Here is a 57,671-nt window from a genome sequence, read left to right on the forward strand (position 1 = left end):
ATCCGTACAACCGAAGCGGCGCCAGAAGCCACCTCTTTCAGGCGGCCGCTTCCTTCCACGCGACTTCTGGGTGTATCTGCTGAGCTTGCTGGTGGCGTTGTGCCCAGCGGACGGCGAGTGGTGCTGCCAGGCCCGTCAGGGTGAACAGCGCCCCTACGACGTACCACCCGGGGCGGCCCCAAGTGATGCAGAGTGAGATGAGCAGGCTCGGCCCGAGGGCTTCAGCCAGTCCGGCACCCAAGCCAAACACTCCGAGGTACTGGCCGGTGGCATGCTGTGGGGCGAGGGCGAAGGACACTTCGAAGCCCGCGGCGGAGTGCCACAGCTCGCCGATGGTGTGGATCACCATCGCGGCCAGGAGAAGCGTGGCAGCAGCCCACGCCGGTATCCCCGCAGACAGGGAGATCAGTGAGCAGGAGACGAGGAAGGCCACGCCCGCTCGGCGGTAGGCGGTTCCGCCGGCAGCTGGGGAATTGACGCTACGGCTGGCTCGTATCTGCAACGCAATGACGATGGTGGTGTTGATGAGCATCGTGCCCGAGATGAGCCAGCGCGGGGCGGTGGTGGCCGTAACCAGCCAGAGCGGGATGGCTACCGTGAGCACCTTGAACTGGACAGCCATGATGCCGTCGAGAGCGGTGAGCAGGAGGTAAGGGCGGTCCCGCAGGGCGATCCAGCGGGGGGCGCCGGCGGAGGGGACAGGTTTGACCGGCGGAAGGTAGATCAGGATTGCTGCAGAAGCCGCGAAGGCAACCGCGTTGCCGATGACCAGGAGTTGGTAGGCGGGGAGGGTGCCCACCTGGACGGCCCAGCCCGCCAGCAGGGCACCGAGGGAGATGCCTACGTTGGTCACGGCGCGGAGATAGGCGCGGAATTCCTGCGGTCGGTCCCCTCCGTAGTGCCTGATGAGCGGACTGCGTGCGGCCAATCCGGCCGCTTTGGCGCCGGTGGCCGTGCCTACCGCGATGACGAACGGCCAGAAGCCGTCTGCCAGTACGAAGCCGGCAGTGGCCAGCGCTTGGACGACGAGGGTGATCGCGTAGACGCCGCGTGCTCCGTGCCGGTCCGCGAGATGACCGACAGCGATGCCCACGGCCAGCGAGACGACACCGGCAATGCCAAGTCCGAGGCCCACCTGGGTTGCCGGAAGGTGGACTGCCTCGGTGAAGTACAGGACCCCAGCGGTCAGATAGAGGCCGCTGCCGACGGTGTAGACAAAGTTCGAGGCGGCGATGACGCGCTGTGGGCCGGAATCCGGCATCAGTTTAGGCATGACGGGGCTCCGCCTCCTGGGTCGACAGTAAGGACTGACCTAGCCTTCTGCTTGTTACTTGCAATTACAAGATGTTTGCAATAAATGGGCTGCACGGCCTGCCCGGCGCATCTGTGCGGAGGCGTTGAGGTGCAGGACAAGGGCCGCTTGGACGGCCACGCCGGAGAGCAGGGGCGTTCCCCGGGAGAGGTGCGTCCGGCCCGGCGTCGGCGCGGCTGCCCAGCACCTTGACGAGCGCGACCCGGGCGTCCGTCGACGCAGGTGGACTCGCGAAAACCTACCGACGGGTTACTTGCTCTCTCGTGTCCGAGCTAGGACTACGAGGCCTGCTGTCTGTGACTCCCGCACTTCCGCAGGACTATCGCAGTAGATGCCGGATTTACTGCGGCGGAGCCCTACCGTGATCACCGCGACCTGCGACGGGGCATTCCGGCCGCCGGTGCGAGGTGTACGCATTTGCTGCGGCAGTGCCGGAAGGGTGGGACGGCGTGACGATCGAACCGGTGACCGAGCTCGGGAGCGGGGGCGCGCTTCGGTTGCCGCGCGGGCGGGTCGTACCGCTGTCCGCCCCGCCCGCGTCGTACACCGCGGCGGTCGAGCGCTACCTCACCGGCGCGGGCGTCACGAAGCGGCACTGCCGGAAGTCCTGGCCGAGCTGGCCGCCGCGCGGGCGGACGGGATAGGACGCCGGCACCGTCAACCGTGAACTGTGCATCGCCCGCAAGGCGATCGGCTGGTGGCAGCGTCAAGGCTGGATCGACGGCGATCCCACGATCGGCATCGAGCGGCGGCCGGCACCGCCGCACCGCACCAAGCTTCGCGGAGAACCAGATCGCCGCCCTGTGGCGCCTCGACGTCGCGCTCCAGGAGAAGACGCAGTGGAAGATGTTCTACGACGGAACACCGACGCTCGACGTGTGCCCGGAGACCGGCCGGGCCCGGCTCTCCTACCACCGCGCTGAGGAGATCTTCGAGGAGAACACCCGGCTGGTGGCCAACCCCCTCGCCTCACCCGACGACATCGAGGATCTGGACGGCTGGACGCTGCATCGGCTACGTCACAGTGCCCTGACGCACGACGCCGAGGACGGCACCTCTACCCCGATGCTGCTGGCCCGCTCCCGCCACACCTCCGTCCGCTCCCTGGAGCGGTACGCCCGTCCCGGCGTCGACTCGGCCGCCCGGCACGTCGCCGGACGCGACCCCGCTGCACGTCGCCGCACGTAATCCGAGCGGATCAGGCTTCAAGATCATCCCGTGGCCCCTTTGGTGCGTATCTCGGTGACACCCGACTCCCGCTCGAAGACCGGCACCCACTGCACGGCGCGCCGGTCGGCGCGCAGCTGGGCGAGGAGTTCGGCCGGAGCCCGGGGCGGGGCGTACGGCGTGCGCCCGGTGGCGTAGCCGCCGCCCGTGCCGATCTTCCCGCCGTAGTGGCTGAAGCTGAACGTGCCATGGGCCTTTCCCACAAGGCCGTGGGCGTCGAACGTGAAATGGATGTCGTCCCCGGCCTTGCGGTACAGCTTGGCCGTGCCGGTCAGCCCCGTCTCGCGCACCTTGTTGTGCTGCGTCTGATTAGCCGCGGCAGTGACACCACCGACGACGGCGAGCGCGACTGCCACCGTCAGCACACGCGTGACACGGCTTCGGTACCTGAACCCCATGGACAGGACACCGACCGCACAAGCGGAGACCTTGAACAGGTCGCTGCCCGCCCCAGGAAGGGGGTCTGCGAAAACGTATAGCGGGATGTGCGGCCTGAACTTCATATGTCTGAGGCAGTCCGAAAGCAGTCCGAGTGGGATTTAGGTAGCCGAACTCATGTGCACCCCTGCTGCGGCTGTTTCCGAAGGGTGTGGAGTGTGCAGGATCTGTTCCGGGCGAGTCAGCAACGGTGTGATCGCGTGTCGGCCCCTTGGTCGTACGGGCTTCGCGATTGGCCTGTGGATGCGAGGAGGCGTATGTCCGATGGACTGACGGGGTGCGGCAACGGACTGCCGATGGCTCCCGGGGCCGACGGTTTCAGGAGGTTCACCTTCCGGCGTCCGGATCGCTCGAAGGCGGTACGGGCCTGGATCCTCGTCGGCCAGGAGCGAATCGAGAAGCACTTCCTTTCGTCGCGCTCATCCGAGTCGAACCCGACGAATTGGGCAAGGCCTGTACGAGGGCACCAGCCGGACAGAAGAACAGGTCAGGCGCCTTCTTCCGGGCCCTGGCAGAAGCCCGGCATCTTCGGCGAGTACGACATCAGCGGGTTCGTCCGGATCGAGGCGAGCGGTGGGGTGCTGGCCCGAAGACGGTCCGGATCTTGACTCGCCGCCCGTCGCGACGCGCCCCGGGCGCCGCATGTCGTACCGATGCTCGCCGCGCCCAGCAGTGTGACCGGCCCGGCCCCGACTCCCCATCCCCCACCGCACTTTCGACGGAGGACCTTTGCGCAAGGCCTTGAGTACTCTGGCGGCCACGATCGCCGTGGCCGCCGCCCTGCTGATGCTGGCCCCCTCGCACACGGGCGCCCGGCCCCAGGCGAAGTCGGCCACAAGTACGGCGCTCGGCAGAGCCGCCCCGGCCGCGGCCACCGTGACCGCCCACACGGTGACGTTCGTCAACAGCACCGGCAAGAAGATCTGGGTCGGCAGCACCGTCAACGCCGACGGTTCCAAGAACTTCGGATCGTTGCCGGTCCTGGAACCCGGGCAGTCGGCGACGGTGGCCGTCCCGGAGGACGCGGCCCCCGGCTACTGGCGCGGCAAGTTCTTCGCCCGTATGGGGTGCGGCGGCCAGTCCGGCAGCAACTTCCACTGCGAGCTGGGCGACTGCGGTGTCTTCGCCGACCACTGCGCGCCGAATACCGGTGAACAGCCGGTCAGTCTCGCCGAGTTCAACTTCGACCGCGGTGACGGACTGGCGCCTTGGTACGACGTGAGCTACGTCAACGCCTTCTCCGTGCCGATCATGATCACGCCCACCGAGGTGTCCGGCTCCGGTGGCGGCTGCGGCGCGGTGGGCTGCCCCGAAGATCTGCTGCCGAAGTGTCCCGCCGACAACCTGACACGGTGGAGCGACGGCACGCCGAAGTTGTGCACCAGCCCGAACCGCGACGCCAAGACCCCCTACAGCGACATGATCGCCACCAACTGCCCGAAGGCGTACGGCTGGTCGAAGCAGGACAAGGAGCCGGGCAACCAGGTCATGCAGCAGTGCAGCCGGTGCAGCGGCTTCACGGTCGAATTCCACCGCGGCGCCTGAACGGACGGGAACGCACCATGCGCAGAAGGAGCATCCTCACCGCCGCGCTGGCGGCGCCGCTCGCGCTCTCGGCCACCGGCCGCGCCGCGGCGGCCCAAGCCCCGAACGGCGCCCCGGCGACGGACCGGATCGCGATTCCGGAAGCCGCCGGCGTGAAGAAGAAGGGCGCAAGCACCTGGAGTTTCGACGGCGTCGCCCAAGACCTGGCCGATTCCGGGGTCGGCTGGTTCTACACCTGGTCCTCGGGCAGGTCAGGGATCGCCGCGCCCCATGGCGTCGAGTTCGTCCCGATGATCTGGGGGCCGGGCTCGGTGACCGACGCCGAGTTGAACCAGGCCAAGCAGCAGGGCACGATCCTGCTCGGCTTCAACGAGCCCGACCATCCAGGGCAGGCGGTCATGACCGTGCAGCAAGCCCTCGATTTGTGGCCCCGGTTGCAGTCGACGGGCCTGCGGCTCGGCGCGCCCGCGGTGGCCACCGGCGCGGACACCGCCGACGGCTGGCTCGGCCAGTTCCTCCGGGGCGCCACCAGCCGCAGCCTCAAGGTCGATTTCCTGCCCGTCCACTGGTACGGCGCCGACTTCAACGCCACCAACGCCACCAACCAGTTGCGCGGCTACCTCCAGGCCACCTACGACCGCCACCACAAACCGCTCTGGCTCACCGAGTACGCCCTCATCGATTTCTCGTCCGGCACGCCGCGGTACCCGACGCAGGAGCAGCAGGCGGCCTTCGTGCAGCAGTCGACGGCCATGCTCCAGGGCTTGCCGTTCGTCGAACGGTACGCCTGGTTCACGCTCTCCACCAGCCGCGGCGACGGCACCGGACTGTACAACGGCACGACCGCCACGCAGGTGGGTGCCGCCTACCGCGCGGCGGGTTGAGCCGCAGCCCTGTCCCGCATTCCCGCTCCGGAAAGGAAGCGACCATGATCCGCTCACTCCCTCTCGCCCGGCTGGCCATCGGCCTCACCGCCCTCGCCGCGGTGGTCGTCACGGCGCCGCCCAGCTCCGCCGTGCCCGCCGTCCGGCTCGCCGACACCTGCTGGGCGACGCACTACGGCCCCATCCCGCCCGGCTCCTACACCGCCAGCGGCGAAATCTTCGACAACAACGCGGACACCGCGGCGACCTCCCTCTCCCGTGACCCGCAACTCCCCTTCAACACCCGGGTGAAGGTCACCAACAACGCGAACGGCGCGTCCCTCGTCGTCCGCATCAACGACCGTGGCACCTTCACCCAGACCCCGCAGGAACCCAAGTGCCTCGACCTCACCGATGGCGCCTTCCAGCGCCTCGGCGGCGTCATCGACCCGGACCAGGGCCACATCGAGGTGACGGAGGAAGTGCTTCCCTAAGGGCCCGCCTCCGGTGCCGGGGTGGCCAGGCAAGAACGGCCGCCCCGGCACCGCGCCCGGGAAGTCTGCCATCCGCCGGTTGTCCCGGGACGTGCCCCAACACGACCGCGGGCGCAGCGGACGCATCCGGGGCGCTGATCTTGATCGTCACCTGTCCAAGGCTCATCCTCGGCCACTCTCGATGCCCTCCATTCGATCCGAGACTGTCAGTCCCGGCGGCAGTCGGTGTCCGGCTCCTCGCCTGCGCCTGGCACGACCTCGCTATATAGCTGGCACGATCTCGCCATATTGGGTGCGGTGCGCAAGGTATTGCCCGCTTCGGGGTTGAGGAACCAGGTCTCGCGGACTGTCGAGGGCGGGTGCCTCAGGAGGATCGGAACCCGGCGAGGTCCGCTGCCTGGTCGACCGGTCATCGGTCCCGTACAGCTTCACCGCGTAGGGGGCTTCTTCGTCCGAGTGCAGCTCGTGCCGGTGATGCAGCGCGATGACGTCACCGGTCAGCGCGCCGAGTTCGATGCCGTCCGGCGGGTGGCTTCCGGTGTGTCGGTGGCGCGAGCTTCTGCCACTGACCCGTGCTCGTGCTCGTGCTCGTGCTCGTGCTGGGGATACGCACGAATCCTTCTGCCGTCACGGTCAGTGTTCGTCGTCGAGATGGTCCAGCTGTCGAGGGCCTGGGGCGGTGACCTGCTCCGCTTGACCTGTTGCGCTGAGCCGCTCCGTGGCGGACGCTCCGCTGGGCGTCAGCCGCTGTGTGATCCGGTCGAACAAGTCCGTCAGTGGCTCACCAACGTCCTGGCCGAACTCAGTGAGCCCGTAGGTGACTTGGGGCGGCATCGTCGGCTCGACCTCCCGCCAGACCAGCCCGTCATGGACCAGTGCGCGCAGTGTCTGAGCGAGCATCTTCTCGCTGATGCCCTGGATGCTGTCGCGCATCTCGAAAAACCGAAGATCGTTGCTCCGCAAGGAGATCAGCACCCAGATACCCCACCTGCTGGTCACGTGGTCGACCATGTCGCGTGCAGGGCAGTCGGTGTGAAACACCTCATACCGATTGCCTGTCTCGGCCTGCGTAAGCTGCGCGCCTTCCCTCATGTTCGGAGCTTACCTCTGGGTATGTTCTTACGAAAAATAAGCTCGCCTCCTAGCCTCAATTACCTCAGTGCACAACGGACTAGGAGCAGAGCATGATCGTGGTGACCGGAGCTACCGGGAATGTGGGCCGACCTTTGACGCAGGTCCTGGCCGAGGCGGGCGAGCAGGTGATGGCGGTGTCACGGCACGCAGCGGCGGTGCCGGACGGAGTCAGGCATGTGGCGGCCGATCTGGCCGAGCTGACAAGCCTCACCCCCGCGTTGGACGGGGCGAAGGCGCTGTTCCTCCTGCTGTCCGGCGATCTGCACGCCCCCGGAGCCAGGCCGACCGACATCATCGACCTGGCTGCGGCCAGCGGGGTGCGCCGGGTTGTCCTGCTGTCTTCGCAGGGCGTGGCGACCAGGCCGCTCGGCCCGTCACGGATCGCGCTGCGCGCGGTGGAGGACGCCTTGAGAGAGTCCGGCCTGGACTGGGCCGTCCTGCGACCGGGCGGCTTCGCCTCCAACGCTTTGGCCTGGGCGGATTCCGTCCGCACGCAAGGTACGGTCGCCGCACCCTTCGGCGACATCGGGGTTCCGGTCGTCGACCCGGTGGACATCGCCGAGGTCGCAGCGGCCTGCCTGCTGGACGACCGGCACGCCGGCGGAGTCTTCGAGCTGACCGGGCCCGAGGTGATCACGCCACGTCAGCAGGCGGAGGCCATCGCCACCGCGCTCGGCTCGCCGGTGCGGTTCCACGAACTGACCCGCGAGGAGGCCAAGGCCGCGATGACCCAGTTCGTGCCGCCGGAGCTCGCCGACGACACCCTGGACATCATCGCCGCCCCGAACCAGGCCGAACTACAGATCAGCTCGGACGTGGAACGAGTCCTCGGCCGCGCCCCGAGCCCCTTCGCCGACTGGGTCGCCCGGAGCATCGCCGCTTTTCGCTGAGGCCCATCTCAGCTGAAGCCCCCGGGCCGCCCCGTGCGACTACGGCCGCACGGGGCGGCCCCGTAGCCCACCTCCCACCACCAGCCAGAACTCAAGAACCGCAGCGACCTGACGGGGTCCTACCGGCGTCTCGGCCACCTTCTGCACCTGCGAGCGGCTGTCCCACGCGCTGCCGCCTCGCTGACTGCGCCCCGGGATCAGGTCCGGGCGAACGGCGCCCAGTTGGTCAGTTCGATGCCCGAGCCGCGTCGGCGCAGCCACCGTGAGAGTTTGCTCAGTTGGGCGCGATGGGCTGTTCGAGGAGCTCGTCAGGTCCGCCGAACCCGCAGCGCCGGTACAGCGGCGCACTGCGTTCGGACGGCCACACGATCAACGTGTCCAGGCCGTGGGTGCGCGCATCGCGGGTGACCTCGTCGAGCAGGGTCTTGCCCAGGCCTCGGTTGCGCTGCTCCGGGGTGACGTAGAAGTTCGTCACGTAACCGAGGGCATCGGAGTCCGGGTAGGGACTCGGGACCTTCTCCACGAGGCACACGAACACGTGACCACAAGGCCGGCCGCCCACTTCCGCGAGCCAGACACGCCACGGCCCGGCCATCCGAGAACGCAACCACCGCTCGCACTCGGCGGTGAACCCCTCTTCGTCCTGCGGGACTTCAACTCCGCCGTCCTCCACCTTGAACCGCCAGCGCATGGCTGCCAGCGCAGGCGCGTCGTCGAATTCGGCCCGCCGGATCACAACGTCACTCATGGCCACACTCTCGCAACCCGATCCGCCGGAGCGAAACCGCTTACGGGTGTCCGGAGACCCCTTGGAACCGATCAGCTGGAGTCCGGGCCGCCAGCTCCGTGGAAGCGGCCTGACCAGGCCCGGGGCGACGCGTGTACCGGGCCGCGGGGCCCTCTTCGACCGGAAGCGCCGTCTCTCACCGCAGTTGGTCGAATGCCTGGTCGGCGTCGGCTACGGCCTCGGGGAGGACGTCGTGGGCGGTTCGACCGTCGGCGATCTTCTGCCAGTTCGTCCGAGCGAGCACCCGTTGGACCGCGAGTACCTGGGCGGCTCGCAGACGCGCCTGGATGCCTTCGCCGAGGGCGCCCGCCAGTGCCTCCTCGTCCTCCAGTTGGTACCGCGTGAGCCGTCCCGCCAGGCTCGGTGTGGTGAACACCAGCCGGTGGAACGCCACTACCTCGGGATGATCGTTGAGGCCGGTGACGGGGTCGTACCGGTCGAGGCCGGCCCGGAAGTGCCGGTGCAGCGCCGTCACCGGCTTGATGCCGGGCCCGCGGTCACGTACGACGCGTGCCGCCTCGCCCTGGTGGTCGGCGAACCGGTGCAGCACCAGGTCTTCCTTGGTGGGGAAGTACCGGAAGAGGGTCGGCTTGGAGATCTCGGCCGCCGCGGCGATGTCGTTGACCGAGACCCGGTCGAAGCCGCGCTCCAGGAACAGCGAAACGGCCGCGTCGCCGATGGCGTCGCGCGTCCGCTCCTTCTTGCGGGCCCGCAGCCCCGTCGGCTCGCTCATCTGACCAGGATAACATTCGTAACCGAGTTGCTTTTTTAACCGAGTAACGTTTTCATGGGCGGCATGAATCGGATGCACATTCCTCCCGTGCTCGTCACCGGGGCGACGGGCCGGATCGGCCGTATCGTCATCGACCAACTTCTCGACGCGGACGTGCCGGTCCGTGCCCTCACCCATCGTTCCGAGGCGGCGGCCACGCTGCCGGCGAAGGTCGAGGTCTTCACCGGCGACCTCACTGCGCCCGAGACGCTCGACCCGGCATTGAACGGCGCCGGCGCGGTCTTCCTCGTCTGGACCGCCCCGCCTCGGACGGCCGCGGCGGTCGTCGAGCGGCTGGCAGCCCACGTGCGACGAGTCGTCCTCCTCTCCTCCCCTCACCAGACGCCGCACCCCTTTTTCCAGCAGCCCAATCCCATGGCGGCACTGCACGCCGACATCGAGCGGCTCATCGCGGCCACCGGACTCGAGTCGACGATCATCCGGCCGGGGATGCTCGCGTCGAACTCGCTGGCCTGGTGGACGCCCACGATCCGGGCCGGCGAGGTCGTCCGGTGGCCCTACGGCGCTGCCGAGACGGCACCGGTCGACGACCGCGACGTCGCAGCTGTCGCGGCGCGGACGCTCTATCAGGACGGATACGTCGGAAGCGACTACGTCCTCACGGGCCCCGAGTCGCTGACCCAAGCCGCGCAGGTGGGCGTCATCGGTGACTCCCTGGGGCGCCGGATCGCATTCGAGGAGATGACACCGGACGAGTTCCGAAGCCTGTCGGAGGGTACGGCGCCCAGCTCGGTCGTCGACATGCTGCTCGCCGCGTGGAGCGCGGCGGTCGGACAGCCCGCGTACATCACCACTGCGGTGGCCGACATCCTCGGGACGGCGCCGCGAACGTTTCGCCAATGGGCCACCGACCACGCCACCGCGTTCACGGAGGGTTCGTAACCTCGTCGACCGCGGCCTGCCCCCGCCGAGACCCACCAGTCGACGACCGGGTGAGCCGGGTACTGCTGGGCGCGGATGCTCGACACTCCCTGCAACTGCCTTCATCCGGATCTTCTCCACACGGGAGACCCAGGCAAGGAACGGTGGGCTCCCGACAACGAGCGCGAGCATCCGCATAACTGCACAACATCCGCCCGCTGCCGCTCCGTCGCAGCGGGCGGGAGGGATCGTCGCAACACGTGGTCGGTTCTCGGTACCCGAGCGGCCTCCCGGGATTCCCGCCCCGGGGTCGTACGGGCTACTCGTCGCCGCCTCCGTGGATCGGCCCCCGCTCCCCGGCCAGCGGCAGCCCGCTTCCACCGCGCCGCACCGCGACGATCTCGGCGCCGATCGACACGGCTGTCTCCTCGGGTGTACGACCGCCCAGGTCCAGGCCGATCGGCGAGCGCAGCCTGGCCAGTTGGCGCTTCGACACCCCGGCCTCCCGCAGTCGGACCAGGCGGTCCTCGTGCGTGCGGCGCGACCCCATCGCGCCGACGTACGCGACGGGCAGCCGAAGCGCCACTTCCAGCAGCGGTACATCGAACTTGGCATCGTGCGTGAGGACGCACAGCACCGTCCGCTCGTCGGTGGCCGTGTCGCGCAGATAGCGGTCCGGCCATTCCACGACCACCTCGTCGGCCTCCGGGAAACGGGTCCGCGTCGCGAACACTCCCCGCGCGTCGCACAGCGTCACGTGGAAACCGAGGAGCTTGCCGACCCGTACCAGCGCGCCCGCGAAGTCCACCGCGCCGAACACGATCATCCGGGCGGGTGGCACGTTCGACTCGACGAACAGGGTGACGTCGCCGCCGCACCGGGCCGAGCTCTCCGGCACCTCGCACACCCCGGTCCGCCCGAGGTCGAGCAGGGCGCGGGCCTGTGCCGCGAGCCCGGGGTCGTCGCCCGAGCCGAGGCCGCTGGTGTACGAGCCGTCGGGCCGGACCAGCAACAGCTCGGCCGCGCCCGTGAGTTCGCCCGCTCCGTCGAGTACTCGGGCGAGTGCCACCGGTTCGCCGCGCGCCGCAGCGGTGAGCGCCGCCCGTACCGTCGTACGGCACGGCGAGTCGGACCGTACCGGAACGACATGCACCTCCACGGCGCCGCCGCAGGTCAGCCCCACCGCGAACGCGTCGTCGTCGCTGTAACCGAAGCGCTCCCTGCGCACCCTCCCGTCCTGCAGGGCCTCGATGCACAGCTCGTAGACCGCGCCCTCGACGCAGCCGCCGGAGACGGAGCCGATGACCTCCCCGGCGGAGTCGACCGCCAGGGCCGCGCCGGGCGGCCGGGGTGCGCTGCCGCTCACCGAGACGACGGTGGCGACGGCGAACTCCCGTCCCTGCGCGGCCCATTGGCTCAGCTCGGCAGCGAGGTCAAGCATCCCGCCGCGCCTCGGCGAGCAGTACCCGGTCGGGCCGGATCGGCAGATCGCGCTGTCGGACGCCGGTCGCGTGCCACACCGCGTTGGCGATGGCGGCGGCAGTGCCGACGATGCCGATCTCGCCGACGCCCTTGATCCCGACGGGGTCGTCGGGGTCCGGGTCGTCGATCCACTCGGCCTGGATGTCCGGCACATCGGCGTGCGCGGCGACGTGGTAGCCCGCCAGGTCGGCGCCGACGTGCCCGCCGGACGCTTCGTCGCGTACCGCTTCCTCGTGCAGGGCCATGGAAATGCCCCATGTCATGCCGCCGACGAACTGGCTGCGGGCGGTGAGCGGGTTGATGATGCGTCCGGCGGCGAACACGCCCAGCATGCGTCGTACCCGCACCTCCCCCGTGGCCACGTCCACGGCGACCTCGGCGAACTGCGCGCCGTACGCGTAACGCTCCTTCTTGGCGAGGGCCGCGATCAGCTCGGCGGTGTCCGTGCGGGCCGTGATTCCGCCGTCCGGGATCTCGCCGCTGGTCAGCGGCAGGCGTTCGCGCAGGTCGCGGGCGGCTGCTATGACGGCCCAGCCCCAGGATCGCGTGCCCATGGAGCCGCCCGCGACCCAGGCGGGCCCGAAGTCGCTGTCGGCGATCCGCACCCGCACCCGCTCGGGCGTCACGTCGAGCGCGTCCGCGGCGATGAGGGTCAGAGCCGTGCGGGCACCGGTACCGACGTCGGCCGCGGTGATCCTGACGGTGAAGGTGCCGTCCGGTTCGGCGGTCACGGACGCCGTGGAAGGGACCGCACCGGCGGGGAACGTGGAGGCGGCCGTACCGGTGCCCAGGAGCCAGCGGCCGTCGCGGCGCATCCGCGGGCGCGGGTCGCGGTCCGCCCAGCCGAAGCGGCTCGCGCCGTCCTCGAAGCAGCCGATGAGACGGCGGCTGCTGAACGGCAGGCCCGACATGGGCCCTACCGCCGGTTCGTTGCGGGCGCGCAGGGCGATCGGGTCCATGCCGAGCCGTTCGGCGAGTTCGTCGAGCGCCGACTCCACGGCGAACGAGCCCGGCGCCTCGCCGGGCGCCCGCATCCACGTGGGCGTCGCGACGTCCACGGGCACGACCCGGTTGACGGTGTGGTGGGCGTCGGCGTCGTACATGGTGCGCCCGAACGCGGCACTCCCCTCGACGAACTCGCGCAGGTTCGAGGTGAGGTTCAGGTTCTCGTGCCCGAAGGCACGCAGCCGCCCGTCCGGGTCGGCGCCGAGCCGCACGCGCTGCACGGTGGGGCTGCGGTACCCGGTGGTGGCGAACACCTGACGCCGGGTCAACACCACACGCACCGGCCGGTGCAGTTCGGTCGCGGCCATCACCGCGGCCACGTGGTGCGCACGCAGCCCTTTGGAGCCGAAGGCGCCGCCGACGTGTTCGGAGCGTACGTGGACGGCAGCGGGGTCGAGGGAGAACAGGCCGGCGAGGTCGTCGGCGATCCACTTGCTGCCCTGGTTGGAGTCGAAGACCTGCAGGCGCCCGTCGTGCCAGCGCGCCGTCACCGCGTGCGGTTCCATGGCCGTGTGGTGCTGCTCGGGCGTGGTGTACGCGGCGTCCACCACCACGTCGGAGGCGGCGAGTTGGGTGTCCAGGTCGCCCTTGGTGGCCTCCATGTCCTGCGGGGTGTAGATACCTGGCCTGTCGGCGTGGAAGGCGATGTCGTGCGGCTCCTCGTCGTACTCGACGACGAGCGCCTCGGCGGCCTCCCTGGCCTGTTCGGACGTTTCGGCGACGACCAGCGCGACGGGCCAGCCCGCGTGCGGCACCCGGTCGTGCTGGAAGACCTCGACGATCGGGTCGGGCCGGCCGAGCGCGCCGATGACGTCGTCCTTGACGCGCGGCGCGTTCCCGTGGTGCAGGACGCTGAGCACCCCGGGCAGGGCGCGGACCGCGTCCTCGCCGATCGAGCGGACGCTGCCGCGCGCCACGGTCGACAGCACCAGCCAGCCGTGCGCGAGTTCGGTGAAGGGGATCTCGCCCGCGTAGCGGGCGGCGCCGGTGACCTTGTCGCGTGCTTCGATGCGGGTGTGCGCGACACCCACCGCGTGCGGCTGCGCCGCGGTGGACGCCGTCGTCGCCGTCGTCGCCGTTGTCGCTGTGGTCACCGGGGCGCCTCCTCGTTCAGTTCGGTGAGCAGTGCCACGACGAGGTTGCGCATCAGTGGCACCTTGTACGCGTTGTGCGGCAGCGGCCTGGCCGCCGCGAGCTCGGCGTCGGCCGCGGCCGTGAACGCCGCCCCGTCCGCGGGCGAGCCGATCAGCGCGCGCTCCGCGGTGCGGGCCCGCCACGGCCGGGACGCGACCGCGCCGAAGGCCAGCCGCACGTCCCGTACGACGCCGTCACGGACGTCGAGGGCAGCGGCGACGGACCCGATGGCGAAGGCGTACGAGGCGCGCTCGCGGACCTTGCGGTAGCGGGAGCGGGCGGCAAGGGGTGCGGACGGCAGAGCAACCCCGGTGATGAGTGCGCCGGCCGGCAGCGTGGTCTCCAGGTGCGGGGTGTCGCCCACGGGCCGGTAGAGGTCGTCGAGCGCCACCTCGCCTTCCCCGTCGGCGGTTCGGAAGTGCACGACGGCGTCGAACGCTGTGAGCGCGACGCCCATGTCGGACGGGTGCACGGCCACGCATGCCTCGCTCGCGCCGAGGATCGCGTGGTTGTGGTGCTCGCCCGCGACGGCGGGGCAGCCACTGCCGGGGTCCCGTTTGTTGCACGGTTTGCTGACGTCGGTGAAGTAGCCGCAGCGGGTGCGCTGCAGCAGATTCCCGCCGACGGTCGCCATATTGCGCAGCTGCCCGGACGCCCCGGCGAGCACGGCCTGCGCCAACGCCGGGTAGCGACGGCGCACTTCGGGGTGCGCGGCGAGGTCGCTGTTGGTGACGGTGGCCCCGATCCGCAGCCCGCCGTCCTTCGTCGGCTCTACGCGGTCCAGGGGCAGTTCGCGTACGTCGACCAGGCGTCCGGGGCGTTCCACCCCCGCCCTCATCAGGTCGACGAGATTGGTGCCGCCGCCGAGGAAGCGTGCCTCGGGGTCCGCGCCGAGTAGCGCCACGGCACCCGGCACGTCGATCGCCCTCTCGTATCCGAACTCCTTCACGCCACTTGCTCCTTCGCGCGTTCGGCGGCCTGCGTGACGGCCCGCACGATCGACACGTACGCACCGCAGCGGCACAGGTTGCCGCTCATCCGTTCGCGGATCTCCTCAGGCGTAAGAGCCGGCGGTCCGGCCTCGGGCCGGACGTCCTCGGTCGCGGCACTCGGCCAGCCGGCAGCGTGCTCCCGCAGCACACCGAGGGCCGAACAGATCTGGCCGGGGGTGCAGTAGCCGCACTGGAACCCGTCGAGTTCGACGAACGCCTGCTGTACGGGGTGCAGTTCGTCGCCGTCCGCGACGCCCTCGATGGTGGTGATCTCGCGCCCCTCTGCGGCGACCGCGAGCTGCAGACAGGACACGGCCCGGCGCCCGTCGACGAGAACGGTGCAGGCACCGCACTGCCCCTGGTCGCATCCCTTCTTCGTGCCGGTCAGATCGAGCCGCTCGCGCAGGGCGTCGAGCAGGGTGGTGCGGTGATCGACGGGCAGCGTGTACTTCTCTCCGTTGACGTGCAAGGTGATCGAGCTGGACGTGGAGATGCCCGCTGGGGCCATGAACAGCCTTCTTTCGCATATCCGGTGCGAGGCGAATCAGCGCGAGTACGTACGGCGGCGGGGGGGGGAACGGCGTCGGGCCGGCCGCTGACGCCGCTATGGTGGACCGAGCCGAAGCGGACATCTGTCCGCTGCGGTCTACGAACGTAGTGGACAACTGTCCGCTCAGCAAGGACGTTTTTCACCACGGCCGAAGGAGGACGCGTGCGGCAGCCGAAGAAGCAGGCCACGCTCCGCTCGGACGCGCAGCGCAATCGCGAGCGCATCCTCGAGGTGGCCCTGGCCGAGCTGACGCACTCGGCGGACGCGCCCCTGAGCTCGATCGCGCGGAAAGCGGGCGTCGGACAGGGCACGTTCTACCGCAACTTCCCCAGCAGGGAGGCGCTCGTCCTGGAGGTGTACCGGTACGAGGTGCAGCAGGTCGCCGAGACGGCAGCCCAGTTGCTCTGCACGCGGCCGCCGGAGGAAGCGCTGCGCGAGTGGATGGACCGGCTCGCGCAGTACGCGATGGCCAAAGCAGGCCTGGCGGACGCGCTGCGTGAGGCGACCACCGCGCGCGGCACCCTGAAAAACCTGGCGCACGGCCCACTGACGGAGGCGGTCACGCTGCTGCTCGACGCGAACGAGCAGGCGGGCACCGTCCGCCCCGGCCTCACGCCCGACGACTTCATGCTGGCGATCGCGGGCCTGTGGCTGGTCGACCCGCACACCGACTGGCAGGCCCGAGCGGGACGGCTGCTGGATCTGGTCATGGACGGACTGCGGGCGGGGGCGCCTGGCCCCCCGGCCAACGGGTAGCGAGCCGGACGGACCGGCGCCCGCCCGGCGAGCCATCTGGGCATGGGCGAGGAAGAGAGCAGCGTTGGCATCGCCTCCGGTGAAAAGCTTTTGCGCGCGCCGTCGTCCGGATGATGGGGTGGCACGGTGACCAACCACGATGAGGCTGCGGCTGTCCGACCGTTGACCCTGGCCTGGGTGAGCCGGCACCTGAAGGCCGGCGAACGGATCGTCGGAACCGAAGCGCTGCACGGCGGTATCACCGCCGAAATGCGGCGGCTGACCATCGGCACGGGGGAAGGAGACACCCGTGACCTGGTGCTGCGGACCTTCGTCGACCCGTTCTTCGTGGAGCACGCCGAGGACCTGCTGAAAACGGAGGCCGGTGTCCTGCCCCTGCTCGCGGGGGCAGGCGTGTCGGCTCCTGGACTGGTCGCGGCTGATCCGACCGCCGCGCATTGCGAGTATCCGTCGCTCCTGATGACACATCTGACGGGCCGGACGGTCCTCGATGACGAGGGAGTGGAGGCGCGAGTCCCTCTGCTGGCCCGTCAACTGGTGGCGATCCACGCGTTGCGACCCGCCGAGCGGCCCCGCGAGTACGTGGCGTTGACGACTGCCGACACCGTCGTGACGCCGAAGGACGCCGACGCGGCGGCATGGGCTGCGGCGATCGACGTGATCCGCGAGCCCGCGCCGCCGTACGAGGGGCGATTCCTGCACCGGGACTTCCAACCCGGCAACGTGCTGTTCGACGTGCCGCTCCCCGGCCCGGCAGTTCCCCGGATCACCGGGGTCGTCGACTGGGTACAGACCTCCTGGGGCCCGGCGGATCTCGATGTGGCGCACTGCTCCACCAACCTCGCGCTGCTGCACGGCCCGGCGTGGGGTCTGCGGTTCGCTGAGGCGTACGAGGAGGCCGGCGGGGTGCTGGCCGCAGCCGCGAGCGAGCGGCTGTACTGGTGGGTGCGGGACGCGTTGGCGTTCTCGGAAGAAGTGCAGTCGGTGGGGCGGCCATGGCGGGAAGCCGGGAGGAAAGAGCTGACGACGCGCGTCGTGGAAGAGCGGCTGGACGCCTACGTCACCGCCCTGATGGACGCGCTCGGCTGAGCCGAGGTGGTCCGGGGCGTAGGGCACGGCGGCGAACCGCCAACGCCCGTGCCCTACCCCGATTCGGACCGCGGCATCGCCCGCTGTGACCACTCCCCACGATGGAGCTGGGAAGTGCGGGTGAGGCCCGGAGCGGCTGAGCGAAAGGATCGCTGATCTGCTGGTCGTGTCAACGCATGGACAGGGCGCCCCGACAGAGGAACCGTCCGGGCGCCCTGTCCGTAGCGATCAGTGGCGCAGGTTGAGACGGTGCACGCCGCCGTCGACGGTGCCGACGTAGAGTGTGCGGCCTTCGGGGCCTGCGGCCAGTTTGGTGGTGTCGGTGTTCTGCAGGCCGGTGGAGATGTTGTGCCAGCTCAGACCGTGGTCGGTGCTGCGCAGTACGCCACGGCCGCCTTGCAGGAGGCCGCTGGCCCCGGAACTGGTGGTGGCCGCGTAGAGCGTGTCCTTGACCCGCAGCAGATCGGAGACATGGATCGCGAGAGCGCCGGTGTCCGCGGTGCGGAAGGTCCGGCCGCCGTCGGTGCTGACGCGGACGTTCTCGCCACCGATGACGAGACGCCGTCCGTCGAGTTCGATCGCGGTCACCGGGCCTTCGGCGACCTTGGTGACCGTTACCCCGCCGTCGTCGGACCGGTAGAGACCGGCGGTGTTCCCGAGCCACAGGCGCAGCGGGTTCGCGGGGTCGCCCACGATGGTGTCGAAGGAACGCTCGTGGTAGAGGTTCTTCCACGTCGCGCCACCGTCGCTGGTGGCGAACAGCCCAGGTCCCTGGAGGCTTTGGAAGCTGACCACGACCCGGTCCGGATCGGCGGGGTGAACCAGGAGCGCCGTCGGCACCTCCGCCGAACTTCCCCTCTTCTCCCAGGTGGCACCGCCATCGCCGCTGCGCTCGACGGTGAACGCGCCGTACCCGGTGCGCCGTACCTTCCAGACCACCTTCGGGTCCTTGGCCGACACGGAGAGCTGCGGGACGCCGACGCCCCTCTTGCCCTCGCCGCCCGACCGGCCCCATTCCGGGCTCGCGACGGGAAGGGCGGTGCGGTAGACCGCGCTCTCGGTCGCCGCGAGCAGCTGGCCGTCACTGACCGCGAGATCGTTGACGGTCAGTCCCTGGACGCCGATCCGTCGGTATCCGGTGCCGTCCGCGGCACCCCGGTAGAGACCGTCCTGCTCGCTGGAGACGGTGACGGAGCCGTCGGCCCAGCGGTCGTAGTCCATCGGCAGCGCCGCGCGCGACGGCACGGCGACCTCGGTCCACGTCTGCCCGTGGTCGCGGCTGAGACGGCCCTTGCCGGACACCGTGCTCAGGTACAGGTCGCCACCCGAGGCGGTCAGGTCGAGGCCGCCTTCAGCCATGGACAGCAAGGTGGTCCAGGTCTTCCCGCTGTCACGGGAGCCGACAACTCCCCTGCCCGGGACGTACACCGCCACGACCGAGGCGTCGGCGGCCATCCCGCCGACGGTTCCGCCGGACTCGTCGAGGAGCAGGCGTGCGTCGCCGGGGGTGCCCGAGCCGATGCCGGAGCGTGCCCAGACGCCGTGACTGGTCGTCAGGTAGAGGGTGTCACCAGTGACGGCGGCGGCGGTAACGGTGCCGGTGACACCGGTCGGATACGTCGTCCAGTGGTCGCCCGCGTCCGTGCTGACCAGCAGTGCGTCCGAGGTGACCGCGACCAGGGTGCGGGTCCGTTCATCGGCGGCGAGCGCCGCGACGCGGGTGTCCGGGACGTCGAGTGTGCGCCAGGTGCGGCCGTTGTCATCGGTACGCAGGAGAGTGCCCCGGCGGCTGCCGTCGTGGACGCTGTTCACGGCGTACCACCAGCGGTCGGGATTTCCCGCGTCCACCACGAGCGGCCCCGTGCCGTCCGCGACCGGCAGCCGTCCCAACTGGCGCCAGGAGACGCCGTTGTCGGTGGTCAGCCAGGGAGCCGCCTTCTGGTACTGGGTGAGGACGGCCTGCTTCGGCCGGCTCGGCGAGAGGGCGACGGAACCGGCCTCACTGTTGGGGCCGACCGGTTGCCAGCGATCCCTGCGACTGTCGACCGGGGTGACCTCGAAGGCGCCGGCGCCGGTGAGCCGCTGTCCGGTGCCGGCGGTGCCACGTACCGAGACCCGGTAGGCGCCGGTCACGCTGCCGGTCACCTCGGCCCGGTAGTAGCCGTTGGCGGGATCGAGGGTGGAAGCGTACTCGACGGCCTTGCCGCGCGGCGGGGTGACGGTGACGACCGGCGGTGCGGCCAGGTCGGTCGGCGGGGCGATGTGTACGGTCGAGTGACCGTCGCTCGGGTCGGGCGCGGCCTGGACGGCCAGATGCCGGACGACGAGCAGATAGGGCACCCCGATCACCGGTCCCTGGTCAGGAGTCGCCGTGAGACGGCCGCTGATCCCGGTGTCGGCGGCCGGCCGGGCGACGCGCAGCGAGACCGTGACGGTCGCGGTCCTCCCGGGCGGTACGGTGACCCGCTTCGGCGAGACCGTGGCCGGTCCGTCGGTCCGCAGCGAGGTGGTGACCGGGCGCTTGCCGGAGTTCCGCAGCGTCACCTCAGCGATGCCGCCGACATGACGCCGGGACAGATCGGCGAGCCCGAACGACACCGACGCCGGTGAGGCGCTGACCGTGGCCGAGGCGGCCGAGGCCACATCGAGCCGGCCCGAGCCCTGTGTCGTGGGCCCGGTGCCGCTCAGCGGCTTCGCGGTGCCGATCAGCTCGGACCTGATCTCGGCGGGCGCCTGGTCGGGGTGCAGCTGGCGCAGCAGGGCCGCGGCGCCGGCGACGTGCGGGGCCGCCATCGACGTGCCCGACATGCGGTACTGGCCGGGCCCGTACAGCGACTTGGGAATGGTGGAGCGGATCTCCACGCCCGGCGCGACCAGGTCGGGCTTCAGGCCGAAGTCCGGTGCGGGGCCGCGTGAGGAGAACGAGGCGATCTGGTCGGTGGTGTCGGTGCCCCGTAGCGTCACCGACACCTTCCCGGCAGCGAGCCGGGTGCTCAGCTCCGTGTACTGGGTCGGGTCGATGCCCATGACCACCAGGTGGTCCATCCGCAGCGAGTCGCCGGAGGCGTCGATCCGCGCGGGCGATGCCGGAGCCTGGGCCACTCCCCGCTCGGGGTTCACCTCCGGCGGCCGGACCTCGCCCGGCGCTCCGGCGGCGAACACCGGGCCGTCGCTGGAGGGCAGCCCGGCCAGCACGGCGATCGCACCGCGCTTCTCCGCCTCCTGCGCCCACTCCACGGCGCTCGCCGTCAGGTACTGGGCATCGGCCGCGACGAGCATCTGCGCCCGTACGATCTTTCCGCGTACGTCGCCGACCCGCTTCCAGTCCTCGGCGGTGCCCTCGCCGACATCGACGAGCGGCGCCGTGACGGGCTGCTCCGGCGGGTTCGCCGACAGGATCCCGCGGTAGCTCTGGATCAGCTCGGGTTTCCTGCCCGCCAGATAGGCGCTGGGCAGCCGGACATTGCTTGTCGACGCGCCGACCGAGACCACACCGTCGGCCGTGCCGGGGCTGCTGACCGTACCCGCGCCCGGTCCGTCGTTGCCGGCCGCGGCCACCACGACCACACCGGCTCGTACGGCCGCGGTCGCGGCACGGCCCAGCGGGTCGGTTCCGTCGCCGGGACCGCCGAGGCTCATGTTGATGACATCGGCGCGGTGCGGGTTGGCCGGATCGGAGGCCGCCTCGATTCCCGCGATGATGTCCGAGGTGTAGCCGGAGCCGTCGGCATCCATCACCTTGTAGGCCAGCAGATTCGCGTCGGGCGCCACGCCGGTGACGCCGCCCTTCTCGGCTGCCTTGCCGGCGATGATGCCGGCGACATGGGTACCGTGGCCGTTGTCGTCCATCGGATCCTCGTCGTTGTTGACGAAGTCGTGCCCGCCAACGACCTTGTGCCCCTTGCCGAGTCCGCCGCCCAGGTCGGGGTGGCTGTAGTCCACGCCGCTGTCCAGGACCGCGACGGTGATCCCCTTGCCGGTGACGCGGATTCCGGCCGGGTCCTTGCGCTGCCAGACGCCGGGGGCTCCGATCAGCGGCACGCTCACGTCCGTCTTCGTCAGTACCCGGGTGTCGGGGCGGACGGCGGTGACGCCCGGCAGCGACGACAGCCGCCCCACCTCGGACGCGGGCACCGTCATTGCCACGGCGTCGACGAGCAGACCCAGTTTGCGGGTGGCCGAAGGGTGCAGCCCGGCGCTCTTCGCCGAGCCGAGGAACGTCTCTTGCCGCGCGTCGAGTGCGCGGCGGGCTGGACCGACGCCACGGGCGGCCTCGGCGGAGAGCAGCGATCCACCAGGTGCGGCGGTGACCGCGGGTTTCCCGGAGAGTTCGACGAGCACTCGTTGCGACGGGTCGGGCGTGGACGCGTCGGCGGCAGCCGGTATCGCCGCCAGCGTACTGGCGAGAACCACGGCGGCGAGGGCGGCATGACGCGATCTTCGTGACTTCATTGCCATGCGTAAAGGTCTTAGCGGTGAGGGCACTTGTCGCACAACTGATCTTCGTGGCCCATTGCTGTCGCTGGCACAACTGGGCCACCATCCGTCCATGACTCCCGAGACACCGCAACTCACGGCGGCAGGCATCGATCCGTTCGACGAGAGCGTCTACCGCGCCGTCCTGACCCGGCGGACGGCGGCGCCCGCCGAACTCACCGCGGATCTCGGCTGTTCGGCCGAGCGCGTCGTCAGGGCGCTGGACCGGCTCCGCGACCACGGGCTGGTCGGCCGTCTCGCCGGTTCCCGCCGCCGGTACGCCGCGATCGAGCCGGGCGCCGCTGTCGAGGCGCTGGTGCGGGCCAGAAGCAATGAGCTGGAGCGGGTCCGTTCGGCGGCCGACGAACTGTCCCGGCTCTTCGCCGCCGCGCGCACCGGCGCGACGTATGAGGACGAGGTGGAGATCACCACCGGCAGTGAGGCGCTCGGCCGCTGGTTCGTCCGCCTTCAACAGGAGGCCCACGAGGACGTGATGACGTTGGACCGGCCGCCGTACGCCCTGACCACCTCCAACCCGGTGGAGGCGTCGGCGCTCGGCCGCGGCGTACGGTACCGCGCGGTCTACGCTCCCGAGGCCTTGGAATGGCCGGGCGTCCTCGACGACATCCGCGAGCTGGTCCGGCACGGCGAACAGGCCCGCGTCATGCCCGGCCTGGGCATCAAACTCGCCATCGCCGACCGCAAGCTCGCCCTGATGCCGCTCTCCCTCGACCTCAACGGCGTCCGTGCTGCGGTGATCCGCCCGTCCACGCTGCTCGATGCCCTCACCAGCTACTGGGAAATGTGCTGGAAGCAGGCCCTGCCGCTCAACGCCCCCGCCGAGGATCCCCTCGGCGAGGAGGACCGACTCGTCCTCACCCTCCTGGTCAGCGGCCTCAAGGACGAGGCGATAGCCCGCCAGCTCGGCTGGTCCGTCCGCACCATGCGCCGCCGCATCAGCCGCCTGCACGACCTCCTCGGCGCCGCCAACCGCTTCCAGGCCGGAGTGATCGCGGCCCGCCGCGGCTGGTTGTGAGGCAGCACGCCGGCAGCAGGTGGGGCGGCAATGAGTGTTGTGCGCTCTCTACGCGCGTTCCATGTGCCGGGCTCGTAGGCCGGCTTCGGGGACCTCGGGCGGGCTGATCTTGTTTCCCTTCCCTGGGCGGGGTCACCGCCTGGCCGGGGTCGCCGCCTGGGCGGGGTCGCCGCCTGGGCGGGGTCGCCGCCTGGGCGGGGTCGCCGCCTGGGCGGGATGATCGCGGCGGAGCCCGAGGTAGCCGTCGTCCAGGAGGACCTCCGCGTCGCGGAAGTGCCGGAAACAGGTGCCGATACCTTCGTTGGCCTTCAACGTGTTCTGTTTCTTCTTGCCAGAGACGAACTCACGGCGCTCGCCGCGGCAGCCGGGGCGCCGACGCACCTGGACCTCGGTGGCGTCCAACCGCAGCTCGATGCCCTCGGCCTGGGCGTACGCGAAACGCTTCCTGGCCCCGCCGCGAGCTTCGTGACGACGCCCCTCGACCACGGCCTGCCACTCTCCTGCCAACTCCTCAACCAGAGAGGCGAGATGCCTCCGGGAGACCCCGGTGAACACCTGATGTACGCGACTCTATGCCCGGATTGCCGTCGCTCGATGGGGTGTTGTTGCGGCATCGCTGCCGGTCAAGCGTTCGTGGCAGCGGTGCCACCATGCAGAACAACTGCCCGCAACTTCCCGCAACTTCCCGCAAAGAGGAACGATCGGACTCCGAAGGACGACATCGCAAAACAGGTGCTGCACCGCGCGGCCGTGGGCAGTGGGCGTGCCGGCTGTCCACGGCCGCCCTGCTGCTCAGCGGACGTGCACCGTCACCACGTCAGAGGCGTGCAAGCGCACGGGATTCTTGTCGTGCGTGCTGGTCAAGCCGTACAGCACCGCACGGAATCGCAGGTTGCCGCGGCGCGCGGAGGTGCCATGTGCAGTGACCCGCGCATCGCCCTCGACCGCGGCGCTGCAGGTCTCCTGGTGCCACCCCTCGCCGAAGCCGTTCTCCTCCAGGCACAGCTGATGCAAGTAGCCGGCGCTGTCGTCACCGCCGTGCGCCTTGACCGTGATGGTCTTGCCGACCTGGGCAGTGTGCGGCGCCGTGATCTCCACAGTGCCCTTGGCGAACGCCGGCGCCGCGGCCAGAGTCACTGAGGCCAGACCCAGCGCACCGATCACAGCCACCCGGCCGCCCCGCGCCTTCAACCCGGTCTTCTTCGTCCTGGTCATGGACTTCCCTTCCATGGATCTCTCCCACATGGTGAGACCCAACCCCTTCGCGAAGGCACCCGGTGCGCCTTGCTGACTACCCAGATGAGCTGGCCACCCCGCCCGTTGCACCCCGCTCGCTCCGTTACGAATCCACGACAAAAGGGAACCCACCAGCACGGCAACGTCAATGCCTGCGTACTGGACCTCGCATGGCTTACGCGCCCCAGGTGGTCCGCACCTCGGCGAGCGCCGTCTCTGCCGCCGCCACCGCCTCCTCCGCCGTGTCCGCGCAGGTGATGACATGGCCGATCCGGTCCAGATTGGAAGTCTTGGGCGTGTAGCGGCGTCCGACGACCCCGCGGAACTCCAGATCCTGGACACCGGGGACCTTCGTCGCCTCGTCGACCCCGCTGATCTCCTGGAGAACGCCCTCCCCCGGCAGACACCACATGCGAATTGACGCAGCGCGGCCGATCGGGGTGCGGGGTGCGGGGAGAGGCTCACCGAGCAGTCGCCGCACGTATGACTCGGCGAAGGAGAAGCCGGTGGTCAGCTCGATGAGGCGGGGAATGCGGTCGCCGGGGATACGCGCATTGACTTCGATGACCACCGGGCCGTTGGGGCCGTACCGCATCTCCATGTGGGCCGGGCCCCAGTTCAGACCGAGCTCTGCGGCAGCCCGTCCGGCAGCGTCCAGTACCACAGCCGCGAGATCGTCCTTCGCCCTCGCCGGGAAGTCATGGCCCAGCTCGATGAAGCCGGGGCCCGGCACCAGGTGTTTCCCGGTGAGACCGATGACGGCGCCGTCCATGAACTCGACGCTGAACTCCGGCCCGTCCACGAAGTCCTCGATGAGGAGCCCCGCCACCCGGGGAGTGTCCCGGGTGGCCTCCTCTGCAAAGGCCGCCTTCGCGTGGGCCCGGACCTCGTCGTCACTGCGGCGGACCGCCACGAGGGCGCTGCCGGTGAGGTTGGTGGGCTTCGCCACCACCGGATAGCCCACCTCCCGCGCGGCGGCCACGGCCTCTTCCGGGTTGGTGGCGTACCGCCAATCGGGGCTCAGGTCCGCAGGCAGGGCACACCGTAGCGCGTGCTTGTCCCGGCAGGCCCGGGCCACCGACGGGGACGGCCCCGGCAGGCCCAGCCGCTCGGCCACGGCTGCGACGACGGCGCCCGAGTAATCGTCGGTGGTGCCGACCGCCCGCACATCGGGGAGGTCCGCGAGGACGGCGGTGACGGCGCTGGGATCCGTCGTGTCGCACGTGACGATGCGCAGGCCCAACTCCCGTGCGAACGCGTACGGGATCGCGTCGCGGCACACCAGGACAACCTCGTGGCCCGACTCCAGGGCGATCCGGGCACAGTCGGCGCCCGCCCCTGTATAGGAGGATTCGACGAAAACCAGCGTGCTCATGAATGGCCTTTCTCTTCGGTCTCGACTCTCGGTCCGGCCGCTGCAAGCCCGGCTGCGTTGTTCACTGCCTGACCGGCACCGCCCTCACCACTCCTGCGCGGTCGCCCCAGGGGCCCGGCACCCCGGGGAGAAGGCCCCCGCACTGCTTGGCCGGGTCTCGCCTCTGCCACACCGCGGGGTGTGGCAGAGGCGAGACCCGGCCGCCTGCGGGTCGGTCATGGTCTGCGGATGTGTGCGTGGACCACCGGAGGCACACACCGGCACGGAGTGTGCGGCCCTGTATACCCCCAGGTTCAGGAGAGCTGCGATACGGACCCGCGACAGCCCGTTCAGGTTCCGGAAGCGGCGCGGGGAAGACCTGGCCGACCAGCGCCCGGCCGCGCCGGGCGCTTCCGTATGACGGCCGGCACCTGGCACCGGCCGTCAGCTGATCGTCCAGGTCTTCCCAGCGGGCTACGTCACACGACGCCTGCCTGTTGGCCGGTCAACCGCCGACTCGGTCCCCAGGACCGGCCGGGCGGCAGACCGGCCGCCCGAGCGAAGGACGAACCTGTCGGCGCTGAGCACCAACGGGCGCCTACGCTCACCTGGTTCAGGAAACGCCGTACCGGGCCAGGACCTCGGGGTCGCCCGCGGCCCAGCTCGTGTCGGTCACCACGGTGTGGTCGGAGGGGCCCCGGCTGCACATGCACATGTGCCGGCCCGTCGACTTCACCAGCACGGCACGGGCGTCACCGGACCCCATTATCTCCTGCGCGATGTCCCGTACCAGATGCTCCTGGATCTGGAAACGGCGCGCGTACGCCGTCACCAGCCGAGGAAACTTGCCCAGCCCCAGGATGCGGCTGCCGGGCACGTACGCGATGTCGATCTTCCCGTAGAACGGCAGGAAGTGGTGGGCGCAGATGGAGAAGTAGTTGATGTCGTGGACGCGGACGACGCCCTGGTGCTCGTCGTCCACGAGGCAGGTCGTCTTGAGGATGGTGGACGGGTCGGTCTCGTATCCACTCAGTAATTCCTTGTAGCCACGAATGATGCGGTCCTCGCACTCGGGAGCGCGGAACCAGTCGAGAGCTCGTTTGTCCTCGGTGACGTTCTCCTGGAGCCAATCGGCGATGGTCATGGCGGATGCCTTTCTGTTCTGACGTGCGGCTCGGACGGGGACGATCGGTTCGAGAGCTCAGGTGACGGGCTTCACCTCCGGAAGGGGCGAGATGATCTCAGCGGGAGGGACGGAGGCCCCGCCGAGCGGGCAGGCCGGTGACGTTGTCCGCGTGGGCGTCAGTTCCCGGCCGGTCAGTGGGCTGTGGGGTGCTCCGGGGCCGGGTCGGCCGCCAGTCTGGTGAGCTCCGCGCGCAGTGCGGCGGCCAGCTCCCGGACTCGGTCGTGGTCGAAGTACTCGGTGGCGTGATGGAGATGGAAGTGGATCTCCGGACCGGTGACGACCGGATAGACCTCCAGCGGCCACATCCACAGTCGTTCGCCCCAGTCCAGCGCATTCGCGCGTACACCTGGCAGGTTCACCGCAGTTGAGTAGTCCGACTGCGGCGCGAAGATGACGGGGAACGTTCGGGGATGATGCGGGTCGAGGTCCGGGCGGTAGCGGCGCAGCAGCCAGAGAAAGGACGGCTGGGACTGCTGGAGCGCCGTGCCGATCTCGTCACCGACGGCACGGGCCGCCGCCGCCGGCGCTTCGGGCAGTGCTCCGTAGGGCAGCACGGTCGAGTCGGTGAAACATCCCAGGGTGCTGTTCAGGCACGGGTCGGGTCGCTTGGCGTTCGACAGCAGCAACTGCCCCTCCTGCTGGCCCGTCCATTCCTGGAGCGCCCGGATCAGAGCGGCAGCAATGGCGGAAGGCAGCGTGGTTCCGGCAGCGGCGCATGCCGCCCGCAGTGCCTGGGACTCCTCGCGGTCCAGGCTCCACGAGACGGTGCGCAGGGCGTGGTTCAGCTGGTTGTTCCCGGCTCCGGACCGCCAGGGGAGCCGCATCGCGGTCAGCTGCTGCAGGCGGTCGTGCCAGTAACCGGATCGGTCCGGCCACTGGGATCGCTGCTCTGCCTCCCAGGCTGCGTAGGCCGAGAACTGCAGTGTCTCGCCCGGCTCTTCGCCCGCGTAGGCCGCGGAGATCTGCCGCAGATACTGCTCCTTCGTCCAACCGTCGGAGGCCAGGACGTGGTTGACGAGCACCAGTGCTGTCTCGTCGGGCCCGAGAGGGTAGATGCGTACGCGCATGAGGGGTTCGGTGCCGAAGGCAAAGGGCTGTACGGCGAGCCGTTCGGCGTCGGTCCGGCACCAGATGCGCGGATCGGCGTCCTTCGGGGGACGTACCACCTCGACTGCCGGGTGCGGCGTGACCGAGGACTGGCGTACCTGGGAGCCGGAGCCGGAGAAGGCCAGCCACTGGCCGTCGGCGCTGCGCAGTACGGTGTCGGCGGCCTCTGCCAGACGTGCGGTGTCCACCTGCCCGGTGAGTCGCGCCGCCCACAGGAACTGGAACCGCACGGGTTCGCTGTCGCATCCGATCCACTCCCAGAACCGCTCCTGTGCGCCGGTGAGCAACTGGGGGCCGACAGCCGGCACGGAGCCGAGCCGGGTCCTGGACCGGTGCGGAACCCCCTGGCCGCCAATGCGCGCGGCGATCCGGTACGGCGTCTGGAGGTCCAAGATGTCACGGAGTTCCAGGGTGGTACCGAACTCGTCCTCGATTCTGGTCAGCGCCTGGACGGCTTCGATGGACTGGCCGCCCGCGTCGGTGAAGGAGGAGTGTGCGCCGAGGCCCGGCGCGAGTGGCATGACCTCGCGCCAGATGCCCAGGAGGGTGCGCACCGACGGGTCCTGATCCGCCGTGTCGTCAGTAGTTCCTTCGCCGACGACCAGGGCGGGCAGGGCGTTCCGTTGCAGCTTTCCGGAGTGGGTCCTGGGTAGCTCCGCCACGGCTTTCCAGGCGCCGGGCCGAGGGCCTTCCAGATCTGTGGGCAGCTCGTGGGCGATGTCCTGCACCGGTCGGTCCGTCACCACATACGCGGCGAGGACGGCTGGACCGGCCGGAGGAGTCGCCACCTTGACCCCGGCGTCCCGCACGCCCGGTACCCGCCGGATCGCATCCTCGATGAGGCCGAGGTCGACGCGGATGCCGCGGAACTTGTACTCGCCGTCGATCCTGCCCTCGACGACCAGCCTGCCGTCGGGCAGTTGGTAACCGAGGTCACGGGTCCGGAAGATGCGCAGCGGATCCTCCTCCGCGAAGGGGTTCCGGACGAACCGCTCCCCGTTCAGGTCCGGCATGTTCCAGTAGCCGTTGGAGGCGTGCGGAGTACGGATCAACACCTCCCCCACCTCGTACGGGTCACACCTGCGGTCGCCGTCGGCCACCAGGACCTCGCACTCCGGGAGGGGCGGTCCCACAGCTACCTTGCCTTCGGAAACGACCTCTTTGATGAGGGTCAGATCAATGCGCTGGGCGCACTTGGCGAGCGTCGTCTCGGAGGGGCCGTAGAGGTTGTAGAGGGTGGCGCCGGTCCCGAAGCGGTCTGCCCAAGCATGCAGGTCGCCTTCGTACAGAGGCTCACCCGCCAGGAGGAGGGCGCGCAGCGAGGGCAGTTCGGTGCGCGAGTTCCCGGAGCACCATAGCCGGGCGAGCGTGGGAACGGCGTGCACCAGGGTCACCCCGGTACGGGCCAGCCAGTCCACCGCGGCTGATGAGCGTACGAGTCCGCTCCGGTCCGGGGGCACCGCGAGGCGGGCGCCCGCGACAAGTGGCACCAGCACCTCACGCAGGACGGGGTCGAACGTCGGTGCGGTCAGCTGTGCGCAGATGTCGCCCTGGCCCGCCTGCAGTTCCTGGATCTCCCAGGCGACAAAGTGGTCCAGCCCGTGCAGGGTGCCCTGGATCCACTTGGAACGGCCGGTGCTGCCGGAGGTGGGCAGCAGGTAGGCGGTCCCGTCCGTGAGCCGGGTCGCGCCGGCTTCCGCGCGGCCCACCACGGCCGGGCCTCCGGGCGCTGAGCAATGCACCGTCAGGCATGGTCGGGGGGCGTGCTGTGCCGATTCGGAAGCGGTCTGTGGCAGGAAGATTCCGCCCGAGCGCCAGATGCCGAGCATGACGGCAATCCATTGCCAGCCCTCGCAGTCACGCACCGCGACGACATCCCCCTGCCGCAGACCGGAGTCCGAGAGCTGCCCGGCAATGCGGCAGGTGAGTGCGCTGAACTCCCCCCGGGAAACGGTGTGTTCACCGAACTCGATGAGCGGGGTGCTGTCGTCGTACCAGTCATCGATCCCCGCGACCAGCGCGCTGACCCGGCCGCCCATCAGAGACCTCCCGCCATGCAGCCTTCCGGCGCGGTACGCGTGTACCCACCGCCGGTGACCTGCCTGCTTGCCTCGCCCTGCGCCGGCAGCCCGGTACCCGGCAGTCCTGCACCGTCGACGACGGTGCGGATGTCGCCGACGTTCCGTCCGGATCCGAGGGGGCGCGCCCCCTGTCCGCCCGAGAGCCGGACGGCGAGCGACCGGTCCCCCACTCCTGGCTCCGGAAGGGAACCGTCGCACCTGCCGAACGGGCGTTCCATTAAGAGCGGGAAGGCAAATGACTCAGGGTCAAGCCATCCATCAATATCTGCCGAAGCGGAATAGTTCAAAGTCGGTTCGTCACGCCGTGCACCGAATAATTTCCTCAGGCACATACATTCTCTCAACTCGACCGAGTGCGGACCTGTGTGATCTCGATGAGATCTCTTCCAAGCTCGCACAGAGAATGCGGTAAGTCCAACATGACGAACGCCACTCCACTTCACCCTTGCCCCCCTGGCGCGATCGCGCTACGCGCGCGTCCTTCTATTGTCACTGGTCACCGCATCCGGCTCCCCGCGCCCATGATTCGCCCGCCCACGGAAAGGACGACCTACGCCAACAGGCCACCTGGCGAGATATTCCAGCCACCCCGACTCATTCCTTTCGATGGCTCGAATTAATCGGCGGACTGCACGGTCTCGATTGTCAACCGGTCAGCACAGTCGCAACGAGCGCGCATTTCGCCGACTGAACTGGGGCACAGGCGGAATCACACCTGTCGGCGTCGGCGCGCGCCCGGCCGCAACCGGACCGGCCGGCGAACGAGCGCAGCACCGGCACGCGTGGCCTGTACCGACCCCCGCCCGAACGGAAGTTCGTCCGCGCAGTGCGTGCCCGTTCTGTGTGTGCATAGACAGCCCCATGGGAATTGCGGGCACTTACCGGGCACCGATTACTCGATTGAGACCTGCACAGCATCTCTGCAAATCAGATATTCCTTCGTGGTAAAGTCCACGGCCGACCCGTGGAAGACGGAACGTGAACATCGGCGGAACGGGTTCCGAAATCACGACGGCACTCAAGCGGGCAGCAGATTCCAGAGCATTCACGGCCCGGCGGTTCTTCAGCCGCACACCGGGCACTCCTTACTGGTTCCACTTGCCGTCCGCCCGTGTCATCACAGTGATATCCGGCCAGGACGGGGCATCCCTGAGCCATCCGATCCTACGAGTGACCGGAATCAACCAGCCGACAACGCAAGGAGAAACCATGTCCACAGAAGCCCGCGTCGTTCTGACGGTGGATCTCGCAGTACTGGCCCCCGGCGCCGACGGGTGGGACGTACTGCTGGTCGAACGAGGTACGGAACCCTACCGGGGAGTCTGGGCGTTGCCCGGTGGCAAGGTCGACCGCGACGAGTCGCCCGAGGCCGCCGCGTGCCGGGAACTCGCCGAGGAGGCCGGGCTGACGCTGGAGCGGTACGACCTGACGCCGCTGTCCTGGTACGCGGCTCCGGACCGCGACCCGCGTGGCCGGTATGTGAGTCTCGCCTACGCCTGCCTGTTGCCGGAGCGCCCCGCCGTCCGGGGCGGCAGTGACGCGGCGGAGGCACGCTGGTGGCCGCTTGCTCCTTCCGGGCTGCCTCAGCTCGCGTTCGACCACGGTACGGTCCTCAGCGCCGTACGCCGCATCACCCCGCGCGGCTGCCCCGGCCCTGTGGCACTACGCAGGCCCGTACCGACCGACATCTCCGCGATTGCCGGCCTGCACAACTGCGCGCCCGACGCGGTCGGCGCCCACGCCGGTCCCTGCGACAAAGACCTGGAAGACTTCTCCGCCCGCTACCTTCACGACGGGAGCGATGTCGTCATCGGCTCCCTCGGTGGCTTTCTCCTCGCCACCGGAGCCCTGCGCCCCGCTGCGGGCGACGACACCGGGAAAATCGAGTGGATGCGGGTCCATCCCCGGTGGCGGGGCCGGGGCTTCGGCGGTCTGGCACTGGAGTACCTGGAGCAACGCGGCACCGAACTCGGCTACCGCCGTCTGGTCCTGGAAACCACCGAGGACCAGCACGCCGCTCTCGCCCTCTGCCGGCGCAACGGCTACCACCAGACCGGCACGGCCACCGAGGCGAGCCTCTCGACACTGCTCTTCGAGAAGCAGTTGTAGCGGCCCCTGGAGCACTGGTGTCCGTGCCCACGGCGGCCGGTGCTCCAGGGGGCCGAGGGATAAACGTCGGGTGGGTGCGAGACGCAGTCGCAGATGACCCGTGACCCGGGCGGGCCGTAGCAGGCCCGCTCGTGGCCGGCCCTCGGCTTCCCCGGGGACATGTGCCTCGGCACCGGACATCGGGACGTTCCGGGGATAGGCAGTGACGAGCAGGATCTCCGTGGCGGGAGACGGCCGCCCCGCCGCCGGGAAGTACGGGAGCGGGAAAGGCCAGTTGAGTCAGGGGCTTTCCGTCAGGGGATCCAGCGCCCCTTCTTTCCGGGGCAGTTGGTCGTCGGCCGGGATACGGCGCAGGAGAAGCCAGTATCCGGCGCCTGCCAGGGTGCCGACGACGGCGCAGGCCGCCCACAGCATGTCGGGCCCGTAGCCGTCGATCACCACCCCGCCGAGCAGTGGCGCCACCAGCGAGGCAGTCGCCCAGGACAGCGTGTAGACACCTTGGTAGCGGCCCTTGGCGTGGGCAGGGGAGAGCTTGGTGACCAGGTCCATGTTCACTGGCGCGTGCAGGACCTCGGCCAGCGTCCACACCACAAGGGCCAGCGAGTACCCGACAGCGGAACTCGCGAACGCGTTCAGCCCGAATCCGTAACCGCACAACAGTGAGGCCAGCACCAGCAGTCGCATCCGGGCGGGGCGGGCCAGTAGCCGGGTGACCGGGATCTGCAACACCACGATCAGTAGCCCGTTTCCGCTGATGACCCACCCGTACTGGGCGGCGGACAGTCCGTCACGGTTCATGGCGATGGGCAGCGCGGTGGCCGACTGCTGGGTAATGGTGATCACCAGGAAGGTCAGGCCCGCAACGGCCATGAAACGCCCGTCGCGCAGTACGCTGCCGAGCCCGGTGCCTCCCCGCGTCCCCTCGCCTTCCGCGGCCGGTCCGGGCTTGGTTTCCGGCAGCTTCCGGAAAACAATCAGGGCGCAGGCCAGTGTTGCCGCCGCCTCGCCGAGGAAGAGCCACAGGTATCCGTGCGCGACGATGAGTCCGGCGGACGCCGAGGCCACCGCGAAACCGATGTTGATCGCCCAGTAGTTCAGCGAGAAGGCCCGACTGCGGTCCTCCGCGGGCACCATGTCGGCAATCATCGCCTGGACAACGGGTCTGGAGGCACCGGAGGCAGCGCCGAGCAGGCACGACAGCCCGGCGATCATCAGCGGCTGGGAGGCCAGGCCCAGGGCGACGGTCAGGGTGGCCGTGGCAAGTTGCGCCAGCAGCAGCGTCGGACGCCGCCCCACCCGGTCGGCGAGGACTCCGGCGACCACCGAGGAGACAGCGCCCCCGGTCCCGTACAGCGCGACGACCAGCCCCGCATAACTCGCCGAGTACCCCTTGACCGCGGTGAGGTACAGGGCCAGGAAGGTGGCCACGAACGAGCCGAGGCGGTTGACCAGCGTGCTCGTCCACAGCCACCAGAAGGCGCGTGGCAGACCCGAGAGCGCGCTCTTCACCGAATGACGGCGGGGACAGGCGGCCTGATGGACAAATGCAGGAACACAAGCATCCTTTCCTGGGAACGGACAGGACAGGGCGATGTCGCTGGAGCGGCTGCCGCCGTGCGCATTGTGGACCATCCTGCTCGCTCGGCGGTCGGCCAAAACCGGAACCGGATGTCCGGTGTGTCACCCCGCACCACGCCCCCGGTTCGGGCGCCGCGGTCGGGTAACTGATCTGCTGCCAGGATTCGTTGGGGATGCTGAGGACGGCCTGTTTGATGGAGGGGTTCGTCCCGGTCGTGACCGAGGAGTAGGCGCCGGACCGGCGGCAGGCGGCGATCACCCCGGCGTTGTAGAGCTGCGAATCCGCACGCGGGATCCGGGTGGGGGCCGGTGCAGCCGGCCTCGACGGCGGTGCACAGCGTGGAGTTGAAGAGCATGCCCGTGAGTGAACGCACGCGGGAACGTACCCAGCGTCGACGGGGCTCGGATACCGCCGAACACGGCAGGCATCGCACCGTGGCGCAACATGCCCAGGTCGTCGATACTGTCCGCGCCCGCAACCATGCCGCCCACGACGCTGGTGACCTTGGCGTCCGCCGCGGCCCCCGCACCGTTCCTCGCCCCGGTCAGCTTCACCCTCTCGGCCACCAGCCGGGACAGCCCGCACCGCTCGGCCAGCCGCAGCACCGGGACCAGCCCCGCCTGCGCGATCAGATTCGAGTCATCGAACGCAGCGGAGACCGAGCCTGAAGAACTCCCGTCATCGCAGGTCCCAGGGCACTTTCTCGTTTCGCGACTCGATCGCCGTCCCCGCCGTCCGCGTGACGATGGCCCGCGCCTGCCCGGCCGCGGAGCGGGTCGCCGCGCTCACGGAGCGCCCATAGCCGCCAGCGTCCGCACTACCTCGGGGGGCGTCGGGAGCGCGGCAATGTCGTCGGCGAGGTTCCGGGCTGATACGGGACGGTCGCGGTGCCGTCGTAGATGAAATCGGTGGTCACGAACACCGGAGTCGCGCCGACGCTTGCGCATGCCCGGCTGATGTAGCGCGGGCCGAGTGCATTGACGGCATAAGCCTCCGCCGGCACTTCGTCGCAGCGGTCTGCGGGCATCAGCGCCGCCGTGTTGATGACCGCGTCCGGCCTGGTTCTCTCGATGGCGGCATTCACCTGTTCGGGACGGGTGATGTCGAGGTCCGAATGCCCGAGGGCGGTGAGCTGTTGAACGTGCGGATGCGTCGCCGCTGTCTCTTGCACCGCGGTACCCAACAAACCGTCAGCGCCGAGCAGCATTATTCGCATCGGACGACGCCGCCCGTTGTTGGCTTGCGCGTCATTTTCTGGGTAGTCCAGCACTACCTCTCCCGGAACTGGCTATGAGTAGTCAGAGACAAACCGCGTCTGTGGTGCGCCAGTTGAGGCTATGCCCCTGGCGCGGGCCGTGAAACCCGAGTTTCGGGAGACCCCGGAGTCGCCTGAGTCACACGTGGCGATCCCCGTCCGAGGCCCCATCCAGCGCCGCCGCCACGCTCCGCGGACGCATGTCCGTCCACGTCTGCTCGATGTGCTCCAGACATTCGCTGCGGCTGTCCGGGCCGTACTCAGCGCGCCACCCGGCGGGAATCGCCAGGCCGTTGGGCCACAGCGAGCACTGGTCCTCGTCGTTGCGCAGCACCAGGAAGGTGCCGTCCTCGTCGTCGAAGGGGTTGCTCATAGCGTTCTCCACAGGTTGCCGGGTCAGGTCATCGCAACGAGGATTCGGCGCTCGCCGGTGAAGGGCTCGCGGCCGTGTGCCATCCGCATGTTGCCGACGAGCATGATGTCGCCCTGCCGCCAGGGCAGCGCGAGGGAGGCGCGGTCGTAAGCGGCACGCACCGCCGCCAGGTCGGCGTCCGGGATCGGACTCCCGTCGCCCAGCAGGGCGTTGCGTGGCAGGCCGTCCTCGCCGTAGGTCTCCAGGAGCACGTCGCGCAGCTCCGGCTCCAGGCTGGACAGGTGGAACAGGTGCGCCTGGTTGAACCACACCTCGGCCCCGGTGCCCGGGTCGACGGCGGTGGCCGGGCGGTGGTACCGGGTGTGCAGGACGTCGCCGTCCCAGTGGAACTCCTGGCCGCGGGCGCGGCAGTGCTGTTCGACGTCGGAGCGGTCCTCGGTCTGGAACGCCTCCTGCCAGCTCAGCCCCATCTCGGCGCGGAAGGTGCGGGTGTAGACGACGCCCTTGGCGAACCGCTCCCTGACCTCGGCCGGGATCAGGTCGAGGACGGCGGCGCTGTCGGCGATCGGCGTGGCCCCGCCGGTCCCCGGGGCGGTGTGGCAGTAGAAGCTCACCATGGAAGGCCAACTGGCCGCGTACGAGCTTTCGTTGTGCATCGGAATGAACTGGTCGGCCGGGTACTCGGTCGAGGTGTAGATGTTCCCCTTGACCGCACTGCGCGGGGTGGACCGCTCGGTGTAACGCAGCAGCTCGCCGCCGACGACCTCGACGACGTCGTGGAAACCGTCGATGCCGTCGCCCTCGGCGGACAGGCCATGCAGCAGGATCAGCCCGTCGGCGGCGAGGCGCTCCCGCAGCTGCGGGCCGTGGGAGCGCACCCAGTCGGGGCCCGCGCCGCCGAGCGGCCCCAGGTCGTACTCGGCGCCGGTGGTGAGCCCGCCGCGGGGCCGAGGGGTGATCCCGCCGAGCGCGGTGAGCGTTGCAGACCTGGTCACTTGGGCACTCCTTCCGTGAGGGGCGAGGCGGCGGAGGCAGCCTCCGGATCGGCCGCGAGGATGCGGCGCACCGTGCGCTCCCGCAGGACGGTGGTGAGGTCGAGGCGGATCCCGGCCTTGCGGGCCGCGGCAACCAGCTTCAACGCGGTGATGCTGCTGCCGCCGGACGCCACGAAGTCGGCGTCGGCACCGACCTCCGGGACGGACAGGGCCTGCGCCAGCAGCTCGCACAGCAGCGTCTCGGCCGGGCTCCGGCCGCCCGACTCGGCCTCCGGCGGCGGGGGTTCGGGCAGCGCCGCCCGGTCGAGCTTCCCGTTCGGGGTGAGCGGCAGTTCGGTTACGGCGACGAACGCGGCCGGCACCATGTGCGGCGGCAGCGCCCCGGCCGCGTGCCGCGCCAGCGCGGCGGCATCGGGCTGAGCACCGGGCCCCGGGACGACGTAGGCGACGAGCCGGCGGGCTTCCGCCTCGCCGACGGCGGCTACCGCGCAGTCCCGCACGTCCGGTCGGCTGCGGAGCACGGCCTCGATCTCGCCGGGCTCGATCCGGTAGCCGGAGACCTTCACCTGCTCGTCCGCGCGCCCGAGGTACTCCAGGTTGCCGTCCGGACGCTCGCGCACCAGGTCGCCGGTGCGGTACATCCGCGACCCGTCGGCGGCGAACGTGTCCGTGACGAACCGTTCGTCGGTCAGCTCCGGACGACCGAGGTAACCACGCGCCACCTGGGCGCCCCCGATGTACAGTTCGCCGACCGCGCCAGCGACCACTCGCTTGCCCTCCGCGTCCAACAGGTACAGCCGCGTGCCCGGGAACGCCCGACCGATGGGGACGGCCCCCGGGTCCACGGCGTCGCCGGGGCGGAGGACGTAGGCGCAGCAGCCGACGGTCGCCTCGGTGGGCCCGTACTCGTTGACGACCGTGACGCCGGGGCACGTGGCGCGCCAGTCCCCGAGTGCCGAGCCGGTCAGCGCCTCGCCGCCGAGCACCAGCTGCCCGGTGGGCAGGAAGGAGTCCGGGAGCAGCCGCAGCAGGGGAAGGTGCGACGGGGTGGCCTTGAGGAAGGTGGGGCGCGCCGCGGCGGCGGGCGGAGGCTGTTCCCCCGACGCGATCGCCTTCAGGTCGAGGAGGTGGATCGCGCCGCCGCTCACCAGCGGGCCCCACAGGCTGGTCACCGCCATGTCGAAGGACACCGACCCGTGCAGCACGGCCCGCCCGGCCAGCCCGTCGTAGCGCACGCGGGCCTGCGTCAGATAGGCGCCGAGCGCGCCCTGTTCGACCAGCACGCCCTTGGGGCGGCCGGTGGAGCCGGAGGTGTAGATCACGTACGCCGGATCCTCGTCCCGGACCACGGGCGCGTCGAACGGGCGGGCGGGCGCGAGCGCCTCGTCCAGGGTGAGCGTGCGCCCGTCATCCGCGGGATGCTCGGCCAGCACCAGCGCGGCGCCGCAGTCGTCGAGGATGTGCCGGTGGCGATCCGGCGGGTCGTCGTCGGCGAGCGGCACGTAGCCCGCGCCCGTCAGCACCACCGCGAGGAGCGCGGCGACGAGTTCGGGGCCGCGTGCAAGGCGCACCGCCACCAGCGCGCCGGGGCGCGCGCCGCGGGCGGCGAGCGTCCGGGCGGTGCGCTCGGCGTGGTGTTGCAGTTCGCGGTAGGTCCATGTCCGGTCGCCGTGCACGACGGCGTCGGCGTCGGGGACCCGGGCTACCTGGGCGAGGAAGGCGTCCCGCAGGGGAAGGGTCATCGGCAGGCCTCGTGTTCGCGAAGGAGCGCGGCCAGCGCGGCCGCGACCTGCGGGGAGTTCAGCAGGTCGGCGCGGGCGAGGTCGAAGCTGTGCTTGGTGTCGGTGAAGTCGGCGCCCCGGTGCTCGCGGGAGGTGAACGAGGTGGCGGTGCGCCACTGCGGGGCGGGCGGCACGTCCCGCGCCGCCGTCAGATAGGCCAGGTAGGAGTGGAGGACGGCGGCCAGTTCGGCGCCGAACGAGGCGTCCAGGCCGAGCCGTTCGCACATCAGGTCGCAGCCCTTTCGGTACAGGGCGGCGTACCGGTCGGCGACCGGGATCAGCCCGCTGGGGGCGTACGTCTGCTGGATCGCAGCCATCTCGTCCAGCAGGCCGGCGCGTTCCTCGTTCGTGAGGACGTCCATGCCGTCGATCAGGCTGCGGAAGTCGCGGGTGAGCGTGGAGATATCGGGTGCCCCCGGGTTGAACAGCACGACCTGTGGTCGGTGGCCCTCCCGCGTGGTGAGGGTATCGGCGAGAGCTGAGGCGAAGACGCTGCCGGCGCAGTAGCCGACGAGGGCCCGCACCGGGCGTCCCGCGAGGACTGTGTCGAGTCCGTCGGTCCACCACCTCAGGTGGCCGGCGCCGGTGGCGGTGGACCAGTTGCAGTCCGAGGTGGGCGGGACCGCGTGCCAGACCTCTACCGGGTCGGGGAGCAGGTCGCACAGGTGACGGAAGGTTGCCTCTTGGCGGCCCGTTCCGTAGAAGTCGACGGCGAGTACGACGCCGGAAGCGTCCCCTGCGCGGATCCGCGACCAGTTCACCGAGTTCTTGGACACGATCGGTCTACTCCTCAGCCTCGACGAGTTCATCTGCGGACGGTTCAAGATTTGCCGGCATCGAGGACCAGGGTGCGGCGACGCAGGACGGTCATGACGGCGATCGCGACGGCCACGACGAAGGCAGCAGTGACGGTGAGGGTGGGTCCTTGGGAGTCGAGCAGTACACCTGCGGCGGCGCTGCCTGCGGCTGACCCTCCGTTGTTGGCCGTGGACACCCAGGTGTTGGCCTCGGTCGGCGCGGTCCTGGACACCGTCACCAAGTCATTGACCAACAGGTAGGCGGTGGTGAACAGCGGGGCGAGGCAGAGCCCCACGAGGAAGGCGAACATCCCGGCCAGGACCGGACTCGCGGTAAGGCACAGCGGTAGCACCATGAGCGTGAACCCGGCGACGAGTACGGCGAACCGTTGTACCGGGGTCGAGCGCCAGCTGATTCGCCCGTAGGTAAGGCCGCCGACCGCGCTGCCCGCCGACAGCAGTGCCAGCAGGACACCGCCTGCGCTGGGCGAGCCCGCGCGCTCTGCGATGAACGGGAACATGACCTGGAGCACCCCGACGACCAGGCCGACTCCACCGAAGGACATCACGATCGTGCGCATCCCGGGCAAGGCCATGGGCCGACCGTGCGGCTGTTCCTCGTCTGGCGTGTCCGAGGCGGGGGCAGCGGCGGTCGCCGCGGACAGCACGAAGCAGACGGTACCGGCCGCGATGAGCACCATGACTGTGACCATCGACGCGAGGGGCGCGGCGACTGCGATCAGACCGCCGGCAAGTAGTGGCCCCACAGTGAACACCACTTCCTCGGTGACTGAGTCGAGGGCGTAGGCGGTGTGCAGTAGTGGCTGACGCCCATGCAGGATCTTCGCCCACAGGACGCGCATCGTCGGCCCCAGTGGCGGCGCGAATACTCCCGCGGCCGCGGCGGCGCCGAGCAGCGCCACTGTGTGCGCTCCCGTCTCGGCCAGCGTGATCAGCGCGGCAATCCCGAGCAGATAGGGGATAGCCAACCAGATCAGTCCGGTTCGTGAGCCCTTACGGTCGATCAGTCGGGCACGGGCGGGTGCGAACAAGGTCAGCGTGGCCGACAGCGCGCCGGAGGTGAGTCCGGCGATGGCGAAGGACCCGGTTGCGTCGCGGACCGACAGCAGCAGCGACAGCGGCAGCACAGCGAAGGACATGCGGGCGAGGCAACTGCCGAGTAGCGGCATCCGCGCTTCGCGCACGGCCAGCACGGCGAGGTAGGTCGGTCTTCCGGTGACGTGCGTGGTCATACCACCACTGTTTCTAGGTCTGCGGCAACGCGGGCGAGGACGGCCGCGCGGTTGGTCTCCACAAAGTAGTGGCCGCCCGGTAGAACGACGACCTCGCAGTCGCGCGCAGAGCATGCCCGCCATTCCAGGGTGGCCCGCCAGTCGGTCCCGTCGTCGTCGGCGCCGATGTAGACCTTGAGCGGCAGGTCGAGTACGGGGGGCCGCGGGCGGTGGTAACGGTCCCCAGCTGCGATGTCGGCGACCAGGGTGGGCAGCACAGCTTGCATCAGCTCGTCACTCAACAGGGCACTGTCCCACGGGCGTTCGTCTCGCAGAGTGGCTGCCAGCTCGTCCTCGGTTGCAGGAGAAGTGACGCTCGGCGCGACTTGCGGAGGGCGGCAAGCCGCAGCGATGAGCAGGCTCGGGGCGCGGCCCCGCGCCGCGAGCCGCGCCGATAGTTCGTACCCCAGCAGGGCGCCCATACTGTGGCCGAGGACAACTGTGGGCACGTTGCTGGGTGGCAGTGCCGCGCACAGTTGCTCGGCGGTCTCCTCCAAGGTGGCCAGTGGCGGTTCGGCGAACCGGTCGCCGCGGCCCGGCAGATGCGCGACGAGCATCTCCACTCCGGACGGTAGTGCGGCGGGCCAGTCCTTGAAGACTGCGGCGGTGCCGCCCGCGTAAGGCAGCGCGCACAACCGCACCCGGGGCGGGCCGTCGCATCCGCGGCTGTACCAGGGGTTGATACGGGTGAGTGTGAAGTCCATGTCGGCAGTCCCTCACACCAGCAGCGAGACGGCCGACTGCCGGGCGGACCGGGAGCGGCGCAGATCGCGGGTGATGTTGACGCGCTTGAGCCAGCGGTCGCGGCCGTCGTAGGCGGCGGCAAACGGCTTGCGGCCGTGCACGGCCCGGTAGTTGTCGACAAGCAGCAGCGAGCCCGCGTCCAGCGCGACCTGCTGCAGCCCGTCCTCGATGAGCGCGGCGATGGTGTCGTAGGCCCGCTGGGCGGCCGCGTCCCCTGGCACCGGGCTCATATAGGCAGGGTCGATCCGCAGATACGGGTCGTCGGGGGCGCCGAACAGCACTGCGATGCGCTTCGGGTCGTCGTCCATCGCGGCGATCGCCGCGAACCGTTCGGCGGACTGCGTACCCGCTGCGTTCTGCTCGGGGGTGTGCGAGGTGTCGGGGCGGATCAGATAGCGCGGTTCGAGGAGCGTGGCCCGGTCCTCGGGGGCAAGCCGGGACAGGTCGGGCCAGCCCAGGGTGGTCGCGGCACGCTGGTGGTTACGTAGGCACAGCAGGCCCACGTAGTCGCAGCGCAGCGGGTGGAAGGCGTCCTCGGTGTGCCACAGCAGCTCGGTCTTGCTGCTGGAGCCCATCTGCTCGGTCTCCTCGCCGGGGATGGGCAGCACGTCGTGGACCAGCCGGCCGTTCTGCTGGGTGGCCCAGCCGAAGGCCTCGCCGAGCAGGGCCGCGTGCAGCAGGAGGAGTAGTTCCTGGTCCTGGGTTCGCTCGGGATCCGGGGTGGGACGGGTCGCCGGGGTCGGGCCGATCCGGTGGTCGTCGATGCCGAAGCCCGTGACGACGAGGGCGCGTGGGGTGTCGTAGAGCCGCATTCCGGTCAGTTCGGTGCGGATGCGCAGCGGGAGTTCCTGTGCGGCGAGCCGGGTGCGATGCAGCAGTTCCACAGTGGGGTCGACCGGCACATGGGCCAGGGTGCGCAGCAGGTCGCTGACCTCGGCGTTCTCCTCCTCGGTGAGGGCGACGGTACGCAGGTGAAGGTCAGTCATGGCTCTCCTCGTCGAGGGCTGCCGCCAGCGCGGCGACGGTCTGCTCGCTCAGCAGCTGCCGGACGGTCAGCTGGACGCCGGCCCGGCGGCACAGGGCGACGGCCCTGATGGCGAGGAGGGAGTCCCCGCCCAGGGCGAAGAAGTTATCGTTTATGCCGACATCAGGGAGACCGAGCACCTGCGCCCAGGCGTCGGCCACGGTTCGTTCGAGGCCGGTGCGGGGTGCCGCGGCGGCGCTATCGCTCTGCTTCGTGGTGCGGCCAGCGGTGACGAGCCCGTTGAGTGCGCCCCGGTCGAGTTTGCCGGTACCGGTGCGGGGCAGCGCGGTCACCTCGACGATCCGCGCGGGCAGCAGATGGGAGGGCAGCCGTTCAGCGAGCCAGGAACGCAGCCCGTCGGCGGCGGAGACCTCTTCGGTGGCACGACGATGTCGGGTCGGCGCGTTGGTCAGTCGGGTCGATGGCGCGGGCGCGGGGTGGGGGACGAGCAGCGGACGGTCGTCGTGGGCGTCCTGCCGGACGAACAGGACATCCATCGCGCCCTGCGGGTCGGCGGCAGCCCAGCTGACGCTCACCCGGTAGGGGGTGGAGTCCGCCAGCGCCCACAGGTCCTCGGGGTCGACGGCCATCGTGCGTACGGGTGCTTCGAGCAGTTCGTTGTCTCGGGTCAGCCGGTCGTTGGCGACGCCGCGCACGAGCAGGGCGTCCGGGCCCCCGTGGTCAAGGCGGGCGGACAGCAACCCGAGGTCGTACACCTCCTCGCCCCAGGTGACCACCTCGGCCTCCGGGGCGGCCGGGCGGTCGCCCACGTGCAGCACCACGTCGTAGCGGTACAGGCTCATCTCGTTGCGGTGCCGTCCTCTGCGGGGCAGGATCTCGACGCCGGTGACGCGGGGCGAGCGAGCGGCGAGCGCGGTGAAATACTCGGGAGAGATGAGCAACTCGCTGTCCCGGTGGGCGAGATCACGGGCCGCGCGGGCCACGTTCTGCGCCGATGCGCCGGGATCGGCGTGGGCGATGGCCTGGCGGGCGTAGAACTGCGGGGCGAGGGCGAGGTTGCGTACGTCTCCTACGAAGATGCGCCCCTGGTCGGCCGCGGCGTCAACGGCGCGGTCCAGGACGGCGTCGAGATAGTCACGGTCGGGGAAGTACTGGACGACCGAGTTGATGACGACGAGGTCAGCAGAGGCGGCGTCGACACCGGTGAAGTCGGTCGCCTCGCGGTGGTGCAGCCGCGCCTGGTGCGCGGGGCGGCGCCGCAGCCCGTCCCGGAGCCATTCCACGGCGGGCCGCGAGAAGTCGGTGCCGGTGTACTCGGTGACATACGGCAGCAGCCGCCACATGAGCAGCCCGGTGCCGCAGCCGACCTCCAGGACGCGCTTGGCCGGCCGGTCGAGAAGCCGGTCGACGGTGGTGTCGACCCACTCCCGCATGTGCTCGGCAGGGATCGGCGCACCGGTGAGGCTGTCGTTCCAGCCCTTGATGTTGAAGGTGAGTTCGCCGTCGGCGGCGTCGACGTGGGTCGTCTCGAAGACGGCATTCCAGTCCTCGACCTGGGCGCCCTGGCCGCTTTCGGCCGAACTGCCGTGCACAGCAAGGGGGGCGAGGGCGACGAGGGCGATCAGCCGGGCAGCGCCATTGTTGTCGGCTGCGACGGTGACGGCGGCTTCCTTGACGGTGGGGTGGTGGGTGAGGGCGGCTTCGATCTCGCCGGGTTCGATGCGGAAGCCGCGGAGTTTGATCTGGTCGTCGGTGCGGCCGAGGTATTCGAGGGTGCCGTCGGGGCGCCAGCGGGCGCGGTCGCCGGTGCGGTAGAGGCGGCTGCCGGGGGTGCTGCTGTAGGGGTCAGCGATGAAGCGCTGGGCGGTGAGACCGGGTCGGTTGACGTAGCCGCGGGCGAGTCCCAGGCCGCCGAGGTAGATCTCCCCGGCGACACCGACGGGCACCGGCTGAAGGTGTGCGTCGAGAACACGGACCCGCACATGCGGCAAGGGAGCGCCGATGACGGGGACGTCAACGGGCGCGGAGAGGTCGTGACAGGTTGCGTCGACGGTGCCTTCGGTAGGGCCGTACAGGTTGAAGACGCGTGTGTCGGTGGCCGCCCGCTCTCGCAACGTCCGCCACAGCGCAGCGGACACCGCCTCACCGCCCACCAGGACCGTCCCCGGGACCCGGTCACCCTCAAGAAGCCCGGCCTCGATCAGCATGCCCAGATGGGACGGGGTGACGTTGAGGACGTCGATCGCGGCCCGCCGCACCAGGCCCACCAGCGCCTCGGGGTCGCGGCGCACGTCCTCAGGCACCACATGCAGAGTGTGTCCGGCGACCAGCCACAGGAACTGCTCCAGCGACGGGTCAAAGGTCATCTCGGTGGTGTGCGCGACGTTGCTCCGGGACATACCGTCTGCCGTCTGCCGCACCCGGCGAAGGAGTTCGCTGAACGAGCGGTGCTGGACGGTGACGCCCTTGGGGGTGCCGGTGGAGCCCGAGGTGTAGATGATGTACGCGGCCTGGTCGGGGTGGAGACGTGGCGTGGGCGCCGGGTAGTCGGACGGGGTCGGTCGCGGGTCGAGGTGGACGCGGCCGGGATCGGCAGGCAGGTCGCGGGTGATGACGACGCGGGCTGCGATGTCATCCAGGACATAGGCGGTGCGGTCGGCGGGCCACCCCGGGTCCAGGGGAACGTAGACGCCCCCCGCCCGCATGATGGCCAACAGGGCCACGATGCTGTCGGCGGAGCGTGGCAGACACACCGCGACCGGCATCTCGGCGATCACACCGCAGCGCCGCAACCTCCCTGCCAACAAGGCGACTTGAGTGTCCAGCTCGGCGAATGTCAGCGTCGCGTCCTCGTATGCCAACGCGGGCGCGTCCGGTGTCGCCCGCACCTGCGCGGCGAAGGCGGTCGGAACCGTCTCCGTGTCCGTCCCGGGCGTGTACTGCGGCCCGGACTCGCCCAGCAGGCGGAGACGCTCGGATGCATCGCTCAGCGGCAGGTCGCTGATGCGGAGGCCGGGGTCGTCCGCCGCCGCGCCGAGCAGCGTCAGGTAGTGGCCGACCAGCACGTCCATGCGGGCCCGATTGAAGAGGTCGGGGCAGTATGTGAGCACGCCCCGCATGTCCTTGCGACCCGACACGATGTCGAGGGACAGGTCGAACCGGCTGGTCACGCCGCCGAAGCCAAGCGAGGTGCAGTCCGTACCGTGCAGGGAGAGCTTTTCGTCGGGAGCGTCAAGGAGCTGGAAGGTGACCTGCACGAGAGGGTTGTGGCTGAGGTCCCGTTCAGGTGCGAGCGTCTCGACCAGCGTCTCGAAGGGCAGGTCCTGATGGGCGAAGGCGCCCAGCGCGGCCTCGCGGACCCGGTCGAGCAGCTCGCGGAACGACAGCTCCGGCCGGCAACCGACTCGTACAGGGAGGGTGTTGACGAAGAAGCCGACCAGGGGCTCGGTCTCGGCGCGGGTACGGTTCGCGGTCGGCACGCCCACCACCACGTCGTCCTGGCCGCCGTACCGCGCCAGCAGCACCTGGAAGGCACCGAGCAGCGTCATGAACAGGGTGACGCCCTGCTCCCGGCCGAGCGCTTCCAGCCGTGCGACCAGCGGTGCGGGCAGCGGGAACTCTACGGTTTCGCCCCGATGGGACTGGACGGCGGGACGCGGATAGTCTGCAGGCAGGCGCAGCACCAAGGGCGCGCCATCCAATGCCCGCTGCCAAAAGGCGATCTGCTTCTCCTGCACCGGGCCGGTCATCCAGGCCCGCTGCCAGACGGCGAAGTCGGCGTACTGGATATCCAGCCGTGGCAGTGCGGCGGGGGCGCCGGTGACGCATTCCCGGTAGAGGCGCCCGAGTTCGTCCACCAGGACGTCAACCGACCAGCCGTCGGAGACGATGTGGTGCATGGTGACCACCAGTGCGTGATCCTCGTCCGCCAGTCGGGCTGCCACCACACGCATCAGCGCGCCGTCCGCCAGCCGGAACGGGGTGCGCGCCTCTGCAGCCACCAGGTTCCGCACACCCCCCTCGGTTCGCTCGGCCAGATCGATCCGCACGATCTCCGCCACGCGCCGCGCGCCGGGCGAGTCAGGGGCCGAGACGACCTGGTAGGGCACACCATCTCGCTCGACGAAGGCCGTCCGCAGCGTCTCGTGCCGCGCGACCAGCATCCGCAGCGCCCGCTGCAGCGCATCCAGGTCGAGTGGGCCGCGGACCCGGTAGGCGTCGCACATATTGTAGAAGACGCCGCCGGGCATCAACTGGTCAAGGAACCACAGGCGTTGCTGCGCGAACGACAGCGGCAGCGGCCCGCTCCGGTCCACCGGCTCAAGGGCCGGAGCCCCGTGGCCGACGCCCTTGGCCTGTTCGGCGCGGACGCGGGCGGCCAGCTCCTCGACCGTCGCGGCGTCGAACAGTGCCCGCAGCGGTACCTCGACACCGAGGAGCTTGCGGATCCGGGCAATCACCTGGATCGACAGCAGCGAGTGCCCGCCCAGCTCGAAGAAATCGTCGTGCACACCGACCCGGTCGACGCCGAGCACGGTGCACCAGACCTGTGCCACGACCTCTTCCACCATGTCACGCGGCGCCACGAAGCGGACGTCCAGTCCCGGCCTGCCCACCTCGGGCAGCGGCAGGCGCCTGCGGTCCAGCTTTCCGTTCGGCGTCAGTGGCAGCGCGTCCAGGACCACCACCGCCGACGGCACCATGTACGAGGGCAGTCGCCCTTGCGTGAAGCGGCGAATGCCGGCGGGGTCGGCCCCGCCCCCGACCGTGGGCGTGACATAGGCGATCAACCGCGCGTGCTCGTCGTCGATGACGGCGGCTTCCTTGACGGTGGGGTGGTGGGTGAGGGCGGCTTCGATCTCGCCGGGTTCGATGCGGAAGCCGCGGAGCTTGATCTGGTCGTCGGTGCGGCCGAGGTATTCGAGGGTGCCGTCGGGGCACCAGCGGGCACGGTCGCCGGTGCGGTAGAGGCGGCTGCCGGGGGTGCTGCTGTAGGGGTCAGCGATGAAGCGCTGGGCGGTGAGACCGGGGCGGTTGACGTAGCCGCGGGCGAGTCCCAGGCCGCCGAGGTAGATCTCCCCGGCGACACCGACGGGCACCGGCTGAAGGTGTGCGTCGAGAACACGAAGGTGGACGTTGGGCAGCGGAGTGCCGATGACGGGGACATCGACGGGGCCGGACAGATCGTGGCAGGTCGCGTCGACGGTCGCTTCGGTAGGGCCGTAGAGGTTGAAGCAGCGGACACGCCGCTGGCCGCGCAGCGCCTGCCACAGCGACGGCGAGACCGCCTCACCGCCCACCATGACCATGGAAGGCGCCCACTGCTCCTCCAACAGACCTGCGGAAATGAGGAGTTCGAGCTGCGACGAAGTCGTGTCGATGACGTCGATCCGGTGCTTCTCGACGAACCGGACCAAGGCCGAGGGGTCGCGGCGCACGTCCTCGGACGCGATGAACAGCTCGTGACCCGCCAGCATCCAGCTCAGCTGCTCCATGGACGCGTCGAACGTGAACGGCGCGGTGAGCGCCGCTCGCAGCTTCCTGTCGCCGGGCGGCACACTGTCGGCCCCGGCGAGATACGGGTCGTGGCCGAGGAAGGTGGCCTGCAGGGTGCTTGTGAGGTGGTTCAGGGAGCGGTGCTGGACGACGACGCCCTTCGGCGTGCCCGTCGAGCCGGACGTGTAAATGATGTACGCGGCCTGGTCGGGGCGGATGTGCGGGGCGGGCGCCGGGCCGTCGGTCGCGGGCTGCCGCGGATCGAGGTGGACGCGGCCGGGGCCTGCGGGCAGGTCGCGGGTAATGACGATGGGGGTTGCGACGTCGTCCAGGACATAGGCGGTGCGGTCGGCGGGCCACTCCGGGTCCAGGGGGACGTAGACGCCGCCCGCCCGCATCACGGCCAGCAGGGCGACAACGCTGTCGGTGGAGCGAGGCAGACGGACCGCGACCGGTGTCTCGGCCGTGACCCCGAGGCTCAGCAACTTCCGTGTCAGGGCGGCTACATGGGCATCCAGCCGGGCGAACGTCAGCGTGTCCTCGCCGCACGTCACGGCCCGCGCGTCCGGCGCCGCCCGCACCACCTCAGCAAACCGCTCCGGGACGTTGCCCGGCCCGCCGAGCGGCGCGTCCCGCTGCCCGAACCCGCCCAGCAGCCGCCGCTCGGCGTCGTCGGACAGCGGCAGCTCGCCGATCGGGCGGCCCGGATCCGCAGCGGCGGCGGCGAGAAGCGTCAGGTAGTGGCCGACCAGCGCGTCCATGCGGGGCCGGTCGAACAGGTCGGGGCAATAGTTCAGGATCCCGTGATAGGAGCCGTCGTCGGCCCGCTTGATGTCCAGGGACAGGTCGAACTGCGATACGGCCTCCCCGACCGGGTACCGCTCGACCTCCGCCCCGGGCAGGCTCGGCCGCGCCGCTGGCGTGCTTTGGAGCTGGAAGGTGACCTGCACGAGAGGGTTGTGGCTCAGGTCCCGCTCGGGCGCGAGCGTCTCGACCAGCGTCTCGAAGGGCAGGTCCTGATGGGCGAAGGCGCCCAGCGCGGCCTCGCGGACCCGCTCCAGGAGTTCCAGGAAAGTCAGTCCGGGGGCGCAGGCCACGCGCAGGAGGAGCGTATTGACGAAGAAGCCGACGAGAGGCTCCGTCTCGGTGCGGGTGCGGCCCGCCGTTGGGACGCCGATCACGATGTCCTCGTGCCCGGCATAACGCGCCAGCACCGTCTGGAAGGCGCCGAGCAGCGTCATGAACAGAGTGACGCCCTGCTCCCTGCCCAATTTTTCCAGTTCGGCGATCAGTGCATCGGGCAGCGCGAACTCGACGGTCTCGCCCCGCTCGGACTGCACGACGGGACGCGGATGATCAGTGGGCAGCCGTAGCACCGAGGGCGCACCGTCCAACGCCTGCTTCCAGTAATCGAGTTGCCTCTCCTGGACGGGCCCGACCATCCACGCGCGCTGCCACACGGCGAAGTCGGCGTACTGGGCCTCCAGTCGTGGGAGCGCGGCCGGATCGCCGGTGACGCACTCCCGGTACAGGCGGCCGAGTTCGTCGTTGAGCACACCCACCGACCAGGCATCCGAGATGATGTGATGCATGGTCACGAGCAGCAGGTGCTCGGCGTCAGCCAGCCGCACCACCACCACACGCATCAGCGCGCCGTCCACCAGCCGAAACGGACTCTGCGCCTCCGCCGCCACCAGCCTGCGCGCCGACTCCTCCCGCTCGGCGGGCTTCAGCAGCGTCAGATCGACCCGCGTCAGGGTGGCCGCGCGCCGCGCACCCGGCCCGTCGCCGGCATCAATGACCTGATACGGCACACCGTCCCGCTCGACGAACGCCGTCCGGAGCGTCTCGTGTCGCTCGACCAGCATCCGCAGGGCCCGCCGTAGCGCGTCCAGGTCGAGCGATCCTCGTACGCGGAAAGCCTCGCACATCGTGTAGAAGGCGCTGTCGGGCATCAACTGGTCCAGGAACCAGAGTCGTTGCTGCGCGAACGACAGCGGTAGCGGCGCGCCGCGCTCCACCGGCTCCAGCGCCACCTCCTCACGGCTGTCCTGGCCGCCGGCCTGTTCGGCGCGCACCCAAGCCGCTAGTTCCTCGACCGTCGGCGCGTCGAACAGGGCCTGCAGCGGAAGCTCGACACCTAGCAGCTTGCGCAGGCGCGCCACCACTTGCACCGCCTGCAGCGACTTGCCGCCCAGGTCGAAGAAGCGGTCCCGTACTCCGACCCTGTCCACACCAAGCACGGCGCACCAGACCTGTGCCACGACCTCCTCCACCACATCGCGCGGCGCCGCACAGGTGACCGGCCGGTGTGTCACCTCATCGGCGTCCAGCACAAGACGATTGCCGGAGAGGAGCGGCACGATCAGGTGAAGAATCTGCGCCTCGACCGGAATCCCGGTGCCTGGATCTTCGATATGGCGCGCCAAATCGGCGTAGGAGACGAATGAAATGACCAACTTTTCATCGGGGGGCGTCGCGTAAAACATATAGGCCTTGCCGGGCGCGGTCCGCGCGATGCGTCGCGGCGGGACAACGGGGGGTGCCGGCAGCTCGTCGTCCAGGAAACAGATGGGCCGGTCCCCTGTGAATTCGGGAGCGGCGGCACGGGTGGTGACGAGAACATCGGGAGGCGTGTCGGCGAAGATCTCACGCAGTCGCCCGGCCGAAGTGCCGAGGTCCGCAGGAAAGCAGGCAGCACCCAGTTTGAGCACCGCACACAGGGTGGCGACGAGATCGGGATCGCGCGGCAGGACCACCGCCACCAGCACCGAAGGGCCGACACCCGCGGCCGCCAGGCGCACAGCGACCAACTCGGCCCGCCGATTCAGCTCCCTGTAATCGATCGCGACTCCGTGATGCAGAATCGCGGTCCGGTCTGGCGCGGCCGTGGAATGTCGTTCGAAGCTGTCCGACGCCGCATTTCTCCCTACGGATTCAGCGCCTTCATTCGTCAAGATGATCCTCCGCACCGCTGAAACTACGAAGCCCCCAGTTGACCATGCAAAGCATTTGCAGTAATTATTCTCACAGCTGCTACGCGGCGAGAAGCAGTTTCAGCCAACGCACAACTATAGAATTATGCCGATATATCTCCCTGGTACAGATCCGGGTCCGTGATCGGGCAGGTCGACGGGGCGGGTGAAACGGCTGGAATTCATGCCTGGCTGCGCAGGCTCACCCAGCGGGTGCGGGGCCGGTCAGCAGAGTCCGAGAAGGGTCGGTGCGGACAGATCCGTCTTGATCTTCGCCAGGGCTTCGCGCAGCACGATGTTCTCCTCTGCCATGCTCTGGACGACCTGCGGAGTGAATTTCTGCGCCCTGACCCGTGCCCGGAACGCGTCCACAAGCCCTTTGTGATCGCCGTAGACGTCGACTCCTCCATCCGGCCGGTGATGCACTGCGGGCCAGGACGCCACCGTGCCGGAGTTCTCCGCGGTCGATGCCGTCAACAACAGGAAGAACGCCGTCAGCTCCTGCGATCCCCCGCCCTCCAGATACAGCAGCCGACTTCGGGCGTTGTGGCCACGGACAACGCGCCTATACGAGATCTTCTCGTAGGCGCCTCGCCGTCGGGCTCGGCTTATCGCCTGCGAGCGGGATCCCTCCAACGGGTCGTTGTAGCCCGCGATCTCCCGCAGCACCGCCCTCGGTATTCGATACCACCGCCCCTCCTTGGCACCCTTCAAACGCCGCTGCCAACCAGGCCCGCGGAAAACGGCCCCCGGCGGAACGCGGAATCTCCACGTCAAGGACGCTGCCCCACTCCTGAAGGCGCAGCCCCGTGCCGCGCAGACCGATGTCCCGCCACTGATCGAAGGGCGCACGCAGCACCCACTTCACCTGGCGACCACGTGAACCCGTTGGCCGAATCCCATCGCGCCGGTCTCCCCCAGCCCTCCTGTCCAGAACGGACACCAGAGTTCGACACCAGGGCCGCCCCGGACACCGGGTTCTGGACGCCGTACTTCCCCCGCGCCCGCCCAGGTGGAGAAGGTGTTGAGCGGCACGATCCATGTCTAAGCCGGCCGTCCCACAGGTGCGGCGCGGCATGATCGGTGACTGCGAGTCCCATTACACGCTGCGGCACGCGGTCGGCCTCGCCGTCGCCGCCGACATGCTGCTGACCGGGAGGAGACCCGCGCCCACCTCGCCCTCCTGGGTACCGACGACGCCGGAGAAGGCGCCGCGGCGTGTCGCGAGCGTCGCCCGCCGATCTGGAGCTCGAAGGCCGGCGACCACACGGATCCCGCGTGAACCGGCCGGTGAACAGCCCGGAGAACCGCGGTGGTGGGGGCAGCCTGCTCTTCTCTGATCGTGGGTTGAAGACCGACGTCACCTCGGTGGTCCGGGCTCCAGAGGGAAGGTCAGGGTGTCCCGGCGGTCGGGACCGCGTAGATGCACTCCTCGATCCGGTCGATGAGGCCGCCGCTCTCGAACCGGAAGTAGACCGCGGCGTGGACCTTGCTGCCCGACCCGTCGGCCATACTCAGGTGGAGCACCTGCTGCTGGAAGACCTCGTTCGTACTCCGGAACTGGCGGATCACGTCGTACCGCAGCGCGTCGACGTCAGCGGCAAAGGCCTGGAACCGCTGCAGCGTCGCGTCGATCGCCCGCTCCCCCTGACCGTCGTTCTGCCACACGGTGGCCCTGCTGGTGCACATCGCCCGGCATCCGGCGAAGTCGTACGCCTCCAGGCCGCGCAGAAACGACATCGCCTTCTCGCTGATGTTGTGTCCCATGTCGACTTCCATCTCGCTGTCTCTCGTCGAATGTGCGGCTGGCGAAAAGGCGTTCCGGGCTGTTCAGCGACGGGGGCGGCCCGGCGTGGGCCGCAGCCCGGCGGCCGGGACGGCCCTCAGAGCAGGTCGAGCCGGCGCAGGTCATCGACGTACTTGCCCACGAGGGCCGCAGGCAGATGGGGGATGTCCTCGCCTGGGCCGACCTTCGCGGCGCGCACCGCAGCGCGGAACCGGTCTGCGGGTATCGCCGGACCAGGGACGCCCTGTTCGGGTTGCGCGAAGGCGTGCAGCAGGGGCAGCAGCGAGTGCTGACGCTGCCTCTCCGGCAGGGCGCGGAGCGCGGACGTGATGCGGGCGAGCCATTCGCCGTAGTCGTCGATCCGCCGGATCGGGTGGCCTGCCTCCGTCAGCCAGTTGACGAAGGTGTCCAGCGAGATGCCGTCGTCGTGCGGGTTCCGCACGTTGAAGGTCCGGTAGCCCTCGGTGGCCCCCACGCCCAGCGCGGTGACGGCCTCTGCGGTGAAGTCGACCGGCAGACCGTCGTAGTGCGCGCGGTCACCGGTCCGGTAGAACGAGGCCGGAGCGATACCGGTGGCGAGGACGCTCAGCAGCAGGCGGGTGAACAGGTCGGGGACGTTCAGCTGCCCCTGGTACCTGCTGTGCGCGAGGATCATGTCCGAGCGGAAGGCGACGACCGGCAGGCCGCACAGGTCGTGCGCCTCCCGGAGCAGGACCTCCCCGGCCCATTTGCTGGTGGCGTACCCGTTGGCGTAGCTCTGGTCGATCCGCCGCACCGGACTGATGCTGCGGATGTCGTCGTCCTCCCCGGGGGCCGGTGCCCCGGCTCCGGCTCCGGCTCCTACGGCGACGGTGGACACGTAGGTGACGGGCTTGATCCGCGTGGTGAGCGCCAGCCGGATCAGTTCTGCCGTGCCGACGACGTTGGGTCCGAACAGTTGCCGGTAGGGCAGTACGTGGTTGACCAGGGCAGCCGGGTGGACGATCAGGTCCACGGTGTCGGCCAGGCCGTTCCACGTGTCCTCGTCCAGGCCCAGGTACGGCTCGCCGATGTCACCGGCGAGTACCTCCAGGGTCCCTTCGGCCAGATCCCGGTACCGCCGGAGCAGTTCGGCGTCCCCGCTGTCGAAGGCCGCCTCAAGCCGCTGCGCCGCCGCAGCCGCGTTGCTCGCGCGTACCAGGCAGATCAGCTTGGAGCCGGGGGGTGCCAGCCGCTCCAGCCATTCCAGGCAGAGGAACCGGCCGAGGTAGCCGTTGGCTCCGGTCAGCAGGACGGTGCGCACGGCGCCGCGAGGGCGGGGAAGAGCCGGTGCGGCGGCGAGCGTCGGCGCGTCGATGAACTTGTCCAGGGTGAGGTCACCGGCGCGGACTTCGGTGCTGCTCTCGCCGTGTACGGAAGCGAATGTGGACCGCTCCGCCCCGGGCACGCGTTCCGCCTCTATGTATCTCGCCAGCCGGGACAGATCATTGGCCGGGCTGATGACCACCCCGACCGGAACCTCGATGTGGAAGATCTCCTTCATGAGCTGGGAGAAGGACAGCGCGGAGAGGGAGTCCCCGCCCAGGTCCGTGAAGCGCGCGTCGGCGCCGAGCGCGGTGTGCGAACAGCCCAGCAGCGCCTGGGCGGCCCGGGTGACCGTCTCCAGCACCGGCCGGTCCGGACCTGTTCGGCGCAGGTCGCGCAGCTGCCTGTCCTGCCCCTCGGTGATTTCGGTGTACAGCCGGTCGAGAGCCTCCCCGTAGCGCTCCTTGAGCCTGGGGCGCAGCAGTTTGTGGCTCTCGGAGAGCAGACCGTTCTCCGAGCTGAAGGGTTCGGCCTCGATCAGGAAGTCACGCGGGATCTCGTACGAGTTGAGCTCGGCCTCCCTGGCCATCTGCTGGAGCGCCTCGCTGAGCAGCGCCTTGAGTGGGTCCGGCTCCTCGCCGCCGCCGGCCGGCGCGTCGGGCGCGGGCACCACCACCGCGAGCAGGTAGGCGCGTTCGCTGTTGCCGTGCACGTAGATCTGCCGGATGAGGGGGCTGCCGGCGAAGACGGTCTCCAGGCGGGAGACGGCCACGAATTCGCCCTGGGACAGCTTCAGGGTGTCCTTGGTGCGGTCGACGTAGACCAGCCGGTCGGGTCCGACCTCGGCCATGACATCGCCGGTCCGGTAGTAGCCGTCCTGGTCGAAGATCTCGGCGGTGACCTCGGGCCGCTTGTAGTACCCGGGAATGATGCTCTCCGTCCTGAGCAGCAGTTCCCCGCGCGGATGCGGTAGGTCGGTGCGGAAATAGCCCAGTTCGGGGACGTCGGCCAGCTTGTAGTCGATCACCGGCGGGCGTTGCACCACCGTGTCGAGCAGTACTCCGCCGGCCTCTGTGGACCCGTATCCGGTGTACAGGTGGAGGTTCAGGCAGGACTCGACGAAGGCCGCCACCTCTGCGGACAGCGGGGCGGTCCCGCAGAACGCCTTGGCGACGCGCCCGCCCAGGAAGTTCTCGCGCAGGTCCGTCCTGACCGCCGTCTCGACGTCACCCGGTTCGCCGGCTCTGCGGCCCAGTTCGCTCCGGTACTGCTGGAAGAGCATGTCGCACAGGCGCGGGACCATGGTCAGTTCGGTGGGCCGGATCAGCGCGATGTCCTCGAACAGGGTGGACAGGTCGCTCCTGGCGGTGAAGTAGCCGACACCGCCCCGGACGAGCGAGCCCATCAGGGCGTAGCGGCCCGCGAGATGGCTCTGCGGCATGTAGAGGATGCTGACCGGGGGCCCGTCCGCCGAACCGTAGTCGAACCCGTACCACGCGGTGCCGACCAGCCGCTGGGTGTACATGGCCCCTTTCGGGGTCCCGGTGCTGCCGGATGTGTAGATGAGCAGGGCCAGCGGATCGTCTCCCGCGTCGGCGGTGAACAGGGGCGCGGGCGGCAGTTCGGCTCCGCGTTCGATCAGCGTGGCCAGTGAGTCGACGGCCACCGACCGCCCGGCTTCGGCCAGGCGGCGCCGTGCGGACTCGAAGGCGGTGCGCTGGTCGGCGACTTCGGGACGGTAGTCGAACACGATCATGTGCTGGATCGAGATTCCCTCGGTCACGGCTTCGACCGCGGTATCCAGACGCTCGATGCTGGTGGCGAGGGCGCGCGGCTCGGTCTCCGCGATGATCGGCGTCAGCTGGGACAGTGGCGCACTGGACTGCAGGGGCACGGACACGACGCCGGAGTGGATGCAGGCGAGGTCGAGCGTCGCGTAGTCGGTGCTGGCGAAGCCGAGGATGCAGATCCGGTCGCCCGCGCTCAACGCATACTGCGGATCGTGGTGCCAGGTGCCGGCGACCGCGCGGACACGTGCCCACAGTTCGCGGTAGCTGATGGTGTCGAACCTCGGGAGGAGCCGCGCTGTCGAAGCTTCCGCTGCGCGTTCGCCGAGGGCCGGCCGGTCCCCGTAGCCCTCCAGTACCGCGGCCATGACCTCGGCGAGTCCCTTGTCCGGGTCATGCACCGCCGCAGTGACCGCCTCCAGTGGTTCGGTCATGATCAGGCCTCCCGTAGCGTCCCGGTGATGTCGGCGCGTCCTGGATGTGGACGTCGCCGGGCACTTGTCTGCGTGCGTCGGCCGGCCATGGAGTCCGTACGTCGCTCCTCACAGCGGCCCGCGGTGCGGCACGCCCGGTGTGCCGCCCGGCCGTGACCGTGTTCGTGGAACGCTCACCCGTGGGCGCGTGCGGACCTCACCAGCTGACCGGCAGCGCGTCCACCCCGCGGATCAGGCGGTTGGTACGCCAGGAGATCTGGTCGACCGGCACGGCGAGGCGCAGACCCGGCAGGCGGCGGAGCAGCGATTCGAGCACGACTCGCAGCTCCGTTCTGGCCAGTTGGGCGCCGAGGCAGTGGTGTACGCCGTGCCCGAAGGTGACGTGCGGAACGTTCCCCCGGTGGAAGTCGATCTCTGCCGGGTGGTCGAACACCGCGGGGTCCCGGTTGGCGATCCCCAACTCGGCGACCACCGCGTCGCCCGCTCGAATGGTCTGCCCGCCCAGTTCCACGTCCTCGACGGCGATGCGGGTGAAGCCGGCGGACGCGCTGATCGGGATGATCCGGGAGAGTTCCTCGACCGCGTCGGGCACCAGACCGGGGTCAGCGACGAGCTTCTGCCAGAGATCAGGCCTGGTCAGCAGGGTGTAGACGAAGTTGCCGAGCTGGTTGGCCGTGGCTTCCTGGCCTGCGGACAGCAAGCTGACGCCGAGGCTGACCAGTTCCTCGTCGAGGAGCCGGTCCGCCTCGTCCTCCACATGGACGAGTTCGCCGAGCAAGTCGTCGGTGGGGGTGGTGCGGCGGAGTGCGACCAGGCCGGCGAGGTAGTCGTTGAGGTGTTCGCGGGCCTGCGTGGACTGCACCGGATCGGACAGCATCAGCAAGCCGTCCACCCAGGCGTTGAACCGGTCGCGGTCGGCGACGGGCACGCCGAGCAGTTCGCAGATGACTGTGATCGGCAGCGGCCAGGTCAGTGTCCGGGTCAGGTCAGCGGGCCCACCTGCGGCGGTCATGGTGTCGAGCAGGCCGTCGACGATCTGCTGGACGCGCGGGCGGAGCGCCTCGACACGGCGAACGGTGAACGAATTGGCCACCCGGCGCCGCAGCCGGCTGTGCTCCGGCGGGTCCATGCTCAGCATGGAGGTGCTGGGCAGCCCGGTGGCGACCGTGCGGGGGATGTCCTCGCCCACGGCGGCAGCGCGGCTGAACCGGGGATCGGCCAGTACCGCCTTGACGTCCGCGTGCCGGGTGACCAGCCAGGCGTCGCCGCCGTAGGGCAGAGTCACGCGCAGCACCGGCTGTTCGCCGCACATCTCGGCCAGTTTCGGGTCCACTTCGAGCCGGTCGACGGGACCGAACGGGTAGGCCCGCACCCCTTCCCCTGTGGCGGTCATCGTGTCGGTCCTTTCAGTCCTGGCAGACGGATACCTGCGCATACGTGGGTTCGCCGACGGAGGAGGTTCAGGTCAGGGCCGCGCTGCGCCCGCCGTCGATGACGAGAGTGCTGCCGGTGATCCACGCGGCGCGTTCCGAGACCAGGAAACCGACCGCCCCCGCGATGTCGTCCGACTGGCCGATACGTCCGAGCGGGATTTCGTCGGCCCACTCCGCGGAATCATTGCCGAGGTAGTCCACGATCTTTTCGCGTGCCTCGTCCGCCCCTGGTGTCATGACGTTCCCGAGTGACACAGCGACGACGCGGATTCCTTGCGGCGCCAGCTCGGCCGCAAGTCCCTTGTTGTAAGTCTCCAGTGCGGATTTGGCGGCTGCGTAGTGCAGGATCATCGGGTAGGACGCGATGGTGGCAATGGAGGAGACGTGTACGACAACTCCGCCTCCGCTCTCGCGCATGGACGGCACAAGTGCAGAATTGAGGCGGACCGCGGCCAGGAAGTTGATGTCCACGGTGTACTGCCAGTCGTTCTCGATGTCCAGCGCACTCTGAAAGGCCCGGCAGCCACCCGCGTTGTTGACGATGATGTCCACTCCGCCGAGATTCTCCAGAGCGATGTCCGCGAACTCCCGCACGCCGTCAGGCGTACTGAGGTCGGCTCTGACGAACTTGGCTGCGGACGGGGTCTGCTCGGTCGCGTTGCGGGCGGAGGTCACGACGGTGGCGCCGGCGTCGAGCAGGTTCTGCACGATCGCGGCGCCGATACCGCGGCTGCCGCC

41 protein-coding genes and 1 pseudogene (1 of these 42 running past the window's edge) are annotated in these 57,671 nt (G+C 69.8%); 11 read left to right on the forward strand and 31 right to left on the reverse strand.

Going from position 1 to position 57,671, the window contains the following annotated elements; genetic code table 11:
- Positions 1-37: 37 nt before the first annotated feature.
- Positions 38-1,273, reverse strand: coding sequence for an MFS transporter (locus tag NBY69_RS14790; protein WP_250301365.1), 1,236 nt, complete (start codon positions 1,271-1,273; stop codon positions 38-40).
- Between the two features lie 488 nt (positions 1,274-1,761).
- On the opposite strand from NBY69_RS14790, the gene NBY69_RS14795 reads away from it, so the two are divergent.
- Together NBY69_RS14795 and NBY69_RS14800 are read left to right on the forward strand one after the other, a co-directional pair.
- Positions 1,762-1,956, forward strand: coding sequence for a hypothetical protein (locus tag NBY69_RS14795; RefSeq protein WP_250301366.1), 195 nt, complete (start codon positions 1,762-1,764; stop codon positions 1,954-1,956).
- A 19-nt stretch (positions 1,957-1,975) separates the two neighbouring features.
- On the forward strand, positions 1,976-2,500 hold the full coding sequence (locus tag NBY69_RS14800; RefSeq protein ID WP_250301367.1) for a hypothetical protein: 525 nt from the start codon (positions 1,976-1,978) through the stop codon (positions 2,498-2,500).
- 23 nt (positions 2,501-2,523) lie between these two features.
- On the opposite strand, the gene NBY69_RS14805 is transcribed toward NBY69_RS14800, so the two are convergent.
- Complete coding sequence (locus tag NBY69_RS14805) at positions 2,524-2,904, reverse strand: hypothetical protein (protein WP_250301772.1); 381 nt, start codon at positions 2,902-2,904, stop codon at positions 2,524-2,526.
- 814 nt (positions 2,905-3,718) lie between these two features.
- On the opposite strand from NBY69_RS14805, the gene NBY69_RS14810 reads away from it, so the two are divergent.
- The 3 genes from NBY69_RS14810 to NBY69_RS14820 are packed head-to-tail and all read left to right on the forward strand — an operon-like array spanning position 3,719 to position 5,879.
- Complete coding sequence (locus NBY69_RS14810; RefSeq protein WP_250301368.1) at positions 3,719-4,522, forward strand: thaumatin family protein; 804 nt, start codon at positions 3,719-3,721, stop codon at positions 4,520-4,522.
- Between the two features lie 17 nt (positions 4,523-4,539).
- Positions 4,540-5,406 carry a glycoside hydrolase family protein gene (locus tag NBY69_RS14815; RefSeq protein ID WP_250301369.1) on the forward strand — a complete coding sequence of 289 codons (867 nt, stop codon included), beginning with the start codon at positions 4,540-4,542 and terminating at the stop codon, positions 5,404-5,406.
- A gap of 44 nt (positions 5,407-5,450) precedes the next feature.
- Positions 5,451-5,879, forward strand: coding sequence for a septal ring lytic transglycosylase RlpA family protein (locus NBY69_RS14820; RefSeq protein WP_250301370.1), 429 nt, complete (start codon positions 5,451-5,453; stop codon positions 5,877-5,879).
- A gap of 633 nt (positions 5,880-6,512) precedes the next feature.
- On the opposite strand, the gene NBY69_RS14825 is transcribed toward NBY69_RS14820, so the two are convergent.
- On the reverse strand, positions 6,513-6,971 hold the full coding sequence (locus tag NBY69_RS14825) for a helix-turn-helix domain-containing protein (protein WP_250301371.1): 459 nt from the start codon (positions 6,969-6,971) through the stop codon (positions 6,513-6,515).
- A 92-nt stretch (positions 6,972-7,063) separates the two neighbouring features.
- Between NBY69_RS14825 and NBY69_RS14830 the strand changes: the two genes are divergently transcribed.
- Positions 7,064-7,903, forward strand: coding sequence for an SDR family oxidoreductase (locus NBY69_RS14830; RefSeq protein WP_250301372.1), 840 nt, complete (start codon positions 7,064-7,066; stop codon positions 7,901-7,903).
- Between the two features lie 274 nt (positions 7,904-8,177).
- On the opposite strand, the gene NBY69_RS14835 is transcribed toward NBY69_RS14830, so the two are convergent.
- On the reverse strand, positions 8,178-8,651 hold the full coding sequence (locus NBY69_RS14835; RefSeq protein ID WP_250301373.1) for a GNAT family N-acetyltransferase: 474 nt from the start codon (positions 8,649-8,651) through the stop codon (positions 8,178-8,180).
- Between the two features lie 175 nt (positions 8,652-8,826).
- Positions 8,827-9,423: a TetR/AcrR family transcriptional regulator gene (locus tag NBY69_RS14840; protein WP_250301374.1), complete on the reverse strand. Its 597-nt coding sequence runs from the start codon at positions 9,421-9,423 to the stop codon at positions 8,827-8,829.
- Between the two features lie 63 nt (positions 9,424-9,486).
- On the opposite strand from NBY69_RS14840, the gene NBY69_RS14845 reads away from it, so the two are divergent.
- Complete coding sequence (locus NBY69_RS14845; protein WP_250301375.1) at positions 9,487-10,365, forward strand: NAD(P)H-binding protein; 879 nt, start codon at positions 9,487-9,489, stop codon at positions 10,363-10,365.
- 298 nt (positions 10,366-10,663) lie between these two features.
- On the opposite strand, the gene NBY69_RS14850 is transcribed toward NBY69_RS14845, so the two are convergent.
- Genes NBY69_RS14850 through NBY69_RS14865 form a run of 4 tightly spaced genes read right to left on the reverse strand, consistent with a single transcriptional unit; the run spans position 10,664 to position 15,465 of the window.
- Positions 10,664-11,785: an XdhC/CoxI family protein gene (locus NBY69_RS14850; protein ID WP_250301376.1), complete on the reverse strand. Its 1,122-nt coding sequence runs from the start codon at positions 11,783-11,785 to the stop codon at positions 10,664-10,666.
- Positions 11,778-13,925 (reverse strand): xanthine dehydrogenase family protein molybdopterin-binding subunit, encoded by a 2,148-nt coding sequence (locus NBY69_RS14855; protein ID WP_250301377.1) that lies wholly within the window; start codon positions 13,923-13,925, stop codon positions 11,778-11,780. The genes NBY69_RS14850 and NBY69_RS14855 overlap by 8 nt, the downstream gene beginning before the upstream one ends.
- Entirely contained in the window at positions 13,922-14,914 is a 993-nt protein-coding gene (locus NBY69_RS14860; protein WP_250301378.1) for a xanthine dehydrogenase family protein subunit M, read from the reverse strand. Before NBY69_RS14860 ends, NBY69_RS14855 begins: the two co-directional genes overlap by 4 nt.
- The gene (locus tag NBY69_RS14865) at positions 14,911-15,465 is read right to left on the reverse strand and encodes a (2Fe-2S)-binding protein (RefSeq protein ID WP_250301379.1); all 555 of its coding nucleotides are present in this window, start codon (positions 15,463-15,465) and stop codon (positions 14,911-14,913) included. Before NBY69_RS14865 ends, NBY69_RS14860 begins: the two co-directional genes overlap by 4 nt.
- Positions 15,466-15,669: 204 nt before the next feature.
- On the opposite strand from NBY69_RS14865, the gene NBY69_RS14870 reads away from it, so the two are divergent.
- A complete protein-coding gene (locus NBY69_RS14870; RefSeq protein ID WP_250301380.1) occupies positions 15,670-16,263 on the forward strand; it encodes a TetR/AcrR family transcriptional regulator in 594 nt (197 codons plus the stop codon).
- Between the two features lie 177 nt (positions 16,264-16,440).
- Complete coding sequence (locus NBY69_RS14875; RefSeq protein WP_250301381.1) at positions 16,441-17,352, forward strand: phosphotransferase family protein; 912 nt, start codon at positions 16,441-16,443, stop codon at positions 17,350-17,352.
- A 228-nt stretch (positions 17,353-17,580) separates the two neighbouring features.
- Here the strand turns inward: NBY69_RS14875 and NBY69_RS14880 are convergent, their stop codons facing one another.
- Entirely contained in the window at positions 17,581-21,804 is a 4,224-nt protein-coding gene (locus NBY69_RS14880) for a S8 family serine peptidase (RefSeq protein ID WP_284348112.1), read from the reverse strand.
- Positions 21,805-21,901: 97 nt separating this feature from the next.
- Between NBY69_RS14880 and NBY69_RS14885 the strand changes: the two genes are divergently transcribed.
- Positions 21,902-22,864 (forward strand): helix-turn-helix domain-containing protein, encoded by a 963-nt coding sequence (locus tag NBY69_RS14885; RefSeq protein ID WP_250301382.1) that lies wholly within the window; start codon positions 21,902-21,904, stop codon positions 22,862-22,864.
- Between the two features lie 162 nt (positions 22,865-23,026).
- Here NBY69_RS14885 and NBY69_RS14890 read toward each other — a convergent pair.
- From NBY69_RS14890 to NBY69_RS14915, 6 genes and pseudogenes are all read right to left on the reverse strand, one after another.
- A pseudogene (locus tag NBY69_RS14890) lies at positions 23,027-23,419 on the reverse strand (IS5/IS1182 family transposase); the annotation flags it as partial.
- A gap of 237 nt (positions 23,420-23,656) precedes the next feature.
- Positions 23,657-24,079 carry a hypothetical protein gene (locus NBY69_RS14895; RefSeq protein WP_250301383.1) on the reverse strand — a complete coding sequence of 141 codons (423 nt, stop codon included), beginning with the start codon at positions 24,077-24,079 and terminating at the stop codon, positions 23,657-23,659.
- A 196-nt stretch (positions 24,080-24,275) separates the two neighbouring features.
- The gene (locus tag NBY69_RS14900; protein WP_250301384.1) at positions 24,276-25,475 is read right to left on the reverse strand and encodes an ATP-grasp domain-containing protein; all 1,200 of its coding nucleotides are present in this window, start codon (positions 25,473-25,475) and stop codon (positions 24,276-24,278) included.
- A 592-nt stretch (positions 25,476-26,067) separates the two neighbouring features.
- Positions 26,068-26,598: a GTP cyclohydrolase I gene (gene folE / locus NBY69_RS14905; protein WP_250301385.1), complete on the reverse strand. Its 531-nt coding sequence runs from the start codon at positions 26,596-26,598 to the stop codon at positions 26,068-26,070.
- 173 nt (positions 26,599-26,771) lie between these two features.
- A complete protein-coding gene (locus NBY69_RS14910; protein WP_250301386.1) occupies positions 26,772-29,786 on the reverse strand; it encodes an AMP-binding protein in 3,015 nt (1,004 codons plus the stop codon).
- Positions 29,786-29,998: a hypothetical protein gene (locus tag NBY69_RS14915; RefSeq protein WP_250301387.1), complete on the reverse strand. Its 213-nt coding sequence runs from the start codon at positions 29,996-29,998 to the stop codon at positions 29,786-29,788. The genes NBY69_RS14910 and NBY69_RS14915 overlap by 1 nt, the downstream gene beginning before the upstream one ends.
- Positions 29,999-31,037: 1,039 nt before the next feature.
- On the opposite strand from NBY69_RS14915, the gene NBY69_RS37350 reads away from it, so the two are divergent.
- Positions 31,038-31,937, forward strand: coding sequence for a GNAT family N-acetyltransferase (locus NBY69_RS37350; RefSeq protein ID WP_284348118.1), 900 nt, complete (start codon positions 31,038-31,040; stop codon positions 31,935-31,937).
- A 279-nt stretch (positions 31,938-32,216) separates the two neighbouring features.
- Here the strand turns inward: NBY69_RS37350 and NBY69_RS14930 are convergent, their stop codons facing one another.
- The 15 genes from NBY69_RS14930 to NBY69_RS15005 all read right to left on the reverse strand — a co-directional run.
- Positions 32,217-33,446 carry an MFS transporter gene (locus NBY69_RS14930; RefSeq protein ID WP_250301388.1) on the reverse strand — a complete coding sequence of 410 codons (1,230 nt, stop codon included), beginning with the start codon at positions 33,444-33,446 and terminating at the stop codon, positions 32,217-32,219.
- Between the two features lie 887 nt (positions 33,447-34,333).
- Positions 34,334-34,786, reverse strand: a complete 453-nt coding sequence (locus NBY69_RS14940) for a sugar nucleotide-binding protein (RefSeq protein WP_250301389.1) — start codon at positions 34,784-34,786, stop codon at positions 34,334-34,336.
- Between the two features lie 124 nt (positions 34,787-34,910).
- Entirely contained in the window at positions 34,911-35,144 is a 234-nt protein-coding gene (locus tag NBY69_RS14945; protein ID WP_250301390.1) for an MbtH family protein, read from the reverse strand.
- Between the two features lie 23 nt (positions 35,145-35,167).
- Entirely contained in the window at positions 35,168-36,139 is a 972-nt protein-coding gene (locus tag NBY69_RS14950; protein ID WP_250301391.1) for a TauD/TfdA family dioxygenase, read from the reverse strand.
- Complete coding sequence (locus NBY69_RS14955) at positions 36,136-37,881, reverse strand: non-ribosomal peptide synthetase (protein ID WP_250301393.1); 1,746 nt, start codon at positions 37,879-37,881, stop codon at positions 36,136-36,138. Before NBY69_RS14955 ends, NBY69_RS14950 begins: the two co-directional genes overlap by 4 nt.
- Positions 37,878-38,696, reverse strand: a complete 819-nt coding sequence (locus tag NBY69_RS14960) for a hypothetical protein (RefSeq protein WP_250301394.1) — start codon at positions 38,694-38,696, stop codon at positions 37,878-37,880. The genes NBY69_RS14955 and NBY69_RS14960 overlap by 4 nt, the downstream gene beginning before the upstream one ends.
- Before the next feature lie 44 nt (positions 38,697-38,740).
- Positions 38,741-39,970, reverse strand: a complete 1,230-nt coding sequence (locus NBY69_RS14965; RefSeq protein ID WP_250301395.1) for an MFS transporter — start codon at positions 39,968-39,970, stop codon at positions 38,741-38,743.
- Entirely contained in the window at positions 39,967-40,713 is a 747-nt protein-coding gene (locus NBY69_RS14970) for a thioesterase II family protein (RefSeq protein ID WP_250301396.1), read from the reverse strand. The genes NBY69_RS14965 and NBY69_RS14970 overlap by 4 nt, the downstream gene beginning before the upstream one ends.
- Positions 40,714-40,725: 12 nt before the next feature.
- Complete coding sequence (gene gntD / locus NBY69_RS14975) at positions 40,726-41,739, reverse strand: guanitoxin biosynthesis L-enduracididine beta-hydroxylase GntD (RefSeq protein ID WP_250301397.1); 1,014 nt, start codon at positions 41,737-41,739, stop codon at positions 40,726-40,728.
- Positions 41,732-50,206, reverse strand: coding sequence for a non-ribosomal peptide synthetase (locus NBY69_RS14980; RefSeq protein WP_250301399.1), 8,475 nt, complete (start codon positions 50,204-50,206; stop codon positions 41,732-41,734). The genes gntD and NBY69_RS14980 overlap by 8 nt, the downstream gene beginning before the upstream one ends.
- 228 nt (positions 50,207-50,434) lie before the next feature.
- Positions 50,435-50,878, reverse strand: coding sequence for a hypothetical protein (locus NBY69_RS14985; protein ID WP_250301400.1), 444 nt, complete (start codon positions 50,876-50,878; stop codon positions 50,435-50,437).
- Between the two features lie 723 nt (positions 50,879-51,601).
- A complete protein-coding gene (locus NBY69_RS14990) occupies positions 51,602-51,976 on the reverse strand; it encodes a nuclear transport factor 2 family protein (protein ID WP_250301401.1) in 375 nt (124 codons plus the stop codon).
- A gap of 116 nt (positions 51,977-52,092) precedes the next feature.
- Positions 52,093-55,500, reverse strand: a complete 3,408-nt coding sequence (gene car / locus NBY69_RS14995) for a carboxylic acid reductase (RefSeq protein WP_250301403.1) — start codon at positions 55,498-55,500, stop codon at positions 52,093-52,095.
- A gap of 196 nt (positions 55,501-55,696) precedes the next feature.
- A complete protein-coding gene (locus NBY69_RS15000; protein ID WP_250301404.1) occupies positions 55,697-56,893 on the reverse strand; it encodes a cytochrome P450 in 1,197 nt (398 codons plus the stop codon).
- A gap of 67 nt (positions 56,894-56,960) precedes the next feature.
- Positions 56,961-57,671: the 3' portion of an SDR family oxidoreductase gene (locus NBY69_RS15005; protein ID WP_250301405.1), read on the reverse strand. It continues 75 nt past the right edge of the window; the window shows 711 of its 786 coding nt (coding positions 76-786); its start codon lies beyond the right edge, outside the window — the gene reads right to left on this strand; it ends in the stop codon at positions 56,961-56,963.

Origin of the sequence: Streptomyces sp. A 4/2, from assembly GCF_940670765.1 — a bacterium.
In the GTDB taxonomy this organism is placed as follows: Bacteria; Actinomycetota; Actinomycetes; order Streptomycetales; family Streptomycetaceae; genus Streptomyces.

Excerpts from the sequence above, each read along its gene's own strand:
- NBY69_RS14865 (WP_250301379.1), bottom strand. The coding sequence starts at position 15,465 with ATGGCCCCAGCGGGCATCTCCACGTCCAGCTCGATCACCTTGCACGTC.
- NBY69_RS14955 (WP_250301393.1), bottom strand. The coding sequence starts at position 37,881 with ATGACCCTTCCCCTGCGGGACGCCTTCCTCGCCCAGGTAGCCCGGGTC.
- NBY69_RS14845 (WP_250301375.1), top strand. The coding sequence starts at position 9,487 with ATGAATCGGATGCACATTCCTCCCGTGCTCGTCACCGGGGCGACGGGC.
- NBY69_RS14835 (WP_250301373.1), bottom strand. The coding sequence starts at position 8,651 with ATGAGTGACGTTGTGATCCGGCGGGCCGAATTCGACGACGCGCCTGCG.
- folE (WP_250301385.1), bottom strand. The coding sequence starts at position 26,598 with ATGACCATCGCCGATTGGCTCCAGGAGAACGTCACCGAGGACAAACGA.
- NBY69_RS14850 (WP_250301376.1), bottom strand. The coding sequence starts at position 11,785 with ATGCTTGACCTCGCTGCCGAGCTGAGCCAATGGGCCGCGCAGGGACGG.
- NBY69_RS14910 (WP_250301386.1), bottom strand. The coding sequence starts at position 29,786 with ATGGGCGGCCGGGTCAGCGCGCTGGTCGCGGGGATCGATGACTGGTAC.
- car (WP_250301403.1), bottom strand. The coding sequence starts at position 55,500 with ATGACCGAACCACTGGAGGCGGTCACTGCGGCGGTGCATGACCCGGAC.
- NBY69_RS14970 (WP_250301396.1), bottom strand. The coding sequence starts at position 40,713 with ATGGACTTCACACTCACCCGTATCAACCCCTGGTACAGCCGCGGATGC.
- NBY69_RS14945 (WP_250301390.1), bottom strand. The coding sequence starts at position 35,144 with ATGAGCAACCCCTTCGACGACGAGGACGGCACCTTCCTGGTGCTGCGC.
- NBY69_RS37350 (WP_284348118.1), top strand. The coding sequence starts at position 31,038 with ATGTCCACAGAAGCCCGCGTCGTTCTGACGGTGGATCTCGCAGTACTG.
- NBY69_RS14790 (WP_250301365.1), bottom strand. The coding sequence starts at position 1,273 with ATGCCTAAACTGATGCCGGATTCCGGCCCACAGCGCGTCATCGCCGCC.
- NBY69_RS14825 (WP_250301371.1), bottom strand. The coding sequence starts at position 6,971 with ATGAGGGAAGGCGCGCAGCTTACGCAGGCCGAGACAGGCAATCGGTAT.
- NBY69_RS14815 (WP_250301369.1), top strand. The coding sequence starts at position 4,540 with ATGCGCAGAAGGAGCATCCTCACCGCCGCGCTGGCGGCGCCGCTCGCG.
- NBY69_RS14880 (WP_284348112.1), bottom strand. The coding sequence starts at position 21,804 with ATGAAGTCACGAAGATCGCGTCATGCCGCCCTCGCCGCCGTGGTTCTC.
- NBY69_RS14830 (WP_250301372.1), top strand. The coding sequence starts at position 7,064 with ATGATCGTGGTGACCGGAGCTACCGGGAATGTGGGCCGACCTTTGACG.
- NBY69_RS14965 (WP_250301395.1), bottom strand. The coding sequence starts at position 39,970 with ATGACCACGCACGTCACCGGAAGACCGACCTACCTCGCCGTGCTGGCC.
- NBY69_RS14840 (WP_250301374.1), bottom strand. The coding sequence starts at position 9,423 with ATGAGCGAGCCGACGGGGCTGCGGGCCCGCAAGAAGGAGCGGACGCGC.
- NBY69_RS14885 (WP_250301382.1), top strand. The coding sequence starts at position 21,902 with ATGACTCCCGAGACACCGCAACTCACGGCGGCAGGCATCGATCCGTTC.
- NBY69_RS15000 (WP_250301404.1), bottom strand. The coding sequence starts at position 56,893 with ATGACCGCCACAGGGGAAGGGGTGCGGGCCTACCCGTTCGGTCCCGTC.
- NBY69_RS14900 (WP_250301384.1), bottom strand. The coding sequence starts at position 25,475 with ATGAGCACGCTGGTTTTCGTCGAATCCTCCTATACAGGGGCGGGCGCC.
- gntD (WP_250301397.1), bottom strand. The coding sequence starts at position 41,739 with ATGACTGACCTTCACCTGCGTACCGTCGCCCTCACCGAGGAGGAGAAC.
- NBY69_RS14990 (WP_250301401.1), bottom strand. The coding sequence starts at position 51,976 with ATGGGACACAACATCAGCGAGAAGGCGATGTCGTTTCTGCGCGGCCTG.
- NBY69_RS14820 (WP_250301370.1), top strand. The coding sequence starts at position 5,451 with ATGATCCGCTCACTCCCTCTCGCCCGGCTGGCCATCGGCCTCACCGCC.
- NBY69_RS14895 (WP_250301383.1), bottom strand. The coding sequence starts at position 24,079 with ATGACCAGGACGAAGAAGACCGGGTTGAAGGCGCGGGGCGGCCGGGTG.